We start from the raw sequence: 57,671 nt of genomic DNA on the forward strand, positions 1-57,671 counted from the left end.
GATAATAAGCAATTGGTTGCAAAACAAAAGACTGAACTAGAAAATTTAAGAATACAATATAAGCAAGCAAATAAAGCAAAGCAATCATCTTTAAAACAAGATATTCTCTTTATTGAAAAGCAGCTTATGAAATATCAGCTTGAGCAAAAAGGGCTTGAACGAAACATTAGAGAGTTAGAACTTAATTAATAAACATATAAAGATATAAGACCATGAGTAAATATTTTGCACCTTCAGAACTCATTATAAATCAAGATGGAAGTGTTTTCCACTTACATCTTCACCCCGAACATCTTGCAGATAAAGTTATACTTGTTGGCGATCCAGGCAGAGTATCGCAAGTTTCAAGTCACTTTGAAAGCATAGAATGTGAAGTAAGTAACCGTGAATTTAAAAGCGTTACAGGAGTTTATAAAGGCAAACGAATTACAGTTGTAAGTACAGGTATTGGTTGTGACAACATCGATATTGTTGTTAATGAGCTAGATGCTCTTGCAAATATTGATTTTGAAACACGAAAAGAGAAAGCAAATCTTAGACAACTAACATTTGTTCGTATTGGAACTTGTGGAGGTTTGCAAGAATATGTGCCCACAGGAACATACATTGCAAGTGAAAAAAGTATTGGATTCGATGGATTATTGAACTTTTATGCTGGCAGAAATGAGGCGTGCGACCTTGAGTTTGAAGCAGCATTTAAGAAGCACATGAATTGGAATGAATTATTGGGCGCTCCTTATGTTATAGATGCAGACAAAGAGTTGATAGATCGAGTTGCTGCTGATGACATGGTAAAAGGAGTTACAATTGCATGCGGTGGTTTCTTTGGTCCACAAGGAAGAGAATTGAGAATTCCTCTAGCCGATCCTAATCAGAATCAGAAAATAGAAGACTTTGAATATAATGGCTACAGAATTACCAACTTTGAAATGGAAAGTAGCGCTCTAGCAGGATTGGCTAAGTTAATGAATCACAAGGCTATGACCTGCTGTATGGTAATCGCCAATAGACGAGCTAAAGAAGTAAATGCAAGCTATAAGAATTCTATTGAAGGATTGATTGAAAGAGTCTTAGACAGAATTTAAATACATCTAAACTAAAAAACAAAGAAGATATAGGAATGGAATCATTTTTTTGATAAGTGGTTTATTTCTTATTTGAATAAAAAGAGCAGAAAGAATCGTTCTAATTTTAAGATATATAAAATGAACAATAACGACACTATATGTGCACTTGCCACCGCTCAAGGTGGAGCTATTGGGGTAATTCGTATCTCTGGAGAAGATGCTATTAATAATGTTGCAAAATGTTTTGAAGCTGCTTCGGGTAAAAAACTTGAGGAAGTAGCTGCTCAGCGCATTATCTTTGGTAACATTAAAGACGAAGAGGGAAACATTATAGATGAAGTTCTGGTTTCTATTTTTCGTGCTCCTCATAGCTATACAGGCGAAAATACCGTTGAAATATCGTGTCATGGATCAACATATATCTTAAATACAATCCTCCAAATTCTTATTAAAAGCGGTTGCAGACAGGCTCTTCCTGGTGAATTTACACAACGTTCGTTCTTGAATGGCAAGATGGACTTGAGTCAGGCAGAAGCTGTAGCCGACCTTATTGCATCAACTAATAAAGCTACCCATCAACTAGCTTTAGGGCAATTGCGTGGCCATTTCTCTTCAGAATTGGCAGAGTTGAGAAATAAATTATTGAAAATAACTTCATTAATAGAACTTGAACTCGACTTTAGTGATCAAGATGTAACCTTTGCAGACAGAGAAGAGTTGGCAGAATTAGCTCAGCAAATCAATAAGAAAATTAAGACTTTAGCTAAGTCTTTTGAAACAGGACAAGCCATTAAGAATGGTATTTCTGTTGCAATTATTGGTAAAACGAATGTTGGTAAAAGTACATTATTAAATTGTTTGCTCAAAGAAGAACGAGCAATTGTTAGTGATATACATGGAACGACACGAGATGTAATCGAAGATACCATCGAGATAAACAATATTACGTTTAGATTTATCGATACTGCAGGTATCAGAAATACAGATGATACGGTTGAAAATTTAGGTATTGAACGAACCTACAAGAAATTGTTGGAAGCTATAATCATATTGTGGGTTGTTGATGAAATTCCTACAAAAGAGGAACTTGCAGAGATGAAAAAGCAAACGATAGATAAAAAACTTATCATTGTTTGCAATAAGTCTGATGAGAAACATCTAGCCTTCCCTAGTGAAGAAGTTGACAACTCAGTTTCAATAGTATCGATATCAGCTAAATTTAAAGAGAATATTGATTGTCTTGAAGAAACTATTTATGCCGCAGCAGACATTCCTGATATCCATGAAAATGACGTTATTGTAACCAATGCACGTCACTATGAAGCACTGATAAGAGCTCAAGAAAGTATAGAACGAGTGATTGAAGGCATTGACAACGACTTGAGTGGCGATCTTTTAAGCGAAGATCTTCGCCAATGTCTCATCTTCCTTGCCGAAATTACAGGTGGTGTTATTACTTCAAACGAAGTTCTTGGTAACATATTTAAGCATTTTTGCATCGGGAAATAAACTGTTACATAGATAAAATTCCATTATCATTCAAGTGGTAAAGGTAGTAAAGTGTCTTGAAGCATGGAATAAAAGAATATAATAACATATTAAAGTATGAAAAAGATATTGATGATGAGTATACTAAGTACTATATTTGGATTGTTTAGTTGTAATGCGCAATCCAACAAATTCGAGAGTGTAGATGTTGCTACGTTTGCAAAAGTAATTGCAGATACAACAGTTGTGCTTCTAGATGTTCGTACACCAGAGGAGTATGAAGAAGCACATATTGGAAATGCAATCAACATAGATGTGTTACAAGATAACTTTGAAAGTAATGCTATATCTGTCTTACCAAAGGATAAGAAAATAGCTCTTTATTGTCGAAGTGGTAAGAGAAGCAAGAAGGCAGCTAACATTTTAGCAGCTAAAGGGTATAAAATCATAGAACTAAATACTGGTTATTTAGGCTGGATTGAGGCAAAGAAATAACTGATATAGGGCTTTAATGCAATTGTATTTAGAGCTTATCGATATTTTCTGGTTTACTTATGTGTGAGTAAACCAGAAATTGTTTTATGTTGCATCGAAAGTCTGTACAAAGTATATTATACTCTTGTAACCCCCTTTAATCAATATTTAAGGATTAACAGCCTTAAAGTATTTGTCTAAAGTGAGCAGAGCAATAGCATCTTCTCGGCCTTTATTTTTGAATATTTCCACATATTCGTGTGCATGTTTCACTATTGCTTCAGCTTCATCTGTATGCTCAATATAGTAATTAATACGCTCTTCAAGGTCAGATAGGTCATCTTTCACCTCTATATAATGATAGTTTGGAATGAGCGTTCCCTCCATAAACCAAGTCTCGCAAGTGGGCTTTGGCATCACAGCAATAGAGTTTGAAGACATAACCCACTTTAAATTACTAGCTACATCGTTACCCTCTAACGCCATAATGAACTTGCAATGTAGATGTGCTTGAATACTTATTTTTTCTCCCCACCATTCAGGATAGGCTTTATCTCTTACCTTGATATCAAATAAAGGGTGATTAAAGAAAGTCTTAACAAAGTGTAAACGCTGGTCGTTTCGACGAGAAATACCTCCTCTAAATATCACTTTGTTCTCTTTTTCACTAAACGGAATATGATCATTCACAAAGATAAAATGACGAACATAATCCATATTAAAGAGTGTGATGTTGGCGTTTTTAGCATGTAGTAGTCTACTTTTAGCCACACAAGGTAAAGGTTCATCTCTATAAATATCACCAGGTAGCAATATCCAATGAAGTGTTTTAGAAAACCAACGGGCATACTTCATCGCATCATAATAGAACACTTTTTGTCCTGTCATAGGTTGTTTGCCCACTTCTACAGACTCTTTTAGCCATTGCTCTTTATCATATTGCGCTGGACTTTCTAAACGACAATAGTAGTTTGCCCGAGACATAAGATACTCATAATCGTCTCTTTTTCTAATTTTCTCTAGCTTCTTTGCTAAGAATGGGCGAAGCAAACATTTTGGGAAAAGCTCCCTATAAACACTCAATACATAGTATTTGAGCTTAGAATTCTTTCCACTATTTATCTTATAAAGCAGTTTTTTCAGCATTGTCTCAATTATTTGTGAGGTAGAACAGTTCTTTTATAGAGTGTGTTACTCTAATATTGTTTCTTTATTATGTACAAATATACAATAAAAAGGTGAATATTTAAATAAGATTTTCTAATTCAGTTATTGAATAAGTCTTATTCTCTTGAATTTCCTTTAAGCATTTATTCTTTTCTTCGACATTAGGAACAAAATACTTACACGACCTCGCTCGTGCTGTATCATGGTCTTGAGACCGATCAATGCCAAGATTATTCATATAGACGACACAATTTCTCTCCTCTAAAATAGCTGGTGACATATTTTTTACATAACAAGCAATTGTATATATCAAACTTTTAGAATTCTAACCATTTTAGATGCACCTGCATTGTATTATGTTCTTTTAAAGTTCAATATAAAATTATCTTTTAGGTCAAATAATTGATCTATTATTTTGATAGTATATGAATATATGCAAAGTAATTTATTGCAATATCTACTAACAAAGATAGATGATTTTGATTAAAATAGAATTATTTTATACCAGAAAAACTACATAAAAGATTAAGTTAGAGTATGAATGAAAGCAAAGAACAAGAAAATAGAATAGCAAAAGCAATGATATTGAGGTATAATAGCAATCCTTTTAGCAGATAAAAGCAGTGAAAAAGAAATAGAATAGCATTGAAAATAAACTATTCCCTAATAAATAAGGATATATAAAAAAGCAGTCTAATATCTCGCATAAACGAAATATAGACTGCCAATATCTATTTAAATATAAAAAGGCTATTAGTCTTTTATTGGATTCCAACCTTGCGCTTTCAATTCAAACTCATTATTATCTCGTGTAACAAGTTGCATACCTAACTCAGGTTTTGTGATATGTCCAATAATTTTTACATTCTGCATATTGTTTATTTTCTCATGGTCTCCAATGGGAACAGTAAACAAGAGTTCATAATCTTCACCACCATTTAGAGCACAAGTTGTAACATTCATATTCAACTCCTCTGCCATTATAGCTGTTTGATAGTCGATAGGAATATTTTTTTCATATACTCTACAGCCGCAATTACTCTGCTTACAGATATGAATTAGTTCGCTGCTCAAGCCATCAGAAATATCAATCATTGCAGTAGGACGGATATTTTCTTCTTTTAATTGCTTAATAATATCTCCCCTAGCCTCAGTTTGTAACTGTCGTTGCAATAGATATTCTTTACCAGCAAAATCGGGTTGAAAGTTACGAAGCTCGTCAAGCATACGTTGATTGTTGTTCTTTCTTGCTTCGTCTACTTGTTGATAGTAAACCACTTTTTCTCTTTCTAGCAACTGAAGTCCCATATATGCAGCACCAAGATCGCCAGAAACGCAAATCAAGTCGGTATCTTTTGCTCCGTTTCTATATACTATGTCTTCTTTTTTAGCTTCACCAATGCAAGTGATACTGATAGCTAAACCTGTATAAGAAGAAGTAGTATCACCACCAACGATATCTACATTCCACTTTTCACATGCTGCTCTTACACCGCTATAAAACATCTCTAAGTCTTCAACTGTAAAACGCTTACTAAGTGCTATGCTTACTGTTATCTGCTTTGGAGTACCATTCATTGCGAAGATATCACTGATATTAACCATTGCCGACTTGTATCCAAGGTGCTGAAGATCTATATAAGTAAGGTCAAAATGAACGCCTTCCATCAACATGTCAGTAGAAACAAGTACCTCCCTAGATGGATAATGCAACACCGCACAATCGTCTCCAATACCATAAAGAGTTGATTCGTTTTGCGGTTTTATATCTTTTGTTAGGTGATTGATTAATCCAAACTCACCAAGTTTTGAAATATCTGTCATTAATTCAATTACTTAATTATTTTATAATGAACTGTTATACAAAGAGAAATTATTGCCTTTTATTATGAATAGGGAAAAGAACCAACCTCTAAATAGATTATAATACTTAATCACTTGGGGCTGGTTCTTGTTTTTATATCTTATAGTTCGACTTTCTTTTGTATAATAGAATATCAACAGATTATGAGCGACGAATCATCTCACGCATAATCTCTGTCATCAAAGGTTGAGCCTTGTTTGCAGCAATTTGCACTTCTTCATGACTCACTTCAACAGCAGTTCCTTCCAATCCAAGGTCAGTAATAATACTCATACCAAACACTTTAATACCGCTGTGGCATGCAACAATCACCTCAGGAACGGTACTCATACCCACAGCATCAGCACCTAAGCGATAGAAGGCACGATATTCTGCAGGAGTTTCAAATGTTGGTCCGCTTACACCCATGTAGACACCATGAACCAAACGAATGTCCTTTTCCTTAGCAATGCTATTTGCTAATTCGATAAGTCCTTTGTTATAAGCTTCATGCATATCTGGGAAACGAGGACCAGTTGGGAAGTTCTTTCCTCTTAAAGGATGTTCGGGGAAGAAGTTTATATGGTCTGTTATCACCATAAGGTCACCAATTTGGAACTCAGGATTCATACCTCCAGCTGCATTTGACACAAAAAGAGTCTCGATACCAAGTTCATGCATTACTCTTTGAGGGAAGGTAACTTCTTTCATTGAGTATCCTTCATAATAATGAAATCTACCCTCCATGGCCATAATATCTTTGCCACCTAGTTTACCAAAGATAAGTCTTCCAGCGTGTCCTTCTACAGTTGAGACAGGGAAGTTAGGTATATCGTTATATGAAAAACTATAAGCATCAGTTATTTCTGAAGCTAATTGTCCTAGTCCTGTTCCCAATATTATTGCTGTCTTTGGACTTGTTGTCATCCTTTCTTTTAGCCAAGATGCTGTTTCTTGAATTTTTTCGTACATAACTTGTTATTTTGTTGTTAAATAATTCTTGTTGATCGAGCATAAAAGATACCGTAATTGGCAATACGTATAACGAATCTTTCAACTCAGTTAATTCTGATTCCAGGTGCTTTAATCGTGTTGCATCTTTCTCAGTTGTTATAATCATTTTAGGTGAAGGCATACTCTTATAGGTCGCTATCACCTCTTGTAAGTCTTTATCAGTAAACTGATGATGATCTCTATACGATAGAGATGTAATTTTATTGGTGTACTGTTGCAAGTCAACAATTATTTGTTTAGGCGAAGCAATACCTGTTAATAACAACACATTGGTGTCGTTTGTTATTGAACTGAGAGGTTGCTGCTTGTCTTTAAACAATAGTTTTAAGTCGCAATAGTCGATTGTTGTAAAGAATAAACTTTGATATGGATAAAGATCCATAGCCTTTGTAAGCACTCTAAACTCCATAGGTTTAAGGTCTTTGGGACACTTTGTTATAATAACAATGTCCGCTCTCGACTTTCCTTCTTGTGGTTCTCTTAGTCGTCCTGCGGGCAATAGCTTATCATATATAATCAATCTATGATAATCAATCAGCAGAATATTGATACCAGGTTTCACATATCGATGTTGAAACGCATCGTCTAAAAGAATAACATCAGTGTCTTTTGTCTCCTCATCACTTGTAAGTCGATCAATACCATTACACCTATTCTTATCTACAGCGACATAAACATCTGGATATTTCTCTTTCATTTGGAATGGTTCGTCACCTATTTCAAATATAGAAGAGTCTTTGGTTGCAAGCTTAAATCCTTTGCTTTTACGCTTATAGCCACGAGATAACACAGCCACCTTCACTTGATCTTTAAGTAAACGGACAAGATATTCAACGTGAGGTGTTTTGCCTGCGCCACCCACTGTTATATTTCCAATAGATATAATAGGTATCTTATAGGTTTTACTTTTAAGTATACCTATTTCAAATAGTTGATTTCTGAATCGAACTGCAAGCCCATATAACCAACTAAAAGGCAAAAGCCAATCGTTTATCTTTATAAAATCACCTTCGATTCTCATAGTTCTGACTATTTAATATTTAAAACATAAGGAAGTTGAGCCTGCATCATTTGGCGTTGTTTTGCCACTCTTACCATAGCAAGAGGTTCGTACAAGTCGCCTAAAGTCAAACGTAATTGCTCGTCAATATAGCTATTTCGTCCTCCTTCTTCCTTGAACATATCCAACCAAGAGGCTTTTGCAGGATAGTTGTTTGTACTATAATTGCTTAGTTTTGCTAGCTGTGCAGCCTTAGCAACAGCTTCATTTAAACCTCCAAGTTGGTCAACTAAATGAATTTTAAGTGCATCAGAGCCCAACCATACATGTCCTTGTGCAATCTCTTCCACTTGATCAATGGTTAAACGACGGCCATCTGCCACTCTTTTTCTAAACAAAGAATATCCTCGTTGTATCTTTGCTGTTAAGTATTTTACCTCATCTTGATTTAAAGGACGAGCAAAAACGTTACCAAAAGAACTATTCTTATTTGTTTGTATTTCATCAAACTTCACGCCTAGTTTACCATTAACCAAACCGCTAAAGTCGGGAATAACGCCGAAAATGCCAATACTTCCTGTTAGTGTTGTGGGCTGAGCTATAATCCAATTAGCATTACAACTTAAGTAATATGCACCCGAAGCCGCATAGTCACCCATAGAAATAACAACAGGTTTCTTTGCTTTTAATTCTGTAACTTGATGCCATATTTGTTCTGAAGCATATGCATCACCACCGCCAGAGTTAATGCGTATAACAACAGCTTTTACGTCATCGTTATTCATAAGTTTCTCTAAATCGGTGCACATTGTCTGACTAACAATATCATTTCCTTGTGCAAAAAGTCCTGCAGCCTGGTTTTGTGTAATTGTTCCTTGAGCATAATACACAGCAATTTCATTCTTATCACCTGTTGAATTCTCTACTTGCTGCATATCAGAAATACCTACTTGATTAATAACATCTGTGGATTCTTGTCCCAATAATTTATTAATAATAGGCTTAATTTGGTCGGTATAAACAAGCCCATCAACAAGTTTATAAGATAATAGCTGTGTTGCTGCCTCTAAAGCAATGAGTCTATCTGCATAAGCATTTAGTGAGTCTACCTCTACCCCTCTACTTTTTGCAACAGATTGGCATAAAACTTGCCATGTTCCATTGAGGAAACGGCCTACTTGCTCTTTGTTTGCATCACTCATTTGGTCTTCGGTATACATCTCAGTCGCACTCTTATACTTACCTACCTTTATAACATTGTATCTCACTCCCACTTTAGCAACAGCCTCTTTTATAAACATTGGCTGAGCAGCAAGACCATGCCAGTCGAGCATTCCTTCTGGATTTATAAGTACTTTATTAGCAACTGAAGCTACATAATAGGCTCCTTGAGTGTATTCATCTCCATAAGCTACAATCCATTTTCCTGAGTTTCTAAAGTCAAGAAGAGCGTTTCTTACTTCTTGAAGAGTGGCATAACCTGAGCTTAGTAAGCCTGCTTCAATATAAATACCTTTTATATCATCATTATCTTTAGCCTTTTGAATAGCTGAAAGAAGCTGGTCTAAGCCTAAAGAATTCACAGTATTACCTGTTATTTGTCCTAATATATTCTCCTTAGTTTGTTCTTCTATTGTGCCTGAAAGATTGAGTACAAGTACAGTATTCTTTTTAATTGACACCTTAGAACTAGACGAAGCCACCATTCCCGCTAAAGAAATTGTAAACAAAATGAATGCAATAACGCTAAAAATGATTAGTCCCGTAATGGTGGCAAGTACTGATTTGAAGAAACTTTTCATAGACTTTTTTGTTTTATGCTTATTAAATGATGTAGAAGTTTGTACAATGCAGATTGAAAACAAATGCTTTCACCAGCACACAATAATGCAAATATAGCAAATTATTTTAATAGTATAAGTATTTGTAGCTATAAACTTTCACCTAAAAGAAAGTTATTTCTACTTTTCTTATACTATTATTCATGGTTTTTCTATTAGTCTTTACAATCTTAAACCAATAGAATGAAAGTAAAAAGATTAGCCTATGATGGTGAATTTGGCAAACTTAAGTAGCAATTGTTTGGTGCCTATATTCGCAAACTCTACTGTTGCTTTAGCATTTTCACCTGTTCCTTCTAATTGTAAAACCTTTCCTTTGCCAAATCGTTGATGCTCAATTATTGCTCCAATGTTCAATTCTCCTGCCGAAGTAGATGTACTTTCAACCTTTGTTTCTGCGTTTGTTGGATTGATAAGACGATTCACTTTAACTAGTCTTCCACCCTCTTTTACCAATCGTTGTTTAAATCTTTCTGAGAAAGGATCAACCTTTGGTTCAGGTTTTCGTAGTCCAACAATACGTGGTTTTGCATCTGCCATAAACTGAGAAGCCACTGGGTGACTATTTTGAGCATTCATTCTCGAATTATTTTGCATTGACATTGCATTGTAAGAGCTATGCTTTAATGAGCTAAAAGCATTGCTATTATCATCAAATTCGATATGTTTTTTATCCAATTCTTCTACAAATCTACTTCTATTGTTAAACTCCACATTACCAAAACGATATCTATTTTTAGCAAAAGTAATAGTACAACGCTTCTCTGCTCGTGTGATAGCAACATATAAAAGACGTCTTTCTTCTTCTAACTTACGCAAAGAATCGCACATCATCGGACTGGGAAAGATGTTCTCTTCCAATCCTACAATGAAGATATTGGGATATTCTAATCCTTTTGAAGCATGTATTGTCATCAACGAAACCTTATTGTCTGTATCGTCACTTGAATCTGAATCAGATAATAAAGCAACCTGTTGCAAGAAATCTGGTAATCCTATTGAAGCACCCTCTCCTTCTTCTTTACGAGCATCTACAAACTCTTGAAGACTATTAATGAATTCTTGTATATTCTCTTGGCGTGACAATCCTTCAACATCTGTACTCGAAAAGATGTCTGCTGTAATTCCACTTTCTTTTATAATCTGCATTCCTAATACAAAAGCATCTTTCTTATCAAGTTGCTCTATAAAACCTTTTATTAAGTCAACAAATCCCGAAAGTTTTGTTATTGTACCCTTGTTGAGCGATACATTGTATTTTGTAGGTGAAGAAATTACTTTCCATAGGCTTACATTATGTAAACGAGCTGCATCAATAACCTTTTGAATTGTAGTGTTTCCAATGCCTCGAGTAGGATAATTAATAATTCTTCTTAAGGCTTCTTCGTCAGAAGGATTAACCACAAGTCGAAAATATGCAATGACATCTTTTATTTCCTTGCGTTGATAAAAGCTGAGTCCTCCATAAATAACGTATGGAATTTGCATCTTTCTTAGTTCATCTTCAAAAGCTCTGCTCTGCGAATTTGTACGATATAAAATGGCAAAATCTTTATATTCTTCGTCAAATTTACGTCGTATTTTATTAATATCTCTACAAACGATAGAGGCTTCTTCTCTATCTGAGGCAGCTTCTTTTACTACGAGTTTCTCCCCTTCTTCTTGCATACTATAAACATCTTTGGGGATTTGATGTTTATTATATTTAATTAATCCGTTTGCTGCTTGAACGATATTCTGTGTTGAACGATAGTTTTGTTCAAGTTTAAAGAGTTTTGAATCGGGATAAACTTTCTGAAAATTTAGTATATTATCTATGTTAGCACCACGGAAGCCATATATACTTTGTGCATCATCTCCAACAACACAAATATGTTGTTTCTCTTTGGTTAACAAGCTAACAATCTGTTGTTGCACTGAGTTGGTATCTTGATACTCGTCTACTAAGATATAAGAAAAAAGGTTCGCATACTTTTGTCTGATTGCTTCATGCTCCTTAAATAACCTATAAGTGTTCATTAGTAGGTCGTCAAAATCCATGCAATTGGCATTAAGACATCGTTGAGTATAAACCTTATAGATACTGTGCACCAATGGAATATTATCTCTTTTATCTCGTTCAATAAGTTCTGAATCTGATGTATATTGCTCCGAAGAGATGAGCATATTCTTGGCCATACTTATTCTTGAAGATATGCTTGCGGGCTTATAAGTTTTATCATCTAATTGAAGTTCTTTCACGATTGTTTTAATTAACGAGCGTGAATCACTTTCATCATAGATCGTAAAGTTACGTTGATAACCTATTGAAGCAGCTTCACTTCGAAGAATTCGTGAAAAAATAGAATGAAAAGTACCCATTTGTAATTGACGGGCAGACTGCTCTCCCACTAAAGTTGCTATTCTTTCTTTCATTTCATTAGCAGCTTTATTGGTGAAAGTCAAAGCCAAGATGGTCCAAGGCATAAAGCCTTTTTCTATCAAATACGCAATTTTATAGGTTAGAACACGTGTTTTTCCAGATCCAGCTCCTGCTATAACCAGTTGTGGTCCTGATAGATATTCAACCGCATCTCTTTGCTTTTCATTTAATTCATTCAAAAGATTCATTCTCTTATATATTATTTTTGGTTTCAAGAAAAGTTCAAATTATGAATAATAACAGTTTTTATTTAGGGTCTTCTCCTTCTTTTGGCATCAAAGGAACATGTCTCATTTGAACTAAAATCTGTTTTTGTCGCTTACGAATATATGCACTTGGATGAGCACTATTAAACTTAATAGGATTGGGAAGCGTTGCTGCTATAAGAGCACAGTCACTTCTTGTTAGCTCATTTGCATTGGCTTCGAAATGGTATTTAGCAACTGCACTAACTCCATAAATACCTTTTCCCATTTCAATAGAATTGAGATACACTTCCATTATACGCTGTTTGCTCCACATTAGCTCAATTAATGCAGTGAAATACACTTCAAATCCTTTTCTTATCCACGAACGACCAGGCCAAAGAAATAGATTCTTTGCAGTTTGTTGAGATATGGTACTTGCTCCCAACTTCTTGCCATTCTTCTTCATATTGTGTATTGCAGCCTTCTCAATAGCATCATAATCAAATCCATGATGCTTCATAAAACGCTGATCTTCACTTGCAATAACAGCGACAGGCATGTACTTTGACATCTCAGAAAGAGGCACCCAAGAATGATGTATGCCTGCTCCTTCATCGTCTCCAGAATGTTGTATGTAGCGTATAATCATCAACGGGGTGATATATACGGGCATAAAACGATATAAAACCACTGCAAGAATACTACTTCCAAAGAACAAAGCGAGTGTCCAACGTATAATTTTTCGTAATAATCTCATAATAATAAAAGAGGAGCACTCGCTATGGTGCTCCCCATTTTTAATGCTTTTATAATAAGTTTCTTCTCTTCTTATCTTAAAGTACCATTGTTGGCAGCATTAACCATTGCTTGACTTGCATATAAATACACTTCAACACGACGGTTTTGTTGACGTCCACTAGCTGTAGAGTTGCTAGCAACTGGCTCTGAACTACCTTTACCTTGGATGTTTTTGAATTGAGATCCTGTTACACCACATGACTCTAAGTAGTTAACAACACTACGAGCACGACTGTTACTCAAAGGAATATTGATTCCATCGTTACCTGTAGAGTCTGTATGTCCATAGATATCAACATGACAATCTCTGTTATCTTTCAATATAGTTGCAAACTTTGCAAGGTCATTCTTACTTGTTTGGCTTAACACTGCCTTGTTTGTTGGGAATAAAATTCCACTATCAAATGTCACTTTAACAGCCTTTAAGCCGTTCGCATCTGTAATTTCTTCAACCTTTGCAGTTTTTACTTTTGATGCAGTTTCTTTGGCAACCTTATCCATGTGACGGCCAATTATTGCGCCAGCACCTGCTCCTACAGCTCCACCAATAGCGGCTCCAACAGCTGTGTTACCTGCAATCTTTCCAATAATAGCACCTAAAACGGCACCACCACCTGTACCAATAAGGGCACCAGTTCCTTGTTTTGTCTGACAACTTAGTACTGTTAAACAACACATACCAAGTGTTATTACCTTTACTTTCTTCATAATTTACCTGTAAAATTAATATAACTCATTGCAAAGGTAATTCTTTTTTATCACAACCCATTTATTTACCAACATTTTTTTGTACTTTTGCAGCCAAATTAAACAATACAATAATATAGAAATAACTTATGCCAAAGGAACTAAAAGAACTCACTAAAAGAGCTGAGAATTATAGTCAGTGGTTTAATGATCTTGTCATTAAGGCTGATTTAGCTGAACAATCAGCTGTTAGAGGTTGTATGGTTATTAAGCCATATGGATATGCTATTTGGGAGAAAATGCAACAACAACTCGACAAAATGTTTAAAGAAACGGGTGCCCAAAATGCATATTTCCCTCTACTTATTCCTAAATCATTCTTAAGTAGAGAAGCAGAACACGTTGAAGGATTTGCGAAAGAATGTGCAGTTGTTACTCACTACCGTCTAAAGAACAGCGATAGTGGTGCAGGAGTAGTTGTTGATCCATCTGCAAGATTAGAAGAAGAACTTATCATTCGTCCTACATCTGAAACCATTATATGGAACACTTACAAGAATTGGATTAAATCTTGGAGAGATCTTCCTTTGATGTGCAACCAATGGTGTAATGTAATGAGATGGGAAATGCGTACCCGTCCATTCTTAAGAACATCTGAATTTTTGTGGCAAGAAGGTCATACTGCTCACGCAACAAAAGAAGAAGCAGTTGAAGAAGCACGTAAGATGTTAGGTGTTTATGCAACATTTGCAGAAAAATGGATGGCAGTTCCTGTTCTTCAAGGCGTAAAAAGTGAAAGCGAAAAGTTTGCAGGTGCACTTGATACATATACTATCGAGGCTATGATGCAAGATGGAAAAGCACTTCAAAGTGGTACATCTCACTTTTTAGGACAAAACTTTGCAAAATCATTTGACGTAACATTCTTGAATAAAGAGAATAAAGCAGAATACGTATGGGCTACATCTTGGGGTGTATCTACACGTCTTATTGGTGCTTTAATTATGACTCATAGCGATGACAATGGTTTGGTTCTTCCTCCAAAGCTTGCTCCTATTCAGGTTGTTATCATTCCTATTGCAAAGGGAGAAGAACAATTATCTGCTATCACAGAAAAGCTTCAACCAGTTATTTCTAAGCTAAGAGAAAGTGGTATTAGCGTTAAATTCGATGATAGTGATAACAAACGTCCTGGATTCAAGTTTGCTGATTATGAGTTAAAGGGTGTTCCTGTTCGTCTAGTTATGGGTGGAAGAGACCTTGAAAGCAATACTGTTGAAATCATGAGACGTGATACTCTTGAAAAAGAAACTGTTTCATTAGACGGAATTGCAGAACACATTATACAGCTATTAGATCAGATCCAAGACAATATCTTTGAGAAAGCTCGCAAGTATAGAGATGAAAGAGTCTATGAATGTGAGAACTATGAAGAGTTTAAAGAAAAAGTAAAAGAAGGCGGTTTCTTCCTTTGTCACTGGGACGGTACAGCCGAAACAGAAGCTAAAATCAAAGAAGATACACAAGCAACTATTCGTTGTGTGCCCTTTGCTTACGAACAAACAGAAGGTGTAGACATGGTTTCTGGTAAGCCATCTAAATACCGTGTCATCATTGCAAGAAGCTACTAAATAAATAATTAATAATTTTTGACAATGAAATGGTTAGACTATCTATTTAATAACACTGAGTCTGTTGCCCACATTGCATTATTATTTGCTTTAGTAATCTCTATCGGAGTATTATTAGGTAAAATAAAAATTGCAGGTATTTCGCTTGGTGTTACATTTGTACTTTTTACTGGTATCATTGCAGGACACATTGGGTTCACTGCTCCCATACCAATTCTTACTTTTGTACAAGACTTCGGTTTGATTCTATTTGTATTCTGTATTGGTCTACAGGTGGGGCCTGGTTTCTTCGAAAGTTTTAGAAAAGGAGGAGTAACCTTAAATATGTTATCGACAGTAACGATTCTTCTAAACATCTTAGTGATGTTTGGTTGTTATTATCTTTTCTTCGATACATCTAACCCACACAACCTTCCAATGATGGTAGGAACACTCTTTGGAGCTGTAACTAACACTCCTGGACTTGGTGCTGCCAATGAAGCTTTGGTGTCTGTGTTCCCTAATGAGGCCACACGACCAATGATTGCAAGTGGTTATGCTTGTGCTTATCCTCTTGGAGTACTTGGTATCATTGGAGCAACTATTGCAGTTCGCTACATCTGTAAGATCAATCTTGAGAAAGAAGACAAACAACTTGCAGAGGCAGAAGCAGAGAATCCACATGCTAAACCACACCAAATGTACTTAAAAGTACGTAACTCTTTCATCGTAGGAAGAACCCTTAAACAAATATCTGAGTTCTTGAATCGTGAAATGGTTTGTACTAGAATGTTACAAAATGGAACAATTATTATTCCTAATCAAGAAACCATTTTCAACTTAGAAGATGAAGTTCTTATCGTGTGTGCAGAAGGAGATTATGAAGCTATTCAAGCTTTTATTGGCCCTGAAATTGAAGCTCAATGGAAAGAAGAGCCTCAAGCTCAACCACTGATTTCAAGAAGATTAATTGTAACAAATCCTTCTATTAATGGTAAAACTCTTGGTCGTTTGAATCTTTCTAGCATCTACGGAGTAAACGTAACACGTATTACTCGTCAAGGAATAGACTTGTTCGCAACAAGAGATCACCGTTTCCAAATTGGTGATAGAATTATGGTTGTAGGTCCAGAAGACAACGTAAATCGTGTAAGCTCATTGGTTGGTAACTCTACCCGCCACCTAGATGCACCAAATATTGCAACAATCTTTATTGGAATTGTTGTTGGTATCATCTTCGGAAGTATTCCAATCAGCCTTCCAAATATGCCCGTTCCTCTTAAGTTAGGTATTGCTGGAGGTCCACTAATCATCTCTATTCTCATTGGTCGCTTTGGATATAAATTCAAACTTGTATCCTACACCACTACATCTGCAAATATGATGTTGCGAGAGATTGGTTTGGTTCTATTCCTTGCATGCGTTGGTATTAAGGCAGGGGCACACTTCTGGGATACTGTTGTACAAGGAGATGGATTGAAATATGTTTACACTGGTTTCATTATTACCATTATTCCTATCTTAATTATAGGAACAATTGCTCGAATGAAATTCAAGTTTAATTATTTCACCATTATGGGAATGCTTGCAGGAACATACACTGACCCACCTGCTTTGGCGTACGCAAACCAAATTAGCAGCAGAGAAGCAGCATCTATTGGTTACTCAACCGTGTATCCATTAACTATGTTCCTCAGAATATTTACAGCACAATTAATTGTACTTTTCTTCTGCGGATAAAAGTATTTCAATAAAATATAAAGGACTATATCGCTTTGATATAGTCCTTTTTTTGTTTATAAGCTGATAGGTTCATTGTTATCGCCACTTATTATACCTATATTGAATTAGTGATAGTATTCACTTTTTATACTCTTCTACTACTTCTATTGCTTTATTATTGAGCATTATAAATATGTATAATACACTATAATAGAAGTTCATACTAAGCTTATCTAATCAAAATAGAGGAAGGTATTGTTTTATTTAAATAAAAGCTGTAAAATGAAAACAATGAGATTAATATATAAAAGTATTGGAATTGCCTAATAAAAAGAGTGCAATTAAATTATTATGTCAATGCTTTTCGCTACAAAGAAGAATAATCTCAGCCCCTGCTCTCCTATTGTAATGATTGGAATGGAGGCAGGATCAAATAAAAAGTCTAGTGTTCTACTCCTTAAAAGGCATCAAACACTAGACCTAAAAATATCTTTAATACTAACTGATTATGATGAGATTAGTCTAAAGAAAGTTCTTTTTTAAACTCTTCAATCTTTTCAAGTGCTTCTTTTACGCAACGTTCATAACAACCTGCGCATTTCATTTCGCCTTTTACTTCGAAGTAGAATTTAATCTTAGGTTCAGTTCCTGAAGGACGAACACTTACCTTATCACCATTCTCACAGAACCATTGTAGAACGTTACTTGTATCTGGCATCTCTAATTTTGTAACATTTCCATTAGCATCTGTTTGTTCTAGCTTAAGGAAATCTTTTGTAATTACGATTGGAGAATCACCAAGTTGCTTTGGAGGATTGTTTCTAAAGTTCTCCATCATTTGCTTAATTTCATCAGCACCAGTCTTTCCAGGACGAACAACATTTACTGTAAATTCGTGTGAGAAGCCATATTCTAGGTATATTTCCATTAGCAAGTCGTATAGAGTCTTACCTTGATCTTTAGCGTATGCGCAAATTTCTGCGAGCAAACACATTGCAGAAACAGCATCTTTATCACGCACAAAGTCTTCTGCCATGAATCCATAACTCTCTTCACCACCGCCAATATATTGTTTAACTCCTTCGAATTCCCTAATCTCTCTAGCAATCCATTTGAAGCCAGTGAAGCAGTCTATCATCTCAACATTGTTCTTATCAGCAATCTTCTTGATAAGTTCTGTTGTTACAATAGTTTTCACAATGAAGTCGTTAGGCTGCATCTTGCCTGTCTTTATTCTGTTGGTAATGATGTAATAAAGGAAGATAAGACATGTTTGGTTACCATTGATAAGTACCCATTCACCCTTATCATTTTTACAAGCCATACCTACTCGGTCTGCATCTGGGTCTGATGCCATAACGATGTCGGCATCAATTTCTTTTGCATCACGTAGCGCTAGAGTTAGAGCTTCACCATTTTCAGGGTTAGGACTTACAACTGTTGGAAAGTTTCCGTCTTTCACCATTTGCTCTTTTACAGTGTAAACCTTTTCAAATCCCCATCTCTTTAAGCTTTCAGGAATAAGAGTTCGTCCTGCACCATGTAATGGAGTATAAACAATTTTAAGGTCTTTATGACGTTCAATAACTGCAGGATCGATACTTAAAGTCTTGATTCTATCTAAGTAAAGATCATCAATTTCCTTACCAATGATTTGGATTAGGTCGTTATTTGCATTGAATTTAACATCTTCAATCTTCACTTTTTCTACCTCATCGATGATACCTTTATCGTGAGGAGCAAGCACCTGAGCACCATCATCCCAGTAAGCTTTGTAGCCATTGTATTCTTTTGGATTGTGACTTGCTGTTAGATTCACACCTCCTTGACATTTCAATTCACGAATTGCGAATGACACTTCAGGTGTAGGACGCAAGTCATCAAATAGATAAACCTTTATTCCATTGGCAGAAAAGATAGCTGCAACGGTCTCAGCAAACAATCTACTATTGTTACGACAATCATGACCAACAACAACAGAGATAGTTTCTTTATTTGCAAAAGACTTCTTAAGATAATTAGCAAAGCCTTGAGTTGCCATTCCAACAGTATAGATATTCATTCTATTAGAACCTGCTCCCATGATACCACGCAATCCTCCTGTACCGAATTCAAGGTCTTTATAGAAGCTATCTATTAGTTCTGTCTTGTCAGAATTATCAAGCATAGCTTGCACTTCTTTTCTTGTTTCTTCATTAAAAGAAGAAGACAACCACTCTTTTGCTTTGTTTTCGCAAGAAATAATTAGTTCTTGGTTATTTTCCATAATCGTATGTAATTTATTAATTGTCGTTTTTTAATTCTTATTGTAGCAAAGATAATCATTTTTATTCATACTTATAGCATTATTACAAGTCTTTTTTCGTATTTTTGCACCATTCAAAATAACAAAGGTAACAGAAAGAAATGGAATTTTATTATAAAGGTGTTCTCATCGCAATTAGTACATTTATTATCATAGGAGTGTTCCACCCTATTGTCATTAAAGTAGAATATTACTTTGGAACAAAACTCTGGTGGGTATTTTTAGTAACAGGAATATTATCTGTATGTGCAGCTCTTTTCATTGAAGATGTATTTATCTCTTCTCTATTTGGGGTACTTGGTGCGTCATTATTATGGTCTATTGGAGAAATCTTCGATCAAAAGAAGCGTGTAGAAAAAGGTTGGTTCCCTATGAATCCTAAAAGAAAAGACGAGTATTCTATTCGCGAAGAGGATAAAAAAGAGAATCAATAACCATATTCATAATATCATTCTATAAATGAAAAGCGAACTTATTGTTATCGGAAAAACCGTAGATAAGCACATTATTGCTTGTATAGAAGACTACAACAAGCGCATTTCTCACTACATGTCGTTTGGTATTACAACCATACCTAATATTAAAGACACCAAGAATATGAGTGAAGATGTACAGAAAGAGAAAGAAGGTGAGATGATATTAAAGATGATTCAACCTTCTGATCATGTTGTATTGTTAGATGAACATGGTAAGAGTTTCCGCAGTATTGAGTTCGCAGAATGGATAGAACAAAAACAAATTCACACCCGAAAGCTAGTCTTTGTCATTGGAGGTCCTTATGGATTCTCACCCAAAGTATATGAAAGGGCGAATGAAAAGTTGTCTCTTTCTAAGATGACTTTCTCACATCAAATGATAAGACTCATCTTTATTGAACAGATATACAGAGCTTGTACGATCATTAAAGGTGAGCCTTATCATCACGAATAAAATATTTTCTTGTAAGTTTTATTAGTTGATTGAATTAATCCGATGAGTAATCGGAAACTATTTTACGGTACATTGAATAAACTGTTGTACGTGAAATATATCCAATCATAATATTATCAAGTGTCACAACAGGTATAAAGTTCAACGAAGAATTATCGAACTTTGCCATAATCTCTTCCATAGGATCATCTTCTCTCACGCTTATTGTGAGCGAAGTCATAATCTTTCCTACTGTAAAACGTTGATATAACTCTGTTCTAAACATAAGATGTCTGATCTTGGTTATGTCTATTTCGCCCAATAAAACACCCGAATGGTCAGTAACAGGCATAAAGCTTGTGTCACTCCTACTTATCTCTTTCACTAAATCCCCTAAGGTCATATCAGGATAAACCTTCACAAAATCTTTAATAATCAATGAATTTAGATTCATTAAAGTTAATACAGAGCGGTCGGTGTGGTGTGTAATTAATTTACCTTGATGCGCCAAACGTATTGCATAAATGCTGTGGGGCTCGAAGATACTGATAAACATTACTGACACCAATGACACAATGATCAATGGCATAAACAACTGATAACCGCCCGTTATCTCTGCAATTAGGAAGATACCTGTTAGTGGTGCGTGCATAACTCCAGCAATAACCCCTGCCATTCCCAATAGAGTAAAGTTCTTTTCAGGAAGATATAAGCCTATTTGATTGGTGTTCCAAAAGCGTGAAAAGAGGAAACCTCCAAAGGCACCAATAAACAAAGAAGGTGCAAAAGTACCACCACAACCGCCACTTCCGTTGGTTGCTGAGGTTGCAAATACTTTGGTTAAAACCGTTAATGCTACATAAATTATAAGCAAGTTTCCATGTCCATAGAACAAGGAGTTATTCATTATCACATTCCAATCAGCTTCTGTTCTACCACTTAACAATACATTTATAGCGCTATATCCTTCTCCATAAAGCACAGGAAAGAAGAATATTAATGAGCTTAAGATAATTCCTCCAAGCAAAAGACGAGTGTAACGATACTTCTTTAGCTCACCAAATATACCTTCACATGAAGCCATTAGGCGAATAAAATATAAGCTTATAACTCCACAGAATAATCCAAGTAGAACACTTGCAGGTATTCTATCGACGCTCCAAGCACTATCTAAAGCAAAAGAGAACATAGATTCTCCACCACGAAAGATATAAGTAAAGCAGGTAGCTGTTACACAAGAAATAAGGATTGGCATAATAGATGCCATCGAAAGGTCTACCATTAATACCTCAAGTGTAAAGACCATACCTGCTATTGGAGCCTTAAAGATTCCTCCAATAGCAGCAGATGCGCCACAACCAACAAGCAACATCAGTGTTTTCTTGTCCATATAGAAGAATCTACCCAGGTTAGAACCAATGGCAGAACCTGTTAATACGATGGGAGCTTCAGCTCCAACAGACCCTCCAAAACCAATAGTTATGGCAGAGGCAAGTACTGATGACCAACAATTATGACCTTTTAGACGGGATTGTTTACTTGAAATGGCATATAAAACACGTGTTATACCATGTGAAATATCATCTTTAACAACATATTTAATGAATAAGGATGTAAAGAAGATACCCACAACTGGGAATACAAGATATAGCAAGTTATAAGATTCGGTTGTAAATCTTGAGGTTAAAACATGTTGTATTTGTTCTATCAACCAATGAAGAACTAAGCCTGCAAATGATGCACATAACCCTATAAGAAATGCAACTATGAGGATAAGTTGGCGTTGGGGAACATGGCAATGTACCCACATTATGATTTCTTTTGCGCTTATTCTATAATCTTTTGTAGACTGTTTCATTGATGACATCAAAAAAGTTAAGAAGAAATTGGAATAGAACTCTCCTATTCCAACTTCATGTATTAGAGTATATATTTAGGATGATACGTTTTCAAATGACTAATCTTATCTTTTAAAAGGATTGCTTTTAGCATATAATTGCAATGCTTTTGCAACTCAAAAGGACTGCTATTGAATCCTAAGAATATTGTTATTAGCCCTTTAAAAGACTATATTCATCTGCAATTTACTTGCGAATAATCGTCACTTCTCCTGTTTTTGTCAGCTTAATTATGCTAGATGGTGTATGAGGTTTATGCTCTTGGCGACGTGTCCAGCATACATAATCAACCCCATCTATTATCTCTTGAGCAATATCTCGATAGTTTGGAGCTGTTGGTTCACCGCTAATATTAGCACTAGTACTTACCAATGGTTTTTGAAAACGGTAGCATAGTTCTTTTGAAAAAGCCTCTCTTGTTATTCTAATAGCAATGCTTCCGTCCTCCGCAATCAAGTTAGGAGCAAGGTTAACTGCATCGTCTAATATTACAGTTGTTGGCTTATCTGCTAGTTCCATCAAGTCCCATGCAACATTAGGAACATTCTTTACATATCGTTGAACACGTGAATCAGAATCAACTAAACAAATCATTGCTTTAGAGTCTGCACGTTTTTTCAATTCATAAACTTTGGCAACAGCAGCTTCATTAGTTGCATCACAACCAATACCCCATACAGTATCTGTTGGATAAAGTATCAAACCACCTCGCTTTAATACTTCTATTGCGTTTTTTATATCTTCACTTTGAGTCATTTCTTATATATTTTTATACCACAAAGGTAATCATTTATTAAAGCAATTCCAAATAAATTGCAAATCATTTAAGGATGTATTGCTCTAGATTTTTGAATCCATTTAAGAAGTCTTTGGCATTCATTCTGCGCTTGCCAGCAAGCTGTAATTCTTCAATAGATAAATAATTATTTGTAGTAGCTACAAGTATTCTACCCTTATCTACCACAATTGTTCCTACAGCTTCTTTAGAACTTTCCTCTGTTCTCGATGTTTTAAAAATCTTCAAGACTTCTTCTTTTCCATCTTCAGCTTGTTCTTTATTACATAAAAGCGTCCAAACTCCAGGATAAGGAGATAGTCCTCTCACAAAATTATATACCTTTTCATCTGATTGATTCCAATTGATTTTGCATGTTTCTTTAAAGATTTTGGGAGCAGGCAGAAGATTTTCATCTTCTTTTTGTGGTGTAGTTGGGATTTCCTTTCCATATTCTAACACTGCATTTAGAGTGTCTACTGCAGCTTGTGCCCCTAAATTCATCAAGCCCTCATATACATATTCTACATCAGCAGTCACAGGAATATCAAACTCTTTCTGCAGAATCATCTTACCAGTATCAATCTTATGGTCTAAGAAGAAAGTGGTAACACCTGTCTTTTTCTCTCCATTTATGATCGCCCAGTTGATTGGTGCAGCTCCTCTATACTGCGGAAGAAGTGACGCATGCACATTAAATGTGCCATAAGGAGGCATATCCCAGACGCTTTCAGGTAACATTCTAAAAGCTACAACCACTTGAATATCGGCATTATACGAACGCAACTCCTCTTGAAAAGCTTCGTCTTTCATTTTTACTGGTTGCAAAACAGGAATACCTTTACTACATGCATAGGTCTTTACAGGTGAAGGTTGCAACACACTTCCGTGTCTTCCTACAGGCTTATCGGGTTGCGTTACTACTGCAACAACATTAAATTGCTCTTCAACTAGCTTATCTAATGTGGCTACAGCAAACTCTGGTGTACCCATAAAAACAATGCGTAAATCTTCTTTTTTCATCACTCCCATATCAATATGATGTAATAATTTCTATTTAATTCGTTCTACTATGGTCTTAAGACCTTTTATTTTCTCATTTTTAAGCGTTGCAACAAGAGCATCAATCTTTTGTCTTGATACCGCAGCATAGCAATATCTTTCTCCAACATCAATACGTCCTACATCTTCTTTACCTAGGTTTCCTTTCTTACATAAAAAGCCTAAGATGTCGCCTTTGCTTATTTTATCCTTCTTTCCTTTACCTATATATAAGGTAGCCATTGCGGATTGAGGAGCTAAAGACTTTGTTTCTTCACATTCAAAGAGTGCTGGTGAGTCATTAACATAAGTAGGAATAGCTTCTTCTGGCGATAGGATAAAGAAGTATTTACCTACATTATTCCATCGGGCAGTTCTACCAATACGATGAATAAACGTTTCTTCAGTATCTGGAAGATGATAGTTAATGATGTTATTTACATCAGCAATGTCAAGTCCTCGAGATGCTAAATCGGTTGAAACAAGTATATTGTTTGATTTATTTGAGAAGAGAAAGAGTGCCGCTTCACGTTGTTTTTGCTCAAAACCGCCATGTAAAGCACTTACACAAAAGCCTTCTTTAGAAAGATATTCATACACTCTATCAACACTTTCACGATGATTTAAGAACACAATAGAACTCTCATTACCGAGCATTTTCAATAAGGTTGAAAGCGTTTCAAGTTTATCTTTGCTAGTACTTGTTATATAATAAGGCTCTATTCTATCTGTTGGTTGATTGTCTTCATCGAGGAAAAGCACCTCTTGGGTATTGTTTTTACGAGCAAAAAGATATAAATCGGGCGAGTTGGTTGCAGACAATAAAATACGACGACGCACAAAAGGAAGACTATCTACAAGTATTGTCATTTCCTTTCTAAATCCAACTTTAAGACATTTGTCGAACTCATCTATTACAAGTGTTTTGACATTATCTATCTCAAAGTTATGTTTATCAATATGATCGTTTAATCTTCCAGGCGTACCAAAGATGATTTGAGGCTTTAATTTATTGATTTCTCTATGCTCATCCATAGTTGCTCGACCTCCATAACATGCGTAAGCACGAACCTGATTGAGTGCTCTTTTAAGGATATCAGTTGTTTGTATTGCCAATTCTCGACTGGGAACAACAACTATTACCTGCACAGAATCAGACGAAAGATCTATCTTTTCAAGTATAGGAAGTAGATAAGCTAATGTCTTTCCCGTTCCTGTTGGAGAAAGAATGACTATATCTTTTGAGGTATCTTTAATGGCTTTATAGGCTTCTTGTTGCATTTCATTCAAAGCCTTAATGCCCAACTTATCTAAAAAACGTTGTAAATAATCTTTATACTCCATTGCCTTCATTCTTATTTTCTCAATAACTTATCTATTTCTTCAAACTCTTTTCCCATATTCAAGTTTAGATATATGGTGTAAAGAGCTACTGCCCATTTATCTTTATCTTGTGGTTCTCTCTTTCTATACTCCTCCAAATAGCCTAAAGCCTTTGTGTATAAAGAGTTTATTTTTGATTTATTTTTGCCCACATTTCCTACTTTTGTACTTAAATCTACTGCCTTATTAAAATAAGATAGACCGATATTTAAAAGTATTCCAGATGTTGTATCTTTCTCTGCTAATAACGATTTACAAATGTCAATACATTGATCATATCTCTTTAAGTGATACAATATAGAGCTTTTAGCAAAGCGGAACGAATGGTTTAAGCTATCAATTGCAAGAGCTCTTTCTACTAAATCCAATCCTTCTGAATAATTATCTTCACTAGCATAGAATGAAATTAGTCGTGAAAAGAAAAAAGGAGAAACAGGATATTTATCAAATCCTTCTCTCAATGTTTGCTCATAACGAACTGTATCTTTATTCATTTTATAAATCTCAGAAAGATATTGAAGTGTATTAGCATGGTGAGTAGAATCCGTAAGAGCCAAAGGTGCATAACAAAGAGCTTTGTTTGCATCTTGTATTTTATAGCCACAGAACACTGTCCAATAAGCTGCTTCAGGCAAATATTTGTCTTTTTGTGGAAGATTATAAGAGCTAAATATCGCATGCTGTGCAGTAGTTATATAAAGACTCAATAAATCAAAGCCATTATTATAGTCTTTCTTACGAATAAAGAACACTCCCCCATTAAACAAATTAGCTCGAGTACTCAATAACATATTGGCATATTTCTCACGAGATTTGTTTATTTCTTTTGGGGGGTTATTATCCTTTACTTGAATAGAATCAAAACAAATAGCTACTTTAAACATTTCAGCTATATTGTTATAGAACAGAGTTGTGTCACAAGGACGCTTTAGATAAAGAGCTTCATTGCCATTTAAATATCTCTTATTCAATACATCAAACAGTGTATTCCAAACTTTATCATTATGTGTATTTGCAGAATCTTTAAGTAAGTCCCGCATGATCTGTTCTGCTTGATTTAAATTGTTTGATTTCTTTATCATTTGCTTCACTTGAGAAATTTCTTTCTTTTGTGCCATGAGTGATAGCGAACATCCTGCAAATAATAGTATAATCAATAATTGTATTCTTATTTTTTTCATCTTCTTATATTATTTTTCTGTAGGCATTATCTTTGCAAGTGATTTCAATGCTGCCCTATCTTTCAATGCATAAAGAACTACATAAAGTGGATTTCTCCAATCCACTTCCTTATATTCTGGATCTTTTTCTTTAACAAGTTCTAAGTTCTTACGTGCTATATTTAAATCATCTCTAATCTGTCTTTGCTGTTCTTGGGTGAAACGTTTGCTTGTTTCTTTTATATTATCACGATACTCAAAGGCTTTAGAGCTATAACTTATGCCAATGTTGTATAACAAATGAATAGACGATCCACCTAATTTTTCAGCCGAAGTAAAAGCTTCTATTGCCTCATTCCATTTCTTTTTACTCATCATAATCTCTCCCCACAACAATAAAACTTTTACGTTTTTAGGATCACGCAACAACTCTTCGTTTGTAAATTGTTCTAGCTCTGCAGCATATTGTGGTTGAGATAGATATTCGATTATTAAGTGAAAGAAAAGCGGATTGTTGGGATTTGTTGTATGAAGATTTAGCAAAGCCAATAGATATACTGTTGAATCGGTTGGTGTTTCAATTTGTTCTTTCATACACAGCACCTTTAATTCTGCAGACTTTTCTGCCCAATCTTTAAACAAGAGTGACTTATCTACATAAAAATCAGCATCCTTATATTTTTTATTTGAATAAAAATGTGAAGCTGCATTATAGAATATTGCGCCCAAATTATCTTGATTTAGTTTGAATAGTGATGACGAAGCACTTTCTATAATTACATTAGTGATATACTTACGAGTAGCAAAACTTAAAGCAGTATCTTGTAGCTTTGAAAGTAACTTCGTTCGAAGAGACACCAAACGATCTTTATTTTGTGCAACATAAGCACGATGAACAGCATCTTGTTTCTCACACTCTAATCCTAAAAGAATGGCATTTGCTGCTTTCATATAATACTGGTTAGAATCTTTCTCCAAAGCAATACTACTCAAGAGACTATTCAATTGTTCATTTATTTGCGGTGTTTTATCTTGCTTCTTTTGTGAAGATGCAAACAACATAAACGCATTGAGCATCAATATTATAATAAGTTTTATTCGTCTTTTCATATAAAGTGTATTTAAAAAGAATGTCTATTACACAGAAAAACATTCCATCTACTTTGTGCTTTCTATATGATATTGCAAATGTTTCATTGCATGCCCACCCCAAGTAGAATCATTAACATATTGGAAACCTACTTTAGAATAGAGCATTTCGGCTAAAGGATTATTACAATCAACCAATAATCCCACGTGATCGATATGGAGATTACGAGCTTTTTCAATTGTTGCTTTGAGCAATTTTTGAGCTATCCCTCTTCCTCTAAAAGACTTATTTACAGCTAAGCTATCTACATATAACTCTCCTTCTTGCGTTTCATCATCCATATTGGCAAAGTCTCTGTTAAATCGTTTCTTTGCCATTTCGATGAATTTAGAACGCAATCGACGCAAATCTTTACCATCATACGACACACATACTCCCACAACTTCTTCATTATGCAAAGCAACTAGAGTGTTGGTATAACTATATTGCGATTGCTCATCATTCACCAAACAAATCATTGCTTGCTTAAAATCATCAAGAGTTTGGTTCTCTCCTACAAAAAACAAACAGCACTCGTCTGTCATTGCAGTCATAATTAATTGTGCAATCGATTCTGCTTGTTCTTTTACTGCAGGTTGAATGGTTATTTTATGTATTGCGTTCATTAATATCCTTTTATCCCAAACAAAGGTAATAACTATTCTTTAATTAAGCAAGTCATGCAGTGTGTTTTTCCTTTTCATCTGCTTTATCGGCTCTACACAAGCAGGAAATCTCACAAAATCAATGCTTTTACGACATAAGAGTAATGCTATTAAGATGCAAAAGCAATGTTATTATACTGTAAAAACAAAGCTTTTATGAAGCTATAAAAATACAATACAAAAGCCTATCCTTTTGAAATTTATTTTAAAGGAAATTGACTTTAAACTATATTGGGTTTGAAACAAAAGAGATATAAACAAGAATAGTTGTAAGAACACCTTTGCTTTTAGGAATGAAACAAGCTTTTTAAACAAATGATGCGTTCCACAACTATTCTGATTATAAATATAAAATTGTGTCTTATTTAGTCTGCAATGCGTTCTAATTCATCTAACCATAACTGCACAGCAGCATCGCTAGGCATACGCCAATCGCCTCTTGGACTTAGACTAACGCTACCTACTTTTGGTCCATCTGGCAAACAAGAGCGTTTGAATTGTTGTGAGAAGAAACGACGCACAAATACTTCTAACCACGCTTTAATAGTGGTGTTAGAGTACGACTTCTCTGCATTTCCATCCACATCAAAGGCATTACATGCTAAATAATAAATCTTTTCAGGAGTGAAACCATGGCGAAGGAAATGATAAAGGAAGAAGTCGTGTAGTTCATAAGGCCCTACTAAATCTTCTGTTTTCTGTTTAATTTCGCCTGATTCATTAGCTGGAATTAACTCAGGACTAATTGGAGTGTGCACAATATCAAGCAATATATCTTTTATATTGGCCATTTGTGGTAGTGTTGCAACATGTTGAACAAGGTGCAATATCAAAGTCTTAGGCACACTTGCATTCACTCCATACATACTCATATGGTCGCCATTATAGGTTGCCCAGCCCAAAGCCAATTCGCTTAAGTCACCAGTTCCTACAACAATAGCATTAAGTTTGTTGCTTAAATCCATCAATATTTGTGTTCTTTCTCGTGCTTGTGAATTTTCATAAGTAGCATCATGAACGGTAATATCGTGTTGAATATCCTCAAAATGCTGAAGAACACTTTTTGAAATATTAATCTCTCTACTTGTAATTCCTAGCTTATTCATCAACTCAAGCGCATTATTATAGGTGCGATCAGTTGTTCCAAAGCCTGGCATTGTTACGCCAATAATACCTTTTCTATCTAGATTGAGCTTATCAAAAGCCAATATACACACCAAAAGAGCAAGTGTAGAATCGAGTCCTCCGCTTATTCCTATAACTACACTCTTGCCATTTATGTGCTTTAAACGTTTCACTAAGCCAAGAGCTTGTATGTTTAATATATCGCTAAAGCTTTGCTCTCTCTCCTCACCTGTTGGTATAAAAGGATGTGGATCAATTGCTCTTTCTAACTCAAAGACGTTGGTTTCCCGTTCAAAACAAGGAATAATGTCAATTTGTTCGATGCCTAATTCCGATGAACGTTGTGCATTGATGTAAGTAGTATTATCTCTTCTTTCACTTCGAAGCATTTCAACGTCAATCTGAGTAGTAACCATTTGACTTTCAAGAGAGAAACGTTTTCCTGAAGCTATCAATCTACCATTTTCATATATCAATGCATTTCCACCAAAAACAAGATCTTGTGTGCTTTCTCCAAAGCCACTTCCACTATAGATATAGCCACAAATAGTACGAGCACTTTGTTGAGAAAGCAAGCTTTTTAAATAGTTATGCTTTCCAATAAGCTCATCGCTAGCCGATAGATTGAATATAATATCAGCTCCACTTAATGTTAATCGGTTGCTAGGAGGAATGGGTGCCCACACGTCTTCGCATATTTCTATTCCAAAAAGAACTCCACTTGCAGTGCTAAAAAGCTTTGGTTTTGCCGAGATTAAAAGTTTTTGATCGGCAATTACAACTTCTGTTGGACGCAAGTCTTGTGAAGATGCAAACCAACGTTTCTCATAAAACTCACCATAGTTAGGCAAATAAGTTTTAGGAATCACTCCAAGTATCTTGCCATTTTGCAACACAACAGCCACATTGAGTAACAAATCGCCCACCTTTAGTGGTAAACCTATAATAGAGATAAGATCGAACTGCTTTGTTTGCTCCATATAATAGCAAAGCGCTTGCTCTGCCCCATTGATTAAAGCAGTTTGTCTAAACAAATCTTGACACGTATAACCCGTGATTGAAAGCTCTGGAAAAGCAATAATCTCAACGTGCTCTTTTTCTGCCTGTTCAGCTATTTTTAATATCTCATTGATATTATATTTGCAGTTAGCAACTTCTAAAGTAGGAGTTGTTGAGGCAACTTTTATAAATCCAAAATTATTCATTACTTAATCGTTACTTGTGTTGCACCATAACCATATTCTTGAAATGATGCATCTTGAACATTATTTTGTTTATATTTATAGCGTAGTTCATTGATGATTGCATTGCGTAGAATGCCTTCACCTTTGCCATGAATGAATACTATCTTTTGTCCTTTTTTACGACGATATTCCTTTAGTTTCTCACGGAATACATTGAGTTGATAGTTCAAAATGTCGGTACTTCCCATTCCTGCAGTAGTTTCTAGCAAAGCGTCAGCATGCAAATCAACCACAACAATATCGTTGCCTTCCATGTCTGTTTTGATCTTCTCAATACTACTTGGTTGCTCTTTTCCACCTTTACTTGTAGAGTCGGTGATAATAACATTAGTGTTATTGAATGAATCTGTATTTTTCTTAATCTCTTCAACAATGTTTTCTTGCTCAACTACAATTGTTTTAGGACATACATCATCTTTTACTATTGTATAAAGCAATGCATCTTGATCAAAAAAATCATTTTCTTTAAAAGTATTCTTTTTAAAGAATTTCACTGCATCAATACGTATTCTACTATCAATAGTTGGCTTAATTAAAAAGCTTTTACCTTCTTTATAAGCAAATAACTGCACAGCAACGTGAGCATAGTCGTTTAATTGGTCTTTAGATATATCTTCAATAAATATCTTAGTATTAGCTTCTACAATACCAACAGAACGCAAAACCCAGCTTTCTTCTTGTGCAACTAGATAAGAATAATTGATGTTATAGTTCGAATCATTCACCAAATAGCATTTAAAAGTGGTATTATTATTAAAATCTTCTTCGAGTGGAAGAAAGGCTAAATAGGTAGAAATCTTATTTCCTCCCTTTCTTTCTTCAATGTGTTCTTTAAAGGTTATCTCTCTATCTGCAGGATCGTAATCAACAGAAGGATCATCGAATATCTCTTCATCTTCGTGCTGTGACAACATTGATTTGATAGAACGATTATCCAATTCATCTGTTGTTTCTCCCTTATTTGTACTTGTTGCACCTATAACCTTTGCTGTACTATAGTCGTCGCTCTGTACAATTGCAATATCATTTAGTTGCATTGGTATTTCGAAGCCGTCTTCGTCTTCTACCAATACAATATTATTTTTCTTAAAAGCAACAATTTTTCCTCCTCCTATTTCGTTGAGGAATCTTACTTTATCTCCTATTTTCATGTTTTAATTTTCCGTTTAATTAATTATGGAATCAATAAAGAACTATCGCCATAGCTTAAGAATCTAAAATCATGTTCTAAGGCGTAGTTATATACTTTATGCCAATTATCACCAATAAACGCACTTACTAGCAATAGAAGAGTGCTTTGAGGCTGATGAAAATTGGTTACAAGCATCTTTACAATCTTATATTCATAGCCTGGAGCTATCATGATTTGAGTACTAGAATGAAGCGTATCTAAATCGTTATCTTCTAGATACTTAATGATAGATTCTATAGCTTCGAAGGCTGTTATATTTGCTGTTTGTTCATAGGGTTCCCACTGTGTAACTGCCAATTGCTCGTCGGTTAGGTGAGGATTATTATGAAGCTTTAAACCAATATAATAAAGGCTCTCGAGTGTTCGCACACTAGTTGTACCCACTGCAATGGCAGATGCGTTGAACTTACGAAGTGTTTCTAATGTTGATTTGCTTACACTTATATATTCTGTGTGCATATCGTGCTCGCTAATCAACTCGCTTTTAACAGGCTTGAAAGTTCCTGCTCCAACGTGAAGAGTAAGTTCTTCACGAACAATTCCTTTTTTATCAATTTCAGAGAGTACATCTTTAGTAAAATGAAGTCCTGCAGTTGGAGCTGCAACAGAACCTTTTATCTTAGAATATACCGTTTGGTATGTAGTCTTATCACTTTCTTGTGTATCTCTATTTAAATAAGGTGGAATAGGCAATTCGCCAATAACATCTATTAATTCTGCAAAAGATAATGAGGTATCGTCCCAGCTTAAACGCACTTTATGGCTCGCTCCTATTTGTTCTAAACGCTCTGCCTTGATTGTTACAGAATGTCCATTTATATCAATCTCTTTAGTTAAAACGCCTTCTTTCCATTTCTTTAGATTACCAATCATACAGACCCAAACACATTCTTCTTTTGTTTGGAACATCAACTCATAATCGAATGGCTCTGCAGGCTCAAGCAAAAAGATTTCTATATGTGCACCACTCTGCTTTTGAAAATGCAATCGTGCTTGAATAACTTTTGTGTTATTAAAAACCATTAGAGCATTTTCTGGAAGAAAATTCACTATATTATAAAAGGTGTCTTCTACAATATTACCTTTATTATATATAAGTATCTTAGAGTGATCACGTTCTGCCTTTGGAAATTTTGCTATTCTTTCGTCGGGCAATTCATAGTTATAATCTTTTATAGATATCTCTTTTATATTCATTTTAGCTTGTTCTTTATTCTCTTTATAATGTTTATACAAAACACAAAATACCTCTAAATATGGTATAAAGAATGATTAAACACATAACAATCAAAACCATTTCGATATCTGATATGGCATATCCTGTTGCGGTATATTGCGTTGAAAAGAATGATTTCTTAAATAATAATTTCTTACACACCTTATTATATAAGATGTAAACTGCTGCTCCTATGCAACCACCATATAACAAACCAACTAACACATCTGATGGGAAATGGACGCCAAGGTATAGCCGTGTGTAACAATTAACAAATGACCAAAGAAGTATAAAGGAAGTGAAGAGTCTGTTCTTTATCAATAATGAGAAGAATATTGCAATAGAAAAGGTATTCGCAGCATGTGCAGAAAAGAAACTAAAGCTATTCTCATAGGTCCCTGGAAGAATATCTAATAATTGTTTTAGCGATGGATCATTTATCGGACGCAATCGTTCTGCAAGTGGTTTTACTAGCAATTCAATTACTCCTCCATCTAAAATAAGACAGAATGCAGCTCCCAATACAATTAAACCAATTTGTGCCATGGTTTCATTATTCTTCACTACTAGATAGAAAAGAGCAACGTAAAGAGGAATCCAGGTAAACCCTGAAGTCCAAGCTTGCATCATTCCATCTAGGAATAACGAATTGCTGCCATTAAAAAATAACAGTATTGCTCGGTCTATATTTATTAATGTATCAATCAAAATATTCTCCTTTTCTTTATTCTAAACAATAACTGCGACTCAAATATTATATTCTTTCTAATAAAGAAGCTTTAATCCAACCGCTTCTACCATCTGGTAGGCTTACTTCGAACCAATTCTTTATATCTGAATCAACTATCTTTACTTTTGTACCTTCGTGCAAAATAACTTCTGTTTTAGCAGAATTGTTAGGCGTTTTAAATACTTCTACCTCTGAACTCATTACTATTGCATTATTATGTTCGCTTAACTTTCTTTGTTGTTGGTAAGCAAAGAGATTTGATAAGATAAATAATACAACAGAAAGCATTGCTATTGTAAAACTAATCTTTTGAAATTTAAGCGATGACACATAGCGATATATTAGGAAAGTAGCAACAAACAAGCATAAAGCTACTAATGATAAAATAGCCCACCCTGTTGTAGTTACAGCATTAATAACACTATAATAGAATGAAACTAAGGGCGCTTGACTCTCAGGTACGAAGTTATCTACCAATTTAGAATTTACAAATTGTAAGTTTGCTCGTATGCCTTTGTCATTTGGAGACAAACGAAGTGCACGCTCATAGTTTAATACTGCTAACGCAATATTATTGGTTTTATAATATGCATTGGCAAGATTATAATATAATGTCGCAGATTCTCCCGTCTTCAAAAGCTCTTGATACTCTTTAATGGCTTGTGTATAAATTCCCTTTTGATAATTGGTATCGGCAGAATCTTTTATACTTTCAATTCTACTTTCTGAGAAACTTGCAGCTTGAACCTTCATATCTATGAATGAAAGAGTAAACAACTGTATTCCAAAGAATAGTAGAATAGCTTTTAAAGCCGTTGAATTTGATTTCTTATTGCTTATAGCATGATCAATATTAACAATAGCATCTGATGCATATTCGTATGTTTTTGTCATATTTCCTTTTTTATCTCCAGGAGCAAATCGTGCGTATTCACATTCATCTAACGCTTTTATAAAAAGTGAGATCGCATTTTCATTCACTCCTAATGAAGAGAGCTTTTCGATAATATTATCACGAGTAAGCATCTCTATTGGCATATTTAGCTTATTTCCCACATATTCCCAAAGAGCTTTTAGCACTTCATCATAGAAAGCATTTGAATCTTCTTTTTGTAGGAGAGTTCTAGCTTTCTTTAAACGTTTAGCTGCTTCTTTACTTGCTCTCTTATGCTTTTGGCCTAAAACATCAAGACTATTGATTTGTTGTTTTCTTAAGAATAAGAATGCAACAACAAAGATTAGAAGGACAAGGCCATGCAGAGTATAGAACAAAGGGCTAGCCCAGAAAGGTTGCTCTGATTGAAAATCGCTTATATGTCCCTTTCTTATTCCTTGAATATCTGTTAGTTTCTCACCATCAAAGCTCTCCATACGACTTTTACTTTCTGCACCTTTCTCTACCTTTATATTTAAAGGTGTAGTTTGAATTGTTTTATAATTCTTGGCTGCAGTGTCGTAATAAACAAAAGGAATGGCTCCAATTGTGTAGTTTCCTTGATTTCGTGGGACTAAAATGTATTCATAAATCATTTCTCCCTCGACTCCTCTTGATGTTACTTTTGTCTTATCTATAATCTTAGGATCATACTTATCAAAGTCTTTTGGCAAGTCGAATACAGGCTGTTTCAAGAGTTTTAAGTTTCCAACTCCATTAACAATCACTCGTAAAACAACTGCATCTCCACTCTTTACCACTTTCTTATCTAAGGAAGAAGATATTGTAAATGAACCAACTCCACCCGAAAAGTTTGCAGGTTTGTTAGGTAATGGAAGAACAGTAATAGACAACGATGGGGCTTTTATTGCCTTTTTTATCTCTGTATAGTTCGCTCCTCCATTCAAGAAGGCCTCCATTGGATCTAAGTTGTCGATTCTTTGTACCAAAGTTCCATTATAGGTAATAGATGGAATCTCTAGTTTTCCTGTCACTTGAGGGAACATTACATATTGACTCCATTTGACACAACGATAATTTTTACCATTAACTCTTTCTACATGGAAGCTCTTTTGCTGTGGAAGAGGAATTTCTTGAGTATGGAACCCCGTAAGTTCTGGCATCTTTCCCTCCAACTGTGTTAGATCAAGAAGGGTATAAACTTTATACGTTAGCAATATCGGTTGTTGCTCATAAACGGTATTTTTATCTGCACTTACTCTGATAAATAAGTCTTTGTCAGTTACTTTACCAGCAGTTCTTCGTGGTGTTGCCTCTTCATCATAATCATTATGCATATTAGGGGCACCAGAATTGCGAGTTGAAGTACCACTAACCACAATTGGAACAGGTTTTGAATGAATTGTTTTCCCAGACAAAGTTGCAGTTGAAGGACTTATAGTATAGCTTCCATTCTTTGCTGCATACAGTGTATAAGTATAGGTTACAGAAGATGAACTACTTACCTTTCCATTGATATTTTGTACACTTGACTGCATAGAAGTATATGGACCTGTTATAAGTTCAAGTCCATTTGGAATAGTACCAATCTTAAATCCGTTTACATCTTGAGTAGAAATGGTAAAAGCTACACGAAAGTTTTCTCCCGCTTTTACCTGTCTTGGTGCAGAAACTTGAATAGTTTGCGCCAAAACAAGCTGTTCTATTAATGATATAAAGATAAATAATAATAATCTCTTCATATAACTAAAAATACCTTATTTCAAATATATTATTACCAATTACGTTCTAACTTTCTTGTCGAAGATTGACGCATTGCTTTCTTTAATCTATCTTGTGTCTCCTTTTCTTTCTGCATAGCAGCATTCAATAGTTGCTCAGCATTATCTTTACTCATCTGCTCTTTGGGCTGCTGCTGATTGTTTTGCTGCTTATCTTTATCGTCTTTCTGATCTTTTTTCTGCTGCTCTTTATTTTTATTGTCTTTGTTCTTGTCGTTCTTATTCTGCTGATTTTTATCATTATTGTTATTCTTTTGGTTCTTTAGTTGTCGTTTACACAACTCCAAATTATAACGAGTTTCATTATCAGAAGGATTGTTTCTTAAACTTTCTTTGTATGCTTCTATAGCTTCAGAAAACAACTGTTTCTTTTGACATATCACCCCAATATTATGAAATGCCATAGCCTTTCTCTTAGGATTAGTTTCTATTTTAGAAGCATTTTCAAATTGAACAACAGCCAAAGAGTCTTTTTGTTGAGCCATAAAAGCACAACCTAAATTATAAATAGCTTGTGGATTACGACCATTTTTAGCAGTAGCTTTACGATAGTCAACTTCTGCTTGTACATAATTCTGTTGACGAAAGGCTTTGTTTCCCTTTCTAATATCTTTACGTTCATTTTGCGCTTGAATAGTAGAAGCAAACAAAAGAACGAGAAATGTTATAATTATTCTATATCTCATTATCTCTTAAATAAATTGAATCGCTTAAATAATGGATTTTTACGTTCTAACAAACACACCTCTATTAACAATAGAATAAATGACAAGAGGGCAACGATTTGGAATTGCTCATTATACTCTGAATAAACAACAGCATCTGAATCACCCTTTTGAAGCTTTGATAATTCATTATTCAATTGCTCTTGTGCCAAGCTAGTATTATCAATATGAATATAGGTTCCACTACCTGCTTGAGCAATTTCTTTGCACATATTCTCATTTAAAGCAGTCATAACCGTCTGCCCGTGATTATCTTTTAAGTATTCACCATTACCTAATGGGATTGGAGCACCTTTGCTATCGCCTACCCCAAGTATAAAAACATTAACTCCTTTTTCCTTTGCTTCCTTCACAGCTTCTAATGCTCCGCCTTCATTATCCTCTCCATCTGTAATAAGAATAATAGCCTTTCCTACACCTTTCTGTTGTGTGAAAGAACTTAGAGAAACTCTAATTGCACGAGCAATGTCTGTTCCTTGTGCTGAAATTAAACTGGGAGTAATATCGCTTAAGAACATCTTTGCAGACACATAGTCGCTTGTTATTGGCAATTGCACATAAGCTTCTCCAGCAAAAACTACCAATCCAATCTTATCATTGATAAAACTATTGATAAGATTCTCTATCATTAGCTTACTTTTATCTAACCTAGAAGGTTGCACGTCTTGTGCTAACATAGAGTTACTTATATCTAATGCAATAATAGCCTCAATGCCATTGCGTTTCTCATGTGATATTTTTGATCCAAACTGTGGACGTGCTAAAGCCAATATCAATGAAGATAAAGCTGTAATAAGCAATAAGAACTTCACCCAAGGACGAAATCTTGACACATCAGGCATAAGCTCTTTCAGTAAAGTTGGATTGCCAATACGACTTAATTTCTTACGTTGAACATACCACATCATTATCTTTAAGATAATCAAGATGGGTATAATCAGCAACAGCCACAAGTATATAGGGTTTTCAAATCTAAACATCTTATCTATGAAAATTATTTATCTACCTTTAATATTAAGGTATTCTACGTAGAATTGTCAATCGAAGTAAGATTTCTAACAATAAAGATAGAATTGCAATTAGAGCGAAAGGCTCATAGGCTTCATATCTTTTTGAGAACTTCTTCACGTCCATTTTTGTCTTTTCTAATCTGTCAATATCGTTATATATCTCTTTTAATTCAGCATTGTTGGTTGCTCTATAAAAGCCACCATCGGTACTTTGAGCTATATCTTTCAATGTCTTTGTATCTATTTCAGCAGGAACATTAACATATTGTGTTGTTCCTCCCACCGTTACAGGATAAGGAGCAACTGTGTTTGTGCCTACGCCTATGGTATAAACACGTATTCCTAAGCTCTTAGCTATCTGTGCTGCAGTGAGCGGAGAGATATCTCCCATGTTGTTAGAGCCATCGGTTAATAAGATAATAACTTTACTCTTAGCTTTTGACTCTTTTAATCTTGAAACCGCATTGGCCAATCCCATGCCCACAGCAGTACCGTCAGCAATGAGTCCTCTCGAAGCAATATCAGTACGAACTCCTTGCAAAAGGTTCAATAAAGAAGCATGGTCGGTTGTCATTGGACATTGGGTAAATGCCTCGCCAGCAAATATTGTCAATCCAATATTATCGTTTGCTCTATCTGAAATGAACTCCGCAGCTACTTTTTTCGCAGCTTCCATTCTGTTAGGTTTAAGGTCTTCTGCAAGCATTGATGTAGAAACATCCATTGCCAGCATAATATCTATACCCTCAACAGATTTATTTCCCCATGAATTATGGGTCTGTGGGCGAGCCAGAATAATAACAATACAAATGAAAGTCACTATTCTTAAGAAAACAGGAAGATGCAAGATGCGCATTCTCCAGCTTTTCTTTATAGAGTTATAAGCATATGTATCGCTCATAGTGAATGTTGGCTCACTCCTTTTACGATAAAGGATATACCACAACAAATAAGGTATAAGCAACAATAAGAGCAATAAATATTCTTTATTTACTAATTCCATGTTTCTTAAAATAATAATTGCAATAAGCTATTTACGATATAGACAAACAAGACAACCACCACAATGATAGATCCTACAAGGCCTACTTGCATTGCTGTTCGTTGTTTCTTGCTACGTTCATCGTTTTCTGTTAACTTTGGAACGATACGCTCTTCTATTGGCATATCACTCATTTTGGTGTTATCAATAAAGTGTATTGCATTCACTAAATTGAGGTCATTCTCATTGATTTGTGGCGAATACTTAGCAAATTTCACTAGGTCAGCTGTTTCAAAGAGTTCTTTTAATTCTAATAACATCTGGTTATCACCCTCTTTCTGAAGATGTTCTATAATCTCAGAAGTGGTCATTTCCATTGCATTAAATCCAAATCGTTCTTCTATATAACGACGAAGTGTATCTGTAAGCTTTGTGTAATACTCTTTTTGATTAGACGAAACAGTTAGCTTATCTTGCTTTATCTGCTCTATCTTTTTCAATGCTTTCTTATGAGGAGGAAGATGTTTTACCACCTTTACACGCACTATTATTGGCTTATTTTGCTTCAAACGTACCCATAGATAAATGCTTACAACAAGCAAAAGAACCAACAACACACTACACCAAAACATCTCTTTCCAATCATTCCATGAGAAAGGATTGTCTTGAACGTCCTTGGGGGGATAGAATTGGTTAAGATGTAAAGTATCAACATCTACGGTAATAACCTTTAATGCTAATGAATTGGTCGTGTATTTCTTACCATTTACTTTTATCCAAAATGATGGAATAGGATATAATTTTTCATCAAAACTAGTTAAAGTGAGTCTCTTCGACACTTTGATCAGATTATCTTCTAATTGTGTCGTATCTGCCTTTTCAACATGCAACAACTCTAATCCTGGTACAACATAATGAGCTTCTTTCAATGGTTGAAATTCTATTCTGTCGCTATTCTTGGCTGTTACACTTAGAGTTACATGTGCTTGTTCGCCTATAAGTATTGCAATAGAATCAATAAAAGCATCTACTTTAACTTGAGCAGTTGCCCCTATTGCGCTAAATATCAATATTATAGATAATAAATATTTCTTCATCTGGGAGTTATTAAGATATCCTTAGCCTCTTTTCTTAAATAAGATTAAGAGTGCTTTTACATAATCTTCGTTTGTTGCAATTGATGTCCAATCCACCTTATTTTTGGCAAATACCTCTTGAAGAGCATCTTGTCTATCTATCCAATATTGTGTATGAGCTTTTTGAATAGCCTTTGAACTGGTATCAATAATCATCTCATGACCCGTTTCTGCATCTCTCACCTTCATCAAGCCCACATCAGGAAGCATCTTTGCACATTGATCATATACCTGAAGTGCTACTAAATCGTGCTTTGAACGAGCCACTTGCAACTGGCGAGAGAAAGACTCTTGTGTATAAAAGTCGCTCAAAATAAAGGCTGTGCAATGTCTTTTTACAATCTTTGTAAGATATTCTAGTGGTACAGAAAGATTGGTTTTTTTACTCTTAGACTCAAAGTTAAGCATCTCTCGTATGATATATAAGATATGCTTTCTACCTTTTTGAGGTGGAATATATTTTTCAATTCTGTCTGAAAAGAAAATAACTCCAATCTTATCATTATTCTGTATTGCACTAAAAGCAATGGTTGCAGCAATTTCGGTAGCCATGTCTCGTTTAAACATGCCTGTTGTTCCGAAATCCAAAGAGCCCGACACGTCCACCAAAAGCATAACAGTTAGCTCTCGCTCTTCTTCAAACACCTTTATATAGGGTTTGTGAAAGCGAGCTGTTACATTCCAATCAATATCTCGGACATCGTCCCCAAACTGGTATTCACGCACCTCAGAGAAAGCCATTCCACGTCCTTTAAACATAGAATGATATTGACCTGCAAAAATATTTTGGCTCAGTTCACGAGTTTTTATCTCTATTCTGCGAACCTTTTGCAATAAATCTGAAGTATCCATTAAGGAACCTCCACTCTATTAATTATTCTACTTATAATTTCTTCGCTTGTTACATTCATTGCTTCGGCTTCATAAGAAAGACCGATTCTATGGCGCATTACATCGTGAACTATTGCTCTTACATCTTCAGGAATAACATATCCACGGCGTTTAATAAATGCGTATGCACGAGCAGCTTTTGCTAAATTGATACTTGCACGAGGAGAACCACCATACGTTATCATATTCTTTAAATCTTCTAAGCCGTACTTTTCAGGATAACGAGTTGCAAAAACAATATCTGCAATATATTGTTCTATCTTTTCATCGATATACACTTCTTTCACAACATTACGTGCGTTAAGAATTTCTTGCACTGTTGTAACGGGACTTACAGTTGGTAAACTTCCTTGAAGATTTTCTCTTATAATAAGCTTTTCTTCTTCTATTGTAGGATAATCTATCACCACTTTAAGCATAAAACGATCGACCTGAGCTTCTGGAAGTTGATAAGTTCCCTCTTGTTCAATTGGGTTTTGAGTTGCCATTACTAAAAAAGGATTAGGCAAAGCAAAGGTTTGTTCGCCAATTGTCACTTGATGTTCTTGCATAGCCTCTAATAAAGCGCTCTGAACTTTTGCAGGAGCACGGTTAATTTCATCTGCTAATACAAAGTTTGCAAATACTGGTCCTTTCTTAACTTGGAACTTTTCTTCTTTTTGAGAGTATATAAGTGTACCCACAACGTCAGCTGGAAGCAAGTCTGGAGTAAACTGAATACGACTATAATCGGCATCAATCAATTGTGATAAGGTTTTAATAGCAAGCGTTTTTGCCAAACCTGGAACTCCTTCTAACAAGATATGTCCATCGCTAAGCAATGATATCAAAAGAGTATCTATCAAATGTTTTTGTCCGACTATTACTTTATTCATTCCTGTAACCAAATTGGTTACGAAACCACTCTGCTGTTCTATAAGAACATTTAATTCTCTAATGTCAACTGTTTGTGCCATTTTTTTCTTTATTATTTAATGTGAAGCAAAATTACAAAGAATGACTTGGAAACGAGAAGAATTGCCTATAAATAATATTAAATAAAGGCTCTTACAACGACAATTCAACGATAAAGAATGATATTTTATCTACAAATTATAAATTTTTGATACCCCAAAAGTCTAATAATGTTATCTTTCCTTATCTTTTACCCTACAAAATCACTATTAAGGCAACTCTCTATTAAATATTACTTAACACACAATTACCCCTAAATTACTAAAATACTTTAATTTATAAAAGTTTCTTTTCTTTATTCTGAACGACAAAATAAAGGAATAAATATAATCACATGGATTTTCAAATTACACGAATACCTTTCTAATAAAATTTAGATTTTAAAGACAATATACGATAAATAACAACATTAATACAATAACACAACTATCTAAAATACAGATATATATAATAAAAATAAAATGGCTACTTAATTATTTTTTTTTATTCAACTAAATTTAAAACAGAATGCTTTTACTCTTCAAAAGCAATGCTATTACCTTACAAAAGGAATCTTATAACAAGATAAAAGACATGTTTTTCTACTCATCTCACCCTCTTTGACATCACCCCACCAACGCTTTTAGAATTTCAAGAGCTATTGTTTTATAATCTTTTACAATCAAATTTCTCCCATTTCACCGAGTGACTACATTAGAAAAATCATCAAAACCAACTACAAGCCAAGCCAGTTTGAACAGTATTTTGACAAAGTTATATCATAAAAAAGTTTAATTTAGTAAACTTGATTACACTTTATTAAGTTCACCTTTCTTTACTTTTTTGTTTTAAAGCACACAAAATAGATCTCATTTTATCATAAGAATAAGCTTTATATATTATCATTTATGATTTTATTTATTTAAATTTGCAAGACTTTTACTTGGTATATAATATAAAAAAGACAACAAAATGATACAGCAAAGCCCTAACATTTCTCCAAAGAAACCTAGCAAAAAGATGCGTTGGTGGCATAAATGGGGAGGATTATTCTTTACCTTTTTCCTACTAATGTTCTGCATTAGCGGTATAATACTCAACCATCGAAAAGCATTTTCCCCATTCGATATTCCACGAAGCATTCTTCCTAAAGCCTATCATTACGACCATTGGAATTTAGGTGCAGTAAAGGGAGGACTTCAACTCAACAGCGATTCTGTTTTATTCTTTGGTTCTAATGGCATAGGTCTTTATTCCTCAAAAGCAGAAAGTTATACTTCTTTTAATGAAGGACTGAAAAATGGTGCAGACAATAGATTGATTATCAATATTATTAAAACAAATAATAATACAATTATTGCATGTGCTAACTTTGATATTTATCAATTAGATATAAAGAAAAAGCAATGGATTTCACTATCTGAATACCTTCCGATTGATGAACGTATAACCGATATTACAAGTGAAGGAAATAACCTTATCGTGCAAACTCGTTCACATCTATATGTTGCAGCCTACCCATTTACAAGTTTTAAACAAGTTACGATAAAGGCTCCTAACGATGAAAAGATTCAAAATGGTTTATTTAGAACGATATGGACCCTACATAGTGGTGAGCTATTTGGATTGATAGGAAAATTATTTGTAGACCTTTTAGGACTCGTCGTGATTATTCTTTGTATTACGGGGCTTGTCATAACATTTTGTCCCAAGTTGATATCACTTAATAAAAATAACCCTAGCAGAGTTCAAAAAAGCAGAAAGGGCTTTAATTTAGCAATGAAATGGCACAATAAAATTGGTGTTACGATGTTGGTTTTCTTACTCATTCTTGCAATAACAGGAACCTTTCTTCGTCCGCCTTTGCTCATTCCCATTGTGAGAGTTAAGCATTCTCCAATTCCTTTTACAACCCAACACACCCCTAATACATGGAACGATAAATTAAGAACCATTCGCTATGACAACGTCAATAAACAATGGTTGATTTACACTTCCGAGGGGTTCTTCCAGTTGAAGACCCTTAATGATAGTCCTAAGCGCCTCGGTTCCGCTCCACCTGTAAGCTTTATGGGAGTTACAGTGCTTGAGCAACAAGATGCAAATAGATGGGTTGTAGGATCATTTAGCGGTTTATTTGAATGGAATATCCAAACAGGAGCAATACAAGACCTTTATGCAGGGGAACCTTTTTACAGCGTTTCGGCAGACGGAATTCCCACATTCACCAACTCTGTAGCAGGCTATTATAAGCCAAAAGATAAAGAAGCAATTGTATTTGATTATGGAAGAGGTGCAGAAAACATCAATCTTGAGCCTACATTTATACGAATGCCACAAAGTTTTCATCAAGCAAGAATGTCATTATGGCACGTTGCTTTAGAAACACATGTGGGTAGAATATATTCATTCTTGCCTCAAATTATTGTAATGTTATTCATCTTCTTATCTGGAGTTTTCTTGATATCTGTTCTCATCTCAGGATATGTTGCATACAGAAAGATTCACAAGAAAAAATCAAGTAGAAAAGAAATACAGAATAAATAATATGTCAAAACCAATACAGAAAGGCTGTTTCATGCTTTATATTTTGGGCAAATGAAAATAAATGCCTACTTTTGCGACTGTTGTTTTACATCAAATAATATTACATTAAATAATTCAAAACTATCTAGATATGAATAAAAAGATTATTATTCCATTGATTTTATTAGTATGTATCCTTGCAGGTGGAGTGATATACTTATACACTTCGCTAGCAGAACAACAAAAACAAGCTCAAAATATGCAAGAATTAGCAGAGCTTGATAAAAAGGAAATGGAAAACGAGTATCAACAATTTGCCAACCAATATGGTGAAATGCGTGCTCAAATTAGCAACGACTCTATTGTCGCTCAACTAACTGCTGAACAAGAAAAAACTCAACGTTTGCTTGATGAACTTAAACAAGTGAAAAGCGATGATATAAAAGAAATTACCAGATTAAAGAAAGAACTTGCTACGGTTCGTGCCGTTCTTCGTAGCTATGTTATGGAAATTGACTCTTTAAATAGACTCAACCAAAATCTAACTGCAGAGAATGTTCGTGTTAAAGGACAATATGAAGAGGCAACAAAGCAGATTGAAGGTTTAAATACTGAAAAGGCTTCATTATCTCAAAAGGTTGCTATTGCGGCTCAATTAGACGCTATTGGTATTTCTGCAACAGGTTTAAATAAACACGGAAAGCCAACAAACAAGCTAAATAAGTGCAAAACACTACAAGTTAACTTTAGTATTGCAAAGAATGTTACAGCACCAGGAGGAACCAAAACTATTTATGTTAGAATCACATCTCCCACTGGTAGTGTTGTAGGTAATGAGGGAACCTTCTCTTATGAGAACAGAGATATTCAATGTTCAATGAAGAAAACAATTGAATATAATGGTTTAGAAACTCCAATATCAATGTATTGGAACGTTAATCAAACCCTTACTGCAGGAACATACCAAGTTAGTATCTTTGCAGATGGCAATATGATTGGTTCAAGAAGCTTCACTTTAAATGATTAATATATTCAGGATGAAATTAAGAAAAACCATTAGTTTGGTTGCAATAACATTCGTCTCAACAGCAATATCAGCACAAGAAACGCTGTCTTTAGCCTCTTGTAGGGATCTAGCTATTAAGAATAACCATCAACTTCAGATAGCAAAGACAAAGCAAGATATTGCAACCAACATGCGAAAAACTGCCCAAACAAAGTATCTACCACATGTAGATGTTGTTGGAGGCTACACTTTAACGAGTAAAGAAGTATCGCTATTAAATAACGATCAAAAGGCTTTGTTACAGAATTTAGGTTCTACTATAAGTGGAAGTCTTAATTCAAATCTCACCTCTTTACTAACTGGTTTAGCCCAAAGTGGGGCTATTACTCCACAAATGGCTCAACAATTAGGAGGTTTATCACAACAAGTTGGACAATCACTTACACAGTTTGGGAATCAAGCAGGAGCTCATTTAGTTGACGTTTTTCGTACTGATACAAGAAACTTATGGACTGGTGCTGTTGTAGTTAAGCAACCTATATATATGGGAGGAGCCATAACTGCAGCTAATAAGTTAGGAAAAATAAGCGAAGAGCTAGCAAGTAACAACATAGATGCTACCGTTCAAAATACAATTTATGAGGTAGATAAAACCTACTGGCTGGTGGTTTCGCTCAAACAAAAGCAGAATCTTGCAAAAAGTTATCTTCATTTAGTAGAGAAACTCAATGAAGATGTACACAAAATGATTAAAGAAGGCGTTGCAACAAGGGCTAATGGACTGAAAGTTGACGTGAAAGTGAATGAGGCAGAGATGCAAGTTCTACAAGTAGAAAATGGTCTTTCACTTGCAAAAATGCTTTTATGTCAGCTCTGTGGCTTACCTGTTGATTCTCCAATAACACTCGAAGACGAAAATAAAGAGAACCTTTCTTCTTCAACTGTATCTAAAGATATTTCAGTAGAAGAGGCCTTTTATCATCGTCCTGAGTTGAGAATGCTACAAAACAACTTTGATATCTCAGTACAAAAAACAAAAATTACGAAGTCTGCTTACCTCCCTCAAGTTGCATTAACGGGTGGTTATCTCATCTCTAACCCTAGTGTTTTCAACGGATTTCAAAAGAAATTCAGTGGCGTTTGGAATGTAGGAGTACTTGTAAAGGTTCCTGTTTGGAGTTGGTCGGAAGGTGTTTATAAAACAAGAGCAAGTGAAGCTGCAAGTAGAGTTGCAGCTCTTGAATTAAAAGAAGCTAAAGAAAAGATTAGTCTTCAAATAACTCAAAGCAGATATAAACTGAATGAAGCAAACAAAAGACTTGCTGTTGCTTTAAAAAACATCACCAATGCCGATGAAAACCTTCGCTGTGCCAATCTTGGTTTCAAAGAAGGAGTGATGGAAACTACCGATGTTATGGCTGCACAAACAGCATGGCAACAAGCACAAACAATGAAAATTGAAGCAGAAATTGAAGTAAAATTAGCCCAGGTAAACCTACAAAAGGCACTTGGTTTATTAAAATAAATAAAGAAAAAAGCAATGAAAGGTCAAAAAAAATATATGTTCGTATCCTTGTTAACCTTTATCGTTGTAGTTGTTTTAACTGCAGTGATTGGTTTTATTGCATTTGGAAAAGAACCCGAAGTTATTCAAGGTCAAATCGAAGTATCTGAATATCGTGTTTCATCTAAGCTCCCTGGACGTATAGTTGAATTGAGAGTTAAAGAAGGAGACTTTGTCCGTAAGGGAGATACCCTTGCCATTTTAGAAGTACCTGAAATCGAAGCACAACGCAAGGCTGCTGATGCTGGAGTTGCTGCGTCTGCTGCTTTCAATACAATAACAGATAAAGGAGCACGTAAGGAACAAATACAAGGAGCTTACCAATTATGGCAACAGGCTCAAGTTGCACAAGAAATTACAAAGAAATCCTATACAAGAGCTCAAAACTTGTTTGACGAAGGTGTTATAACTGCTCAAAAACGAGATGAGGCTTATGCTGCTTATAAGGCTGCTGAAGCTGCAGTTCTTGCAGCAAAGAGCCAATATGACCTAGCAAAGAACGGTGCAAGAGCAGAAGAAAAGGAAATCACAAGAGAGAAAGTAAAAATCGCTCAAAGCTCAGCTGACGCTGCTCATTCACTTCAAAAGGAGACTGTTCAGATTGCACAATACGACGGAGAGATTAGCGAAATCTATCCTAAAGTGGGCGAATTAGTTGGAACAGGCTCTCCAATCATGAGTATTGCTATCTTAAAAGAGATGTGGGGTACATTCAATGTCAGAGAAGACCAACTCCAAGACCTCTCTATGAATTCTAAATTTAAGGTCTTTATTCCAGCATTTAACAAAGAGGTTACTATGCAAACCTATTACTTAAAGGATCAAGGAAGCTATGCAGCATGGCGTGCAACCAAAGCTTCTGGCCAATATGATTTAAAGACTTTCGAAGTGAAAGCACGTTTCGTTGATAACATTTCGGGTGTTCGTCCAGGTATGTCACTCGTTATTAAGCGATAAACGGCAGTATTTCTATTGAATTAATGTTGCATTAGTGTGAAATCAGATAATTGCTTTAAAGCTCTTCAAAGAGTCATTTTATATCAAATAGATAAGATGATTCACAATAAGATTTACTTATTGTGCACTATTGTCTTCCCTTTATTTGTAATTGTTTTCTTTACGAGTGTGATGCAAAAAGGACTTCCTTCGAAGCTCCCTATTGCTGTTGTTGATCAAGATAACTCAGCAACAACACGCAAGCTTGCACGTACTCTGAACACAATTCAAGAAGTGGAAGTCGTTAATCGCTATGCAACCCCTCTAGAAGCACGCAAAGCAATGCAAGAAGGATCTATCTATGGATATTTCTATTTCCCACCTAAGACAACACAATCACTAGTGGCTGCCAAGCAACCTAAAGTGTCGTTTTATTATAATTCGAGTTACTATCTTGCTGGCTCGTTCTCTTTTAAAGCAATGAGAACAATGACTGTATTGGCTAATGCCTCTGCTGGTTCGGCTAAATTAACGGCTTTAGGATACACACAAAAACAGATAAAGGCTGTTTTACAACCCATTGTTATCGACACACACATCATCAATAACCCTACAATGGACTACAGTGTGTACCTCAATACCACGTTTATTCCTGCTTGTATTGGTATCTTTATTCTATTAATAACCGTATTCTCGCTCGGTAAAGAAATAAAAGACAGAACCACAAAAAGATGGTATAGACTGGCAGGAGATAACTTTAGAATTGCATTATTAGGTAAAATGATCCCTCAAACCATTTTGTTTTGCGGAATAGCCATTATTTATACCACCGTATTATATGCTTATCTAGATTTCCCATACGCTTGTAATGCATTCACATTATATGCTAATGCCATTTTATTTGTATTGGCTTCGCAGGGATTAGGACTCTTTTTCTTCTTCCTATTCCCCACCCTTCGCATGTCAATGAGTATGTGTTCTCTATGGGCTATGCTTAGTTTCTCTATCAGTGGCTTTACTTTTCCAATAGAAGCAATGGATGCTCCATTCCAAGCTTTTGCTTGGTTGTTCCCCGTTAGACATCATTTCAGTATATATCAAATGGTTGTTTTGAATGGATATCCCATTCATTATGCATGGAGTCATTATTTAGCTCTCATCATATTTACGCTTTTACCAATTAGTATTCTTCCCAAATTAAAGAACATTTTACTTACTTATAAATATATTGCGTAGGACAATGAGTAGAAAAAAGCATAAGAACGACTTACGTACTTTTATACATTTCCTATTTGAATGTATAAAGCATGAGATACAAACAATAATGAAAGATGGTGGAGTGGTTATGTTCTTTATCATCGTTCCTATTGCATATCCCATTTTATATTCGTGGATGTATAACAATGAAGGAGTGAAAGAAGTTCCTACTGTCTTTGTAGATCAATCTCATAGTTTCCTTAGTAGAACCTTTATTCGTAATTGCGATGCTACCGATGGTATTAAGGTTGTTAAGGTTGTTAGCTCCTTAAATGACGCACAAGAGCTACAAAGACAACAAGAATGTCATGCTATTGTTCTGCTTCCTGAAAACTTTGCTCAACAAATTAACCGTGGAGAGCAAGGTACAGTGTTGTTTTACGCTGATTTAAGTGGTATGTTTTACTACAAAGGAGTGTACTCTGCCCTTACTGATGTATCATTAGAAATAGGTAAAGACATTAAGATTTCAAGAATGAAGACCTATACAGATAAAGATGAAAGCATAGCTTCATCTCCTTTAGAGTATGAGTCTGTTTCACTATTCAACCCACAAAATGGATATGGAACATTTATTTTGCCAGCGGTATTAATTCTTATCATTCAACAAACAATGATTCTTGGAGTTGGAATGTTGTCGGGTACAAGACATGAAAGACGAGTATATACAGGAAGAATTATCACTAAAAGAACTGTTATAGGTGGCTTTGCTAACACTTTAGGTAGATCTTTCTCTTATTTCTTTATCTACATTGCTACCACAGCATACACCCTTTTACTCATTCCACATATATTTAAATTAGTACAACTTGCAGATAGTTCAACCCTTATACCCTTCCTTTTGCCCTATCTTTTGTCTGTAACATTCTTCTCAATGTTAATATCTAGATTCGTAAAAGAAAGGGAAAGTATTATACTTTTAATGGTATTTACTTCTATGCCATTCTTATTGCTATCTGGAATATCATGGCCTACAAATGCACTACCAGGTTTTTGGAAAGTCATTTCATGGTGTATACCCTCAACATTTGGTATCAATGGCTTTGTAAAGATAAATTCTTTAGGAGCAAATCTCAATGATATCCGTCCAGAACTCATTGCGTTATGGTCTCAAGTGGTGGTATACTTCATCATAAATATAGCCATACAGCTATTTATGCCTCGAAAGACTACCAAGAAATAGGTATTTTGATATACAACTCTTTCATTTTTTATTCAAAACAATAATAAATACCTATCTTTGCATAAGTATATCTGTTATCGTTCTAAAGAAAATAGAAGATGCAGAAAGTAGATAAAGAGTCATTGGAAGTTATACAGCCAATAGACTAAGTTCTTTACATTATGAGATTAGCAGACTTAAAGACTGGAGAAAAAGGTATCATCATAAAAGTCGTAGGACACGGTAGTTTTAGAAAGCGAATAATAGAAATGGGCTTCATCAAAGGAAAAGAAGTTGAAGTTCTTTTAAATGCTCCTCTACAAGATCCCGTCAAATATCGTGTTATGGGCTATGAGGTTTCATTGCGTCGTAATGAAGCTAAAATGATTCAAATTGTTACTGAAGAAGAGCAAAATATAAGTTCTTTAGAGAATAAAAAAGAAGAGCTTAATAAAGAAGAACACAAGAGTCTCGAGCCACAAAAAACCTTAGAGCACTCTGAGGACAACTCTCTTGCGTCTAAAGTAAAGCAAGAACGTCGTCAAATAAACATTGCTTTAGTGGGTAACCCTAACTGTGGTAAGACTTCATTATTTAACTTTGCATCTGGCGCTCACGAACGAGTTGGAAACTATTCGGGCGTTACTGTTGATGCAAAAGAAGGTAAAGCTTTTTTTGAAGGTTATCAATTTAATATCGTAGACCTACCTGGAACATATAGTTTATCAGCCTATTCGCCAGAGGAGCTTTATGTAAGAAAGCAGTTAATTGAAGAAACTCCAGACGTTATTATCAATATATTAGACTCAAGTAACTTAGAAAGAAACTTGTATCTCACCACTCAACTCATTGATTTGAACCTAAGAATGGTATGCGCCCTTAATATGTATGACGAGGCAGAGAAGAGAGGTGATAACATAGATTATAAGCACTTAGGAAGTCTACTTGGCGTTCCTATGGTTCCAACTGTATTTACTTCGGGACGAGGAGTTAAAAAGCTATTTCACATTATCATCAACACTTTTGAGGGAGCCGATTACTTAGACGACAAAGGACACCTGAATAAAGAAGTTGCAAAGGAAATAAAAGAGTGGCACGATACTTATCATTCTTCTAAACCTCATCACGAACATGATGAAGACTTTGCATCAGGCGAAATCCCAAAGAATGTTACTTCTAAGCATATTCATATCAACTATGGTCAGAATCTCGAAGAAGGCATAAGTAAAATACAGCAAGAACTAAAACAAGATGATGATATTAGGTACTTGTATTCAACTCGATATCTTGCTATAAAACTATTAGAACAAGACAAAGAGGTTGAAGAATATATCACCAAGACAGCAGCAAACAGCAATAAGATTATTCAGCTAAGAGATAATATTAGCAAGAATGTTGCCAGTGAACTTCATGAAGATAGCGAAACTGCTATCATGGATGCGAAGTATGCTTTCATTCATGATATACTGCAAAAATCAAACTATAAAATAGGAAAAAAGGAAAATACCTATAACTTAACGCATAAGATTGACCACATTATAACTAACAAATGGGTTGGAATTCCTATCTTCATTGCTATTCTTTGGCTGATGTTCCAAACCACCTTCACGCTTGGTCAATATCCTATGGACTGATTAGAAGAAGGAATTAACCTACTTGGAGGATTCTTAACTAGTTCTATAGAAGACGGACCATTGAAGTCTATGCTTGTAGATGGAATTATTGGAGGTGTTGGAGCCGTTATTGTTTTCTTGCCACAGATTCTTATTTTGTATACATTTATTTCGTTTATGGAAGACAGTGGATACATGGCAAGGGCTGCATTTATCATGGACAGACTTATGAATAAGATGGGATTGCATGGCAAATCGTTTATTCCTCTTATCATGGGCTTTGGCTGTAACGTGCCTGCAATTATGTCTACACGTACAATTGAAAGTAGACAGAGTCGTTTAGTCACCACACTCATTCTGCCATTGATGAGTTGTTCTGCCCGACTTCCTATCTACATCATGATCATTGCTACTTTCTTTGCACCTAAATATCGCTCATCAATAATGATTTCTCTATATGTTATAGGAATGCTTATTGCCGTTATCATGAGTAAGATATTTACAAAAACGATAGCAAAGAACGAGGATACGCCTTTTGTTATGGAACTTCCACCCTATCGTTTCCCTACTTGGAAAGCTATAGGACGACACACTTGGGAAAAAGGCAAGCAATATCTCAAGAAGATGGGAGGTATTATTCTTATTGCAAGTATCATTGTTTGGGCCTTAGGCTATTTCCCTCACGGAGAGAAATTAGATGAGGCTGAACGATTAGAACAAAGCTATATCGGTAAATTAGGAAAAGCTGTAGAACCAGTATTTAGAGCTCAAGGCTTTGATTGGAAATTAGATGTTGGACTACTTGCAGGTACTGGAGCTAAAGAGATTGTCGCTTCTACAATGGGCGTGATGTACACTTCAGATAGTAGTTTTAGCGATGATAATAACTTTAGCAACGACACGGTTAAGTATTCTCGATTATATGCTCAGATGAGAGCAGACGGAATAACACCTATTTCAGCATACGCTTTTTTATTATTTGTACTACTCTACTTCCCTTGTGTAGCAACTATCGCTGCTATAAAGAATGAAACAGGGTCGTGGAAATGGGCACTATTTACGGTATTCTACACCAGTGCACTGGCTTGGGTTGTATCTGCTGCATTCTATCAAATAATGAGTCGCATCTTTACATAATAGATACTTCAATTATAAAAATATGGGGAGGCAAATGCTTCCCTTTTTTATTGTATTCTATTTTGCTAGCTTTTGTAGTATAATAACAATGTAATTATATGGTAAAAGTAATGCTCTTGCAAGACAAAAGCACTGAGTTTATTTTGCATGAAGAAGCAAGATACATTGTGGAAATCATTCAATGACTTTTTAATCTCTATATTCTTAATAAGAAACAGTATCTTCTCTAAGCAAGTATTGCAATACAAAGGGCTTGTTGGAAGAATAAAAAAAGAGAAAAAGAAGATTTGTATATAAAGCAAAAGGATAAAACAAATCTCTTATAATATATACAAGGACAGAAAAATATACTATACTTACACAAGATAAGTTAGTACATAATCTGGTGTTGACAAATAAGAAACCAATTTTTTCTCATTTGTTTCAAGATTGATCATGCTTAAAGAAGAAGCTGATATACTCTCAACTTTCATCTCATTATACATCAAATCGTCTTCAGAAAAATACTTATAAAGAGTTTCTTTTGCACTCCAAACCAAAAGAAGGTCTTCTATCGATGTGAAAAGTTCATCACTTCTAAGAAACTTAGAGCGAATCCTTTCAATTCGATCACTACGATATTCAATATCTATCGCAACCACTTTCTGAGTACTTAACAATACACATGCATAACTATTTGTATGGCTTATACTAATGTAAAATCCTTCTAACAAGGGTTGCCCGTTGCTATTATGATCGATAATAACAGAGGGTGTTTTGAGATATGAGGTCAATAAGGCGTAAGTTGCCATCACCTCAAGGCGGCGGGTCTTACTTTTATAGTTCTTATCAGCAATTATCTTAAGAACACTTTCAGGCAACTGACTTTTAAATTGTTCCTCAGTTTCTGTAATTTTCCAAACCAAAAGAGTGGTATGAGGGTTGATCTTTTCTACAGACAATTGTGGCATAACAAACTAAGAATAACGTATTTATGCTTCATTATTTGCAGAAATAGTGATCTTCACCTTACTAATTCTACGGCCATCAACCTTTAATATCTCAAACATAAAGTTGCGATATTCAATGCGTTCGTGCATAGTTGGAAAGTCACCTTTTATCTCTAACAATAAACCTGCTAAGCTATCAGCATCTCCTTCGATTTCAGAAAAGTAGTCATCATCTACCTCTAAAATCTTAGTTACATCACTTAAAAGTGTTTTTCCATCAAAAACATAAGTATTATAGTTTAGCTTGCTATAGCTTGTATCTTCCTCATCGTACTCGTCATTGATTTCTCCTACAATCTCTTCAAGAATATCTTCGAGCGTTATAAGACCACTTGTTCCTCCAAACTCATCAACAACAATGGCGATATGAACCTTATTCTCTTTGAAATCTTTCATCATATCGTCGAGTCGTTTAGTTTCAGGAACGAAGTGAGGAGGGCGCATTAGCGTTTGCCACTTAAAGCTTGTAGGCTTAGCAAGATGTGGAAGAAGGTCTTTAATATAAAGCACTCCCTTTATGTTATCATCGTTATTTTGATAAACAGGAATTCTACTATAATTATTTTCTACAATACTTTTCAGCACATCTGAAAAAGGACTATTGATATTTAGAGCAACGATATCTTGACGACTGGTCATCACCTCTCTAACTGTTTCATCGCCAAAACGCACAATTCCTTGTAGCATTTTCTGCTCTTCTTTTATATCATTCTTGTCTGTTAGCTCCAAAGCGTGCTCAAGTTCATCTACACTAAGCATTTGTTGGTCGTTCTTAATCACTTTAGAGGCTAAGAAACCACTACGCAAAAGAATACTTTCGAAAACCCAAAAAAGTCGTCTAAAAAATAAAATACCACTCACTGAGCGACGACAAAATGCTAAAGGTTCTTCTCTACTATATACCTTTGGAATGATTTCTCCAAATAATAAAAGTAGGAAGGTCAATAAAACTGTAACAATTAGGAATTGCAACCAATAAGCTTTTTCACCAAAATAAACCAATGAAGTGAATATATAATTGCACAACATAATAATGGTTACATTCACAAAGTTATTGGTTATCAGAATAGTTGCTAATGTTCTTTCGCTATCATCTCTAAGCATGTTAATAGCTTTATCTTGCTCGGTGCGCTCTTCTGACACTTCTGAAAGGTCTGAAGGCGATAAACTGAAATAGGCAATTTCAGAAGCACTCGCAAATGCCGACAAGCCAAGTAAAACAATGGTAATAAGAATTGCAATGACAACTCCTAAAGAAATTGGATTAAAAGAAATATCTGATAATGCTTGTTCTATCGAAAGAAAATCCACGTTTTGGTATCTTTAATATTAATAGTTAAATGCCAATATACACACTAAAAGGGCATATTGGCATCAGAAGTATCTGTTGTTGTATTTGGTTCTTCAGTTTTTTGAGGCATATTCAGCTCGCTTTCGGACGAATGTGGACGTGAAGTTAAAAGCTCCATATTATCTACATAGATTTCAGGAACAGTTCTTCTAACTCCTCGTTGGTCGTCATAAGAACGATAACGAATCTTTCCTTCAACATATATTCTATCGCCTTTATGAACAAATCGCTCAACAATCTTTGCTAAACCTTTGGTAAATATAACATTATGCCAATCGGTTCTATCTGGAACTTTGGTTCCATTAGGCAATGTATAGCCACGTTCTGTTGTAGCTAAAGATAATTGCGCAACAGCCTGATCGGCTTCAAAATAACGCACAGTAGGCTCTTGTCCTACATTACCTATTAACATAATCTTATTCATAAGCAATAATCTTTAAAATGAAGAATTAAAGTATTATTTATTTCCACATGCCTAAATAGGCGAAATTAAAGTTCTTTCCTTTAGCTGAAGGGAATTGAGAACGACCATCAACTCTTGTCCTTAGGTGGTCGACAATGCGGTTATAACAATCTAAACCTGATGTAGCTTTACATTGAGCAACGAAATGTGTGTCTCTATATTCAAACTTTCCTGTAGACGGAACCATAACAACACGTTTAAAATCTAGCGCTCCTTCATACCAACCTTCACGTATTTCATTAATTCTACTCATTGCAGAATTCATCATTTCACGACGCTCTTGTACTGGAGCAGGCATAGGAATAGGATGTAAAGCTTTCTTTTGTTTAAAGTCCATCATTGTTGCTGCGGTAGTCTTTATAACGATAAAGTAAACTCGTTGACGAACTTTATAACGCTTAGGATAATACACATCGCTTGCAGCATAATCACGAATGTCTGCTTCAATATCTGGGTTCATACCGATTTCGGGTATAGAATAAAGGAAATCTAGTGCTTCTTCGATATTGTATGCTAGTGTTTCATTATCGAAATAACGCAAATATAAATTCATTGAATGTATGTTTCTCTAAAAATAAACTAAGAAATAAAGAGCGGAAAACGAGACTCGAACTCGCGACCCCAACCTTGGCAAGGTTGTGCTCTACCAACTGAGCTATTTCCGCAGATAACAATTTAAAAATAATGTGATAGTGAAGAGGAGGAGACTCGAACTCCCACGAAGCAATTTTCACTACCCCCTCAAAGTAGCGCGTCTACCAATTCCGCCACCTCTCCATTCTTTATTGATGCGATTGAAACAAGTCTTTAGAACAAAAGTTAAACATAAAAGTCTTATGAAATATGTTTTTGAAATCTATGTATTTACTCATTCTTTAGCTCTAGCATCAATATCTTCACAATAAAAAATATTTTCTACATGATAAAGAGCGGAAAACGAGACTCGAACTCGCGACCCCAACCTTGGCAAGGTTGTGCTCTACCAACTGAGCTATTTCCGCAATTACCTCTGTAAAATGCATTTCTCTAAATGCGTTTGCAAAGGTAGTATATTTTTTGTAAACTGCAAACTTTTGAAAAACTTTTTTATGCTTTATCGCCTAAAAATACTAATCCATTCTTGATTTATAATCATTATAATCGTATTTTCTTAAGATTTCAAGCTCTCCATTCATCTTTAGTAGTGCAATTGAAGGATGTGTTATACCATTAAACATATTT

At 35.0% G+C, this 57,671-nt stretch carries 48 protein-coding genes and 3 tRNA genes (2 of these 51 running past the window's edge); 16 read left to right on the forward strand and 35 right to left on the reverse strand.

The window, feature by feature from the left end; translation table 11 throughout:
- The 4 genes from A3GM_RS0101480 to A3GM_RS0101495 form a co-directional block, all read left to right on the forward strand.
- Positions 1 to 189: the 3' portion of a hypothetical protein gene (locus A3GM_RS0101480; RefSeq protein ID WP_018361610.1), read on the forward strand. It extends 942 nt beyond the left edge of the window; the window shows 189 of its 1,131 coding nt (coding positions 943-1,131); its start codon lies beyond the left edge, outside the window; it ends in the stop codon at positions 187 to 189.
- 23 nt (positions 190 to 212) lie between these two features.
- Entirely contained in the window at positions 213 to 1,085 is an 873-nt protein-coding gene (locus A3GM_RS0101485) for a nucleoside phosphorylase (protein ID WP_018361611.1), read from the forward strand.
- A 120-nt stretch (positions 1,086 to 1,205) separates the two neighbouring features.
- Positions 1,206 to 2,576, forward strand: coding sequence for a tRNA uridine-5-carboxymethylaminomethyl(34) synthesis GTPase MnmE (gene mnmE / locus A3GM_RS0101490; protein ID WP_018361612.1), 1,371 nt, complete (start codon positions 1,206 to 1,208; stop codon positions 2,574 to 2,576).
- A gap of 96 nt (positions 2,577 to 2,672) precedes the next feature.
- A complete protein-coding gene (locus A3GM_RS0101495) occupies positions 2,673 to 3,050 on the forward strand; it encodes a rhodanese-like domain-containing protein (protein WP_018361613.1) in 378 nt (125 codons plus the stop codon).
- A 147-nt stretch (positions 3,051 to 3,197) separates the two neighbouring features.
- Here A3GM_RS0101495 and A3GM_RS0101500 read toward each other — a convergent pair whose 3' ends face one another.
- The 8 genes from A3GM_RS0101500 to A3GM_RS0101540 all read right to left on the reverse strand — a co-directional run bounded on the left by A3GM_RS0101500 (position 3,198) and on the right by A3GM_RS0101540 (position 14,010).
- Positions 3,198 to 4,175 (reverse strand): glycosyl transferase family 90, encoded by a 978-nt coding sequence (locus A3GM_RS0101500; protein ID WP_018361614.1) that lies wholly within the window; start codon positions 4,173 to 4,175, stop codon positions 3,198 to 3,200.
- A 774-nt stretch (positions 4,176 to 4,949) separates the two neighbouring features.
- Positions 4,950 to 6,020 carry a thiamine-phosphate kinase gene (gene thiL, locus A3GM_RS0101510; RefSeq protein WP_018361616.1) on the reverse strand — a complete coding sequence of 357 codons (1,071 nt, stop codon included), beginning with the start codon at positions 6,018 to 6,020 and terminating at the stop codon, positions 4,950 to 4,952.
- A gap of 181 nt (positions 6,021 to 6,201) precedes the next feature.
- On the reverse strand, positions 6,202 to 7,011 hold the full coding sequence (locus A3GM_RS0101515; RefSeq protein WP_081614681.1) for a purine-nucleoside phosphorylase: 810 nt from the start codon (positions 7,009 to 7,011) through the stop codon (positions 6,202 to 6,204).
- Complete coding sequence (gene lpxK / locus A3GM_RS0101520) at positions 6,896 to 8,074, reverse strand: tetraacyldisaccharide 4'-kinase (protein WP_018361618.1); 1,179 nt, start codon at positions 8,072 to 8,074, stop codon at positions 6,896 to 6,898. The genes A3GM_RS0101515 and lpxK overlap by 116 nt, the downstream gene beginning before the upstream one ends.
- 8 nt (positions 8,075 to 8,082) lie before the next feature.
- On the reverse strand, positions 8,083 to 9,855 hold the full coding sequence (gene sppA, locus A3GM_RS0101525; protein ID WP_018361619.1) for a signal peptide peptidase SppA: 1,773 nt from the start codon (positions 9,853 to 9,855) through the stop codon (positions 8,083 to 8,085).
- Between the two features lie 237 nt (positions 9,856 to 10,092).
- A complete protein-coding gene (locus A3GM_RS0101530) occupies positions 10,093 to 12,504 on the reverse strand; it encodes an ATP-dependent helicase (protein ID WP_018361620.1) in 2,412 nt (803 codons plus the stop codon).
- A 58-nt stretch (positions 12,505 to 12,562) separates the two neighbouring features.
- A complete protein-coding gene (gene mtgA, locus A3GM_RS0101535; RefSeq protein ID WP_018361621.1) occupies positions 12,563 to 13,261 on the reverse strand; it encodes a monofunctional biosynthetic peptidoglycan transglycosylase in 699 nt (232 codons plus the stop codon).
- Positions 13,262 to 13,332: 71 nt separating this feature from the next.
- Complete coding sequence (locus tag A3GM_RS0101540; RefSeq protein WP_025829716.1) at positions 13,333 to 14,010, reverse strand: YiaD family glycine zipper/OmpA-like lipoprotein; 678 nt, start codon at positions 14,008 to 14,010, stop codon at positions 13,333 to 13,335.
- Positions 14,011 to 14,138: 128 nt separating this feature from the next.
- On the opposite strand from A3GM_RS0101540, the gene proS reads away from it, so the two are divergent.
- Positions 14,139 to 15,620, forward strand: a complete 1,482-nt coding sequence (gene proS / locus A3GM_RS0101545) for a proline--tRNA ligase (protein WP_018361623.1) — start codon at positions 14,139 to 14,141, stop codon at positions 15,618 to 15,620.
- Positions 15,621 to 15,644: 24 nt separating this feature from the next.
- Positions 15,645 to 17,339, forward strand: a complete 1,695-nt coding sequence (locus tag A3GM_RS0101550; protein WP_018361624.1) for a putative transporter — start codon at positions 15,645 to 15,647, stop codon at positions 17,337 to 17,339.
- A 499-nt stretch (positions 17,340 to 17,838) separates the two neighbouring features.
- On the opposite strand, the gene A3GM_RS0101560 is transcribed toward A3GM_RS0101550, so the two are convergent.
- Positions 17,839 to 19,587, reverse strand: coding sequence for a phospho-sugar mutase (locus A3GM_RS0101560; RefSeq protein ID WP_018361626.1), 1,749 nt, complete (start codon positions 19,585 to 19,587; stop codon positions 17,839 to 17,841).
- A gap of 140 nt (positions 19,588 to 19,727) precedes the next feature.
- On the opposite strand from A3GM_RS0101560, the gene A3GM_RS0101565 reads away from it, so the two are divergent.
- Both A3GM_RS0101565 and rlmH read left to right on the forward strand, forming a co-directional pair.
- On the forward strand, positions 19,728 to 20,060 hold the full coding sequence (locus A3GM_RS0101565) for a DUF4491 family protein (protein WP_018361627.1): 333 nt from the start codon (positions 19,728 to 19,730) through the stop codon (positions 20,058 to 20,060).
- A 25-nt stretch (positions 20,061 to 20,085) separates the two neighbouring features.
- Positions 20,086 to 20,556 carry a 23S rRNA (pseudouridine(1915)-N(3))-methyltransferase RlmH gene (gene rlmH / locus A3GM_RS0101570; protein ID WP_018361628.1) on the forward strand — a complete coding sequence of 157 codons (471 nt, stop codon included), beginning with the start codon at positions 20,086 to 20,088 and terminating at the stop codon, positions 20,554 to 20,556.
- A 34-nt stretch (positions 20,557 to 20,590) separates the two neighbouring features.
- Here rlmH and A3GM_RS0101575 read toward each other — a convergent pair whose 3' ends face one another.
- From A3GM_RS0101575 to A3GM_RS0101660, 18 genes are all read right to left on the reverse strand, one after another.
- On the reverse strand, positions 20,591 to 22,393 hold the full coding sequence (locus tag A3GM_RS0101575; protein ID WP_025829715.1) for a chloride channel protein: 1,803 nt from the start codon (positions 22,391 to 22,393) through the stop codon (positions 20,591 to 20,593).
- A gap of 226 nt (positions 22,394 to 22,619) precedes the next feature.
- A complete protein-coding gene (locus tag A3GM_RS0101580) occupies positions 22,620 to 23,189 on the reverse strand; it encodes an L-threonylcarbamoyladenylate synthase (RefSeq protein WP_018361630.1) in 570 nt (189 codons plus the stop codon).
- Positions 23,190 to 23,253: 64 nt separating this feature from the next.
- Positions 23,254 to 24,231, reverse strand: a complete 978-nt coding sequence (gene fmt, locus A3GM_RS0101585) for a methionyl-tRNA formyltransferase (RefSeq protein WP_025829714.1) — start codon at positions 24,229 to 24,231, stop codon at positions 23,254 to 23,256.
- A 30-nt stretch (positions 24,232 to 24,261) separates the two neighbouring features.
- Positions 24,262 to 25,593 carry a DEAD/DEAH box helicase gene (locus A3GM_RS0101590; protein WP_026216084.1) on the reverse strand — a complete coding sequence of 444 codons (1,332 nt, stop codon included), beginning with the start codon at positions 25,591 to 25,593 and terminating at the stop codon, positions 24,262 to 24,264.
- An 11-nt stretch (positions 25,594 to 25,604) separates the two neighbouring features.
- Complete coding sequence (locus A3GM_RS0101595) at positions 25,605 to 26,813, reverse strand: tetratricopeptide repeat protein (protein ID WP_018361633.1); 1,209 nt, start codon at positions 26,811 to 26,813, stop codon at positions 25,605 to 25,607.
- A gap of 9 nt (positions 26,814 to 26,822) precedes the next feature.
- Positions 26,823 to 27,902, reverse strand: a complete 1,080-nt coding sequence (locus tag A3GM_RS0101600; RefSeq protein ID WP_238299180.1) for a tetratricopeptide repeat protein — start codon at positions 27,900 to 27,902, stop codon at positions 26,823 to 26,825.
- Positions 27,903 to 27,950: 48 nt separating this feature from the next.
- Positions 27,951 to 28,547, reverse strand: coding sequence for a GNAT family N-acetyltransferase (locus A3GM_RS0101605; protein WP_018361635.1), 597 nt, complete (start codon positions 28,545 to 28,547; stop codon positions 27,951 to 27,953).
- Between the two features lie 404 nt (positions 28,548 to 28,951).
- Positions 28,952 to 30,916, reverse strand: coding sequence for an NAD(+) synthase (locus A3GM_RS0101610; protein ID WP_018361636.1), 1,965 nt, complete (start codon positions 30,914 to 30,916; stop codon positions 28,952 to 28,954).
- A complete protein-coding gene (locus A3GM_RS0101615) occupies positions 30,916 to 32,106 on the reverse strand; it encodes a DUF2027 domain-containing protein (RefSeq protein ID WP_018361637.1) in 1,191 nt (396 codons plus the stop codon). The genes A3GM_RS0101610 and A3GM_RS0101615 overlap by 1 nt, the downstream gene beginning before the upstream one ends.
- Before the next feature lie 23 nt (positions 32,107 to 32,129).
- Positions 32,130 to 33,344 carry an S-adenosylmethionine:tRNA ribosyltransferase-isomerase gene (locus A3GM_RS0101620; protein ID WP_018361638.1) on the reverse strand — a complete coding sequence of 405 codons (1,215 nt, stop codon included), beginning with the start codon at positions 33,342 to 33,344 and terminating at the stop codon, positions 32,130 to 32,132.
- Between the two features lie 31 nt (positions 33,345 to 33,375).
- Entirely contained in the window at positions 33,376 to 34,071 is a 696-nt protein-coding gene (locus A3GM_RS0101625) for a phosphatase PAP2 family protein (protein ID WP_018361639.1), read from the reverse strand.
- A 46-nt stretch (positions 34,072 to 34,117) separates the two neighbouring features.
- Complete coding sequence (locus A3GM_RS0101630; protein ID WP_018361640.1) at positions 34,118 to 36,730, reverse strand: BatD family protein; 2,613 nt, start codon at positions 36,728 to 36,730, stop codon at positions 34,118 to 34,120.
- A gap of 32 nt (positions 36,731 to 36,762) precedes the next feature.
- The gene (locus tag A3GM_RS0101635; RefSeq protein ID WP_018361641.1) at positions 36,763 to 37,455 is read right to left on the reverse strand and encodes a tetratricopeptide repeat protein; all 693 of its coding nucleotides are present in this window, start codon (positions 37,453 to 37,455) and stop codon (positions 36,763 to 36,765) included.
- Complete coding sequence (locus A3GM_RS0101640) at positions 37,455 to 38,474, reverse strand: VWA domain-containing protein (protein WP_025829711.1); 1,020 nt, start codon at positions 38,472 to 38,474, stop codon at positions 37,455 to 37,457. The genes A3GM_RS0101635 and A3GM_RS0101640 overlap by 1 nt, the downstream gene beginning before the upstream one ends.
- A gap of 34 nt (positions 38,475 to 38,508) precedes the next feature.
- A complete protein-coding gene (locus A3GM_RS0101645; RefSeq protein ID WP_018361643.1) occupies positions 38,509 to 39,507 on the reverse strand; it encodes a vWA domain-containing protein in 999 nt (332 codons plus the stop codon).
- Between the two features lie 5 nt (positions 39,508 to 39,512).
- Positions 39,513 to 40,583 carry a BatD family protein gene (locus A3GM_RS0101650; RefSeq protein ID WP_018361644.1) on the reverse strand — a complete coding sequence of 357 codons (1,071 nt, stop codon included), beginning with the start codon at positions 40,581 to 40,583 and terminating at the stop codon, positions 39,513 to 39,515.
- Between the two features lie 21 nt (positions 40,584 to 40,604).
- A complete protein-coding gene (locus tag A3GM_RS0101655) occupies positions 40,605 to 41,474 on the reverse strand; it encodes a DUF58 domain-containing protein (RefSeq protein ID WP_018361645.1) in 870 nt (289 codons plus the stop codon).
- Positions 41,474 to 42,469, reverse strand: a complete 996-nt coding sequence (locus A3GM_RS0101660) for an AAA family ATPase (RefSeq protein ID WP_018361646.1) — start codon at positions 42,467 to 42,469, stop codon at positions 41,474 to 41,476. The genes A3GM_RS0101655 and A3GM_RS0101660 overlap by 1 nt, the downstream gene beginning before the upstream one ends.
- A 949-nt stretch (positions 42,470 to 43,418) precedes the next feature.
- Between A3GM_RS0101660 and A3GM_RS0101665 the strand changes: the two genes are divergently transcribed.
- The 8 genes from A3GM_RS0101665 to feoB all read left to right on the forward strand — a co-directional run bounded on the left by A3GM_RS0101665 (position 43,419) and on the right by feoB (position 53,647).
- On the forward strand, positions 43,419 to 44,993 hold the full coding sequence (locus A3GM_RS0101665) for a PepSY-associated TM helix domain-containing protein (RefSeq protein ID WP_018361648.1): 1,575 nt from the start codon (positions 43,419 to 43,421) through the stop codon (positions 44,991 to 44,993).
- Between the two features lie 130 nt (positions 44,994 to 45,123).
- The gene (locus A3GM_RS0101670; RefSeq protein ID WP_018361649.1) at positions 45,124 to 45,999 is read left to right on the forward strand and encodes a hypothetical protein; all 876 of its coding nucleotides are present in this window, start codon (positions 45,124 to 45,126) and stop codon (positions 45,997 to 45,999) included.
- A 10-nt stretch (positions 46,000 to 46,009) separates the two neighbouring features.
- On the forward strand, positions 46,010 to 47,503 hold the full coding sequence (locus A3GM_RS0101675) for a TolC family protein (RefSeq protein ID WP_018361650.1): 1,494 nt from the start codon (positions 46,010 to 46,012) through the stop codon (positions 47,501 to 47,503).
- A 15-nt stretch (positions 47,504 to 47,518) separates the two neighbouring features.
- The gene (locus A3GM_RS0101680; RefSeq protein ID WP_018361651.1) at positions 47,519 to 48,499 is read left to right on the forward strand and encodes an HlyD family secretion protein; all 981 of its coding nucleotides are present in this window, start codon (positions 47,519 to 47,521) and stop codon (positions 48,497 to 48,499) included.
- Between the two features lie 96 nt (positions 48,500 to 48,595).
- Positions 48,596 to 49,714 (forward strand): ABC transporter permease, encoded by a 1,119-nt coding sequence (locus tag A3GM_RS0101685; RefSeq protein ID WP_018361652.1) that lies wholly within the window; start codon positions 48,596 to 48,598, stop codon positions 49,712 to 49,714.
- A gap of 4 nt (positions 49,715 to 49,718) precedes the next feature.
- A complete protein-coding gene (locus tag A3GM_RS10875) occupies positions 49,719 to 50,918 on the forward strand; it encodes an ABC transporter permease (protein ID WP_044124927.1) in 1,200 nt (399 codons plus the stop codon).
- A gap of 161 nt (positions 50,919 to 51,079) precedes the next feature.
- The gene (locus tag A3GM_RS11855; protein WP_018361654.1) at positions 51,080 to 52,531 is read left to right on the forward strand and encodes a FeoB small GTPase domain-containing protein; all 1,452 of its coding nucleotides are present in this window, start codon (positions 51,080 to 51,082) and stop codon (positions 52,529 to 52,531) included.
- Positions 52,532 to 52,600: 69 nt separating this feature from the next.
- On the forward strand, positions 52,601 to 53,647 hold the full coding sequence (gene feoB / locus A3GM_RS11860) for a ferrous iron transport protein B (RefSeq protein ID WP_018361655.1): 1,047 nt from the start codon (positions 52,601 to 52,603) through the stop codon (positions 53,645 to 53,647).
- A gap of 356 nt (positions 53,648 to 54,003) precedes the next feature.
- Here the strand turns inward: feoB and A3GM_RS0101705 are convergent, their stop codons facing one another.
- The 8 genes from A3GM_RS0101705 to nspC all read right to left on the reverse strand — a co-directional run.
- Positions 54,004 to 54,597, reverse strand: a complete 594-nt coding sequence (locus A3GM_RS0101705; protein ID WP_018361657.1) for a 4'-phosphopantetheinyl transferase family protein — start codon at positions 54,595 to 54,597, stop codon at positions 54,004 to 54,006.
- 21 nt (positions 54,598 to 54,618) lie between these two features.
- On the reverse strand, positions 54,619 to 55,947 hold the full coding sequence (gene gldE, locus A3GM_RS0101710; protein ID WP_018361658.1) for a gliding motility-associated protein GldE: 1,329 nt from the start codon (positions 55,945 to 55,947) through the stop codon (positions 54,619 to 54,621).
- A gap of 44 nt (positions 55,948 to 55,991) precedes the next feature.
- A complete protein-coding gene (locus A3GM_RS0101715; RefSeq protein WP_018361659.1) occupies positions 55,992 to 56,411 on the reverse strand; it encodes a single-stranded DNA-binding protein in 420 nt (139 codons plus the stop codon).
- A 37-nt stretch (positions 56,412 to 56,448) separates the two neighbouring features.
- The gene (locus A3GM_RS0101720; protein ID WP_018361660.1) at positions 56,449 to 57,003 is read right to left on the reverse strand and encodes a hypothetical protein; all 555 of its coding nucleotides are present in this window, start codon (positions 57,001 to 57,003) and stop codon (positions 56,449 to 56,451) included.
- 39 nt (positions 57,004 to 57,042) lie between these two features.
- A tRNA-Gly gene (locus A3GM_RS0101725) sits at positions 57,043 to 57,115 on the reverse strand.
- Between the two features lie 28 nt (positions 57,116 to 57,143).
- Positions 57,144 to 57,227, reverse strand: a tRNA-Leu gene (locus tag A3GM_RS0101730).
- 151 nt (positions 57,228 to 57,378) lie between these two features.
- A tRNA-Gly gene (locus A3GM_RS0101735) sits at positions 57,379 to 57,451 on the reverse strand.
- 108 nt (positions 57,452 to 57,559) lie between these two features.
- Positions 57,560 to 57,671: the final stretch of a carboxynorspermidine decarboxylase gene (gene nspC / locus A3GM_RS0101740; protein ID WP_018361661.1), read on the reverse strand. 1,061 nt of this gene lie beyond the right edge of the window; the window shows 112 of its 1,173 coding nt (coding positions 1,062-1,173); its start codon lies beyond the right edge, outside the window — the gene reads right to left on this strand; its stop codon occupies positions 57,560 to 57,562.

The organism is Hoylesella nanceiensis DSM 19126 = JCM 15639 (assembly GCF_000379965.1).
In the GTDB taxonomy this organism is placed as follows: Bacteria; Bacteroidota; Bacteroidia; order Bacteroidales; family Bacteroidaceae; genus Prevotella; species Prevotella nanceiensis.

What these genes read in the sequence shown, in the direction of transcription:
- A3GM_RS0101485 (WP_018361611.1), top strand. Translation starts at nt 213, where the DNA reads ATGAGTAAATATTTTGCACCTTCAGAACTCATTATAAATCAAGATGGA.
- mnmE (WP_018361612.1), top strand. Translation starts at nt 1,206, where the DNA reads ATGAACAATAACGACACTATATGTGCACTTGCCACCGCTCAAGGTGGA.
- A3GM_RS0101495 (WP_018361613.1), top strand. Translation starts at nt 2,673, where the DNA reads ATGAAAAAGATATTGATGATGAGTATACTAAGTACTATATTTGGATTG.
- A3GM_RS0101500 (WP_018361614.1), bottom strand. Translation starts at nt 4,175, where the DNA reads ATGCTGAAAAAACTGCTTTATAAGATAAATAGTGGAAAGAATTCTAAG.
- thiL (WP_018361616.1), bottom strand. Translation starts at nt 6,020, where the DNA reads ATGACAGATATTTCAAAACTTGGTGAGTTTGGATTAATCAATCACCTA.
- A3GM_RS0101515 (WP_081614681.1), bottom strand. Translation starts at nt 7,011, where the DNA reads ATGTACGAAAAAATTCAAGAAACAGCATCTTGGCTAAAAGAAAGGATG.
- lpxK (WP_018361618.1), bottom strand. Translation starts at nt 8,074, where the DNA reads ATGAGAATCGAAGGTGATTTTATAAAGATAAACGATTGGCTTTTGCCT.
- sppA (WP_018361619.1), bottom strand. Translation starts at nt 9,855, where the DNA reads ATGAAAAGTTTCTTCAAATCAGTACTTGCCACCATTACGGGACTAATC.
- A3GM_RS0101530 (WP_018361620.1), bottom strand. Translation starts at nt 12,504, where the DNA reads ATGAATCTTTTGAATGAATTAAATGAAAAGCAAAGAGATGCGGTTGAA.
- mtgA (WP_018361621.1), bottom strand. Translation starts at nt 13,261, where the DNA reads ATGAGATTATTACGAAAAATTATACGTTGGACACTCGCTTTGTTCTTT.
- A3GM_RS0101540 (WP_025829716.1), bottom strand. Translation starts at nt 14,010, where the DNA reads ATGAAGAAAGTAAAGGTAATAACACTTGGTATGTGTTGTTTAACAGTA.
- proS (WP_018361623.1), top strand. Translation starts at nt 14,139, where the DNA reads ATGCCAAAGGAACTAAAAGAACTCACTAAAAGAGCTGAGAATTATAGT.
- A3GM_RS0101550 (WP_018361624.1), top strand. Translation starts at nt 15,645, where the DNA reads ATGAAATGGTTAGACTATCTATTTAATAACACTGAGTCTGTTGCCCAC.
- A3GM_RS0101560 (WP_018361626.1), bottom strand. Translation starts at nt 19,587, where the DNA reads ATGGAAAATAACCAAGAACTAATTATTTCTTGCGAAAACAAAGCAAAA.
- A3GM_RS0101565 (WP_018361627.1), top strand. Translation starts at nt 19,728, where the DNA reads ATGGAATTTTATTATAAAGGTGTTCTCATCGCAATTAGTACATTTATT.
- rlmH (WP_018361628.1), top strand. Translation starts at nt 20,086, where the DNA reads ATGAAAAGCGAACTTATTGTTATCGGAAAAACCGTAGATAAGCACATT.
- A3GM_RS0101575 (WP_025829715.1), bottom strand. Translation starts at nt 22,393, where the DNA reads ATGAAACAGTCTACAAAAGATTATAGAATAAGCGCAAAAGAAATCATA.
- A3GM_RS0101580 (WP_018361630.1), bottom strand. Translation starts at nt 23,189, where the DNA reads ATGACTCAAAGTGAAGATATAAAAAACGCAATAGAAGTATTAAAGCGA.
- fmt (WP_025829714.1), bottom strand. Translation starts at nt 24,231, where the DNA reads ATGAAAAAAGAAGATTTACGCATTGTTTTTATGGGTACACCAGAGTTT.
- A3GM_RS0101590 (WP_026216084.1), bottom strand. Translation starts at nt 25,593, where the DNA reads ATGGAGTATAAAGATTATTTACAACGTTTTTTAGATAAGTTGGGCATT.
- A3GM_RS0101595 (WP_018361633.1), bottom strand. Translation starts at nt 26,813, where the DNA reads ATGAAAAAAATAAGAATACAATTATTGATTATACTATTATTTGCAGGA.
- A3GM_RS0101600 (WP_238299180.1), bottom strand. Translation starts at nt 27,902, where the DNA reads ATGAAAAGACGAATAAAACTTATTATAATATTGATGCTCAATGCGTTT.
- A3GM_RS0101605 (WP_018361635.1), bottom strand. Translation starts at nt 28,547, where the DNA reads ATGAACGCAATACATAAAATAACCATTCAACCTGCAGTAAAAGAACAA.
- A3GM_RS0101610 (WP_018361636.1), bottom strand. Translation starts at nt 30,916, where the DNA reads ATGAATAATTTTGGATTTATAAAAGTTGCCTCAACAACTCCTACTTTA.
- A3GM_RS0101615 (WP_018361637.1), bottom strand. Translation starts at nt 32,106, where the DNA reads ATGAAAATAGGAGATAAAGTAAGATTCCTCAACGAAATAGGAGGAGGA.
- A3GM_RS0101620 (WP_018361638.1), bottom strand. Translation starts at nt 33,344, where the DNA reads ATGAATATAAAAGAGATATCTATAAAAGATTATAACTATGAATTGCCC.
- A3GM_RS0101630 (WP_018361640.1), bottom strand. Translation starts at nt 36,730, where the DNA reads ATGAAGAGATTATTATTATTTATCTTTATATCATTAATAGAACAGCTT.
- A3GM_RS0101635 (WP_018361641.1), bottom strand. Translation starts at nt 37,455, where the DNA reads ATGAGATATAGAATAATTATAACATTTCTCGTTCTTTTGTTTGCTTCT.
- A3GM_RS0101640 (WP_025829711.1), bottom strand. Translation starts at nt 38,474, where the DNA reads ATGTTTAGATTTGAAAACCCTATATACTTGTGGCTGTTGCTGATTATA.
- A3GM_RS0101645 (WP_018361643.1), bottom strand. Translation starts at nt 39,507, where the DNA reads ATGGAATTAGTAAATAAAGAATATTTATTGCTCTTATTGTTGCTTATA.
- A3GM_RS0101650 (WP_018361644.1), bottom strand. Translation starts at nt 40,583, where the DNA reads ATGAAGAAATATTTATTATCTATAATATTGATATTTAGCGCAATAGGG.
- A3GM_RS0101655 (WP_018361645.1), bottom strand. Translation starts at nt 41,474, where the DNA reads ATGGATACTTCAGATTTATTGCAAAAGGTTCGCAGAATAGAGATAAAA.
- A3GM_RS0101660 (WP_018361646.1), bottom strand. Translation starts at nt 42,469, where the DNA reads ATGGCACAAACAGTTGACATTAGAGAATTAAATGTTCTTATAGAACAG.
- A3GM_RS0101665 (WP_018361648.1), top strand. Translation starts at nt 43,419, where the DNA reads ATGATACAGCAAAGCCCTAACATTTCTCCAAAGAAACCTAGCAAAAAG.
- A3GM_RS0101670 (WP_018361649.1), top strand. Translation starts at nt 45,124, where the DNA reads ATGAATAAAAAGATTATTATTCCATTGATTTTATTAGTATGTATCCTT.
- A3GM_RS0101675 (WP_018361650.1), top strand. Translation starts at nt 46,010, where the DNA reads ATGAAATTAAGAAAAACCATTAGTTTGGTTGCAATAACATTCGTCTCA.
- A3GM_RS0101680 (WP_018361651.1), top strand. Translation starts at nt 47,519, where the DNA reads ATGAAAGGTCAAAAAAAATATATGTTCGTATCCTTGTTAACCTTTATC.
- A3GM_RS0101685 (WP_018361652.1), top strand. Translation starts at nt 48,596, where the DNA reads ATGATTCACAATAAGATTTACTTATTGTGCACTATTGTCTTCCCTTTA.
- A3GM_RS10875 (WP_044124927.1), top strand. Translation starts at nt 49,719, where the DNA reads ATGAGTAGAAAAAAGCATAAGAACGACTTACGTACTTTTATACATTTC.
- A3GM_RS11855 (WP_018361654.1), top strand. Translation starts at nt 51,080, where the DNA reads ATGAGATTAGCAGACTTAAAGACTGGAGAAAAAGGTATCATCATAAAA.
- feoB (WP_018361655.1), top strand. Translation starts at nt 52,601, where the DNA reads ATGCTTGTAGATGGAATTATTGGAGGTGTTGGAGCCGTTATTGTTTTC.
- A3GM_RS0101705 (WP_018361657.1), bottom strand. Translation starts at nt 54,597, where the DNA reads ATGCCACAATTGTCTGTAGAAAAGATCAACCCTCATACCACTCTTTTG.
- A3GM_RS0101715 (WP_018361659.1), bottom strand. Translation starts at nt 56,411, where the DNA reads ATGAATAAGATTATGTTAATAGGTAATGTAGGACAAGAGCCTACTGTG.
- A3GM_RS0101720 (WP_018361660.1), bottom strand. Translation starts at nt 57,003, where the DNA reads ATGAATTTATATTTGCGTTATTTCGATAATGAAACACTAGCATACAAT.